We start from the raw sequence: 56,552 nt of genomic DNA on the forward strand, positions 1-56,552 counted from the left end.
AAGCGGGCGACCAGGACATCCAAAACCGTTCGGGATGTCCGCAGTGACCAGGTATGGGTCCAAGACTCACTCCTGCTCACTGATTAGGAACGGTCGCGCTTGCGTACAGGCCGACCGTCACTGCGCTCCCGGCTGTCCGCTCCGGCCGTCGCCCATGGCCGGCCGGCCGGACGGGGACTCCCCTGCGGTGAGATGTTCCAGGACCTCGACCAGCTCCTGGCACGCTCGTTCCACCGACCGCCTGGTGTTGCGCTGCTCGGTGATCACGGCGGACAGGAGCAGGGCGGTGAGGGCCATCGCCCCGTTGAAGGCCTGCAGCTTGGTCATCACTTCGACACGGGTCAGCCCTTCGAACGGTCCGGCCCGGTCCGTCGCCGCGACGGTCGCCATGATCGAGGCGAACAGGGCGCACAGCATGCTGCCCGCGAGCTGGAAGCGCAGTACCGCCCAGATCAGCAGCGGGTAGACGAGGAAGAGCAGGCTGACGGAACTGCGGGTGGCCACCGGCACGACACCGCAGGCGATGACAGCCAGGCCCAGGGCCTCCTTCCATCGGGTCACGTGCAGTGGCCGGCGCAGCCCGTGCAGCAGGAGCAGGACCGGGGTGACGATCAGAACGCCCATCGCGTCGCCGACCCACCAGGCCATCCAGATCGGCCAGAACTCGGGCGCGGCGAGCCGCCCCGTCAGCACGAGGAGTCCGGCGCCCACGGTTGCGCTGATCACCATGGCGGTCAGGGCGCACAGGAACACCAGCGCGAGACCGTCTCGTAATCGGCCGAGATCCGTGCGGAAGCCCACCTTGCGCAGCAGGAGATACCCGCAGACGGGGGCGGCGGTGTTGCCCACGAGGATGCCGACCGCAGCGGGCCGAAAGGTGGTGAGGGTCATCAGGACGAGGAGGGCGCCGAGGGCGATGCCGGGCCAGCAGCGCATCCCCAGGACCAGCAGGCAGGCCACGGCCACGCCGGTGGGCGGCCAGACGGGTGTGACCACCGCGCCCTCGACGACGAGGTGGCGCAGCAGGCCGAGCCACCCCGCTGCGTAGTAGCCGGCGGCGACTGCCAGCGTCTGCAGGGCGAAGACGACCGGCCGGCGCAGATCCTCGGTACCCACCACAGCAGCCATGAGACACCGGCGCCGCCACGTCTGCGAGGTGAGGGGCGTGGCCTGAAGGCCCTATGGCTGAACGTCGAGCCCGTCGTGGCCGACGACCAGTACGGCGGCGTCGTCGTCGTGCCCCACCTGTTCGACGCCCTTGATCACGGCGGCGGCGAGCGAGCTCGCCCCCATTCCTGCGACGGCGGCGATCCCCGCGAGCCGTACCACCTGGTCGAGCCCGGCCTCGACGCTCAGCGTCGGCCCCTCCACGACACCGTCCGTGAGCAGGACGAACACTCCGCCCGTGGTGAGCCGGTACCGAGTCACGGGGTACTCCATGCCCTTCTGGATACCGAGGGGCGGTCCTCCCTCGTCCTCAAAGACGCCGGATTTTCCGTCGGCCGTGGCCCAGACGCAGGGGATGTGTCCGGCCCGGGCGCTCTCCAGCACTCCGGTGGAGGGGTCGAGCCGCATGAAGGTGCAGGTGGCGAACAGGTCGCCGCCGAGGGACAGGATGAGGTCATTGGTGCGGGCGAGGAGTTCGCCCGGCTCGCTCGTCACGGAGGCGAGCGCGCGCAGTCCGACCCGGACCTGGCCCATGAAGGCCGCCGCCTCGATGTTGTGGCCCTGAACATCGCCGACGGACAGCCCGATGCGGCCGTCGGGCAGCGTGAAGGCGTCGTACCAGTCGCCTCCCACATTGAGGCCGTAGCACGCCGGCGCGTACTCGACGGCCAGGTGGAGTCCCCGGGCGACCGGCAGATCCCGGGGGAGCATGTCGCGCTGCAGGGCGATGGCCAGCTCGACCCTGGAGCGCTGCAGCTCCGCCTGCATGCGCGCCTGGGCGGTCAGCGATCCGAGTCTGGCCAGCAGTTCGTCGCCGTCGTCCGTCGGGGCCGTGCGGGACATTGATCACTCCGGCGAGGACAGAAGCCCCTTGAGGCAAAGCAGTATTTTTCCCATTAAGGGATGATAACTACGCCCCATCGGGGCATGGCACCACGCACGGCCATGCCCGTGGGGCGCTTCCGATCATGCCGGCGGGCGTGCAGCAACGCCTGCCGCAGGCGTGGTCCGCCGGAAGGCCCACTCCATCTTCGGCTCCATCACGCAGCGGAAGATCCGCCGCACGGGTGCGGTGCACAGCAGCGTCACGACGACGGCGGCGACGACGGTCACGGTGATCTCGCCGAGCGGCCGGTGGAGCCAGCCGTTGTCGTACACGTGGAAGTGGTTCACGGTCTGCATGCCGAAGCCGTGCAGCAGATAGCCGTACAGCGTGCCCGCGCCGAGCGCGGTGAACCACATGGCACGCCCCGGCACCCAGGCGAGGAAGCAGGCGACGAGGACCAGTGAGCAGCCGAAGAGGGCCAGCGTCATGAGGGGCCCGTACCAGCCGGGTGCGCCGAGCTGCTCGGCGCTGGTGCGGTGGAAGAACCAGGCGTAGTTCATCCGCGGGACCGCCCAGTACGCCACGACGAGCGCCGAGGCGAAGACGGGCACGGCCAGCAGGCGCACCTCGCGGCGGCGGACCAGTTGGAAGTGCTCCGGCTTCAGGCACAGGCCGAGCACGAAGTAGGGCAGGAACTGCAGCATGCGCTGCAGATCGAGGTCCTTGCCGATGGACGGCGTGAGGGTGGCGAGCATCGCGATGCCGAGCGCGATCGGCAGCGGCCACCGTACGACCTTCCATATCGGGGTGGTCAGCCGCCAGACGAACAGTGCCGCGAGGAACCACGTCAGGTAGAGGGGGTCGAGCAGGCTGAACGCCCGGTCCGGCTCGTTGTCGGCCCACCGTGTGAAGAGGGTGTACGCCACCTCGAAGACGACGTAGGGCACGGCGACACCGGTCAGCAGGCGCTTGATCCGCCCGGGGGTCGCCTCGAAGCCGCGCGAGAAGTAGCCGGAGATGACGATGAACGCCGGCATGTGGAAGCAGTAGACGATCATGTAGAACGCGGTGACGGTTCGGCTCTCGCTGCGCAGCGGCTCCCACGCATGGCCGATCGCCACCAGCACGATCGCGAGGTACTTGGCGTTGTCGAAGAACGCATCGCGCTGCTTGGCCGGCCCCTCGGCCGTCCCGGCCGCGGCCCTCTGCGGCCTGACGGCCGCGCGTTCCGCCGAGCGTACGGCGTCACTCACCGGACCTCCCGAGGCAACCCGGGGCCGCCGTTCCTCGTCCTACATGAATCAGGGGTATATCAACAGTGAACATCAGCGGGCACACTAGTCACACGAGTGAGTCCCCGTACAGCCCTCTCAGCGTCCGGGCTCCTCGTCCCCCGGCGGCCGGCGCCTGTGAGCGGAGCGCGCAGGGGCGGCCGTACGGCCCACCACGGCGGCGAGTTTGCGCAGTCGACGCCAGTCCAGTCGGGGCGGCAGGTCGGGGACGCCCGGCCGTTCACGGGGGACCCGGATGCGCAGGACGCGGCGTTCGATGCGGCAGCGGACGGGAGTGCACAGGGTGACGGCCTCGCCGTCGAGGCCTGCCTCCAGCTGCGGCTCGTCGGCGTCGATCACCACCTCGCGAGCCGTCAGCGCCCCGACCCCCTGGGGGGCCAGCAGCAGTTCGGCCGCCTCCACGGCGCTGTCCACCTTCACGGCGAGGACGCCGAGCCGACCGGAGTTCAGTCGCTGGCGCCGGCCGAAGCCAAGGGGATCGTCGATGCGGTAGGGATTGTTGCTCACCAGAACGGCCTGCGGATCGGTGAACGTGGTGCCGTCGGCGTGGGCGGTCAGACGTGGACCGCGCTGACGGGTGAGCAGGTCGGGCAGCAGCTCCAGCGCGGTACCGACCTTGTCGTCGCGGTAGCCGGGGCTCTGCACGACCGCGCCGTACACCCCGAACGAGGCGTTGTTGACGAACGGGCGGTCGTCGGCGAAGCACAGGTCCACGCGGAGTTCGACACCGTCGGTGAGGGCGTCGAGGCAGGCGGCCGGGTCTTCGCGGTCCAGGCCGAGGTCCATCGCGAAATGGTTGCGGGTGCCGGCCGATATCACGAGGAACGGCAGTCCGTGCTCCGCGGCCACCGCCGCGACCTGGGCCTGTGTTCCGTCACCACCGGCGACGCCCAGGAGGTCGGCTCCGTCCGCCACGGCGGTTCTCGCGAGGGCGGCCACGTCCTGATGCTGTTCCGGATCCAGCAGGACGACCCGCGCACCGAGCCTTTCGGCCTTGTCGCGCAGGGCGAACTTCTCCACCTTGCCGCCCCCGGAGCGCGGGTTGAGCAGCAGGAAGGGACGCTTCGGGGGCGGCGTCCGGTACTCCTTGATCCGCCCTTGGCGCAGCCCCGTGCTGCGCAGCGCGTACCGGCCGCACCAGACCGCCGCGGCCCAGAGCAGCCCAGACAGGGCGATCACCCAGAGCAGGTTCTCCCGCAGAAAGAGCACGACGAGAGCGATGGGCGTGGCGACGGCCAGCAGAGCGGCGCCGGCACGTACGGCTCCGCGGCGGGACAGCACCCACCACAGTGCAGCGACGGTGAGGGCGAGGCCCGCGAGCCCGACGACGAGCAGCAGCAGACCGCCCGGGCCGCCACGGACGAGCGGCAGCAGAACCGCCGCGGCCGCCGCAGCCAGGGCCCCCCTGGCCGCCCAGGCCTGCTTGCGGTGCAACCGCTGCATCGGCGTCGACATCACAGATCCTCCACGCGCCCCGTCGGCGTCACTGTCGCAGCCCTCCCAGCGCCCTCGCGAACGGGCAGGCGGCGTTCCAAGATCTCACGCTCTTTCCCCGGCCAGACAACGGAGCGGAACAGATCAAAGTTGCCGATCAGTGACATTCGGGACAGATCTGTAGCGGGAGCAGAGGGCAACGAACGGAACCCTCGGCGAGTCGTACCAGGCGTAGTGAGCGAACGATGTGGAGGCAATCATGAACGTCCGCACTCGAAGCACCCGACTCACCCTGGCCGCCATGGCAACCGGGGCGGCCGTCGCCCTGACCGCCGCCCCGCCGGCATCCGCCGGCACGTCGGCCTCCGACACTCCCCGGTTCCTCGAGCCGGGCGAACTGCCGCCGCACCCGACGTCGCCCTGGTACGCCGGGCCCGTCACCGCCGGGCAGCCGGACCCGCTGCCGATCTGTGTGGGAGCGGCCCTGCCGTCGATCGCCACCCACCGCACGTACTGGACCGAGTACGACACCAACGCCCTTCAGGTGACGGTCGTCGAGCGGGACACACGGCGCGCCAAGGCGTTCGCCGCCCTGCTCCGCAAGGACCTCGCCGACTGCGCGAAGAAGCTGATGCAGCAGTACCCGGACATCACCGCGACCAGGAAGTACTACGGCCGGCTGAACGTCGAGGAAGGTGCCCACGTCTACGGCATCCACACCGCCTCCGCCTGGGGTGCCTCCGACATAGGGCTGTTCTCGGTCGGCCGGGACGGCAGGACCGTGACCGTCGTCAAGTGGGCGCAGATGGGCAACTTCGCGCACGCCCAGGTCGACGACTTCAGGGCCACGACCGTCAGGGCGGTCAACAAGCTCTTTTGATGTCCCACCCGCCCCATGCGCCTCCACCTCGGCGTTTCGGCCAATCCCGGGTCTCTGCGGACCCTGACGGCCCAACGGTCGATGGCCCCTGCACGAGCCTCCGCTCGCTCCGCCCTGCGGATTCCGGTCCGTCCGAAATACGTGTGTTCGATGACGCGGCTCACGTCGTTGACCCGGATGTCGCCGTCGGCACGTACGTCAGGACCGAACCGGAGGAACCGAGTTGGCCTCAGCAGATGCCCGGAAGGAGCGGCGGACACAAGCCCTCCCTCCGCCACCGCCCGCCGAGATCAGGTACTCGGGCGAGTACTCCGTGAACCCGCTCGGCGAAGCCTCCTTCCGCAGGCTGAGCGCGCAGATCCCCGAGGTCCTGGGCCGCATCATCGCCATGGCCTGGCGCATCGAACGGGGGGCCGTCCTGCTCCTGTTGGCCTGCCCGGTGGTCACCGGTGCCGCCGCCGCGGCCCTGCTGGCGGCGACTGCGCAGGCGATGGGACCGCTGCTCGGCGCGGACACGGTCACCGACCGTCTCCGGCAGGCCCTGCCGGCGCTGGTGGTCGTCGGCATCGCCGCCGGTGTCGCCCGGGTCGCGGGCGTCGTGGCGGCCTACGCCGAGCGGCGGATCACTCCCCGGCTCACCACCCAGGCGGACACCGCCCTCGTGGAGGCGGTCTGCCGCGTCGAGGCGTCGGCCTACGCCGTCGACGGTTTCTCCGACCGTCAGGAAGCAGCGGAGATGGGAGTGATCCGCACCCATGTGATGGTCACGGACGCACAGCGGTTCCTGTCGGCCCTGATCCGGATGGTCACCGCGGCCGGAGCGCTGTCGGTGCTCAACCCGTTGCTGCTGCCCCTGCTTCTCCTCGCCGTGCTGCCGGCCGGTGTCGGCGCGGTCCTCACCGCGCGCGTGGACTACGAGATCCACTACGCCAACATCGCCGACCGCAACGTCAGAGGCATGATGCGCTGGTGGTCCACGACCCCCAAGTACGGCGACGAGGTCCGCGCGAACTCGATGACCGACTACCTCATCTTCTGGTACCGGTCCCTGTCCGAGCGCTGCGACCGGCGCACGCTGGCCGCCGCCCCGCGCACGCTGCGCATCGCCCTGGTCTCCTCCCTGGTCGCCGGCGTGTTCCTCGTCGCGACCTGGGGAGCGCTGGCCTGGCTGGCGACGACGGGGAGGATCGCGCTCGCGCTCGCCGCGACGGCCGTCGTGGCCGTGCAGACGACCCTCGCCGGCCTCTCCCAGGTGATCATCAACGGTGCCGCGCTCTTCCACACGAGCCTGTATCTGAGCGACATGCAGGCGTTCCTGGACGACGCCTCGGCGCGAGCGCCCGAACGGGGCGCGTTGTCGGTCGCGGCGCCGGTGGACGAGATCCGGCTGGAGGAGGTCGTCTACCAGTACCCGGGCAAGGACCGGCCCGCCGTCCACGGTGTGTCGCTCACCCTGCGGCGGGGCGAGATCCTCGCGGTCGTCGGCGCCAACGGCTCCGGCAAGTCGACGCTCACCCGCCTGATCACCGGGATCTACCTCGCCGACAAGGGCCGGGTGACCTGGAACGGCCTGGACCTCGCCGGGACCGACCCGGCAACTGTCTGGCAGCAGACCGGACTTGTGCCGCAGATCTTCGCACAGTGGCCGCTGCGGGTGCGGGAGAACGTCACCCTCGGCCAGCCCCGGACCCGGGACGACGGGCCGGTGTGGGAGGCGATCGACGCCGTCGGCATGCGCCGGCCGGTCGAGGAACTGCCCGCCGGTCTCGACACCCTCCTCGCCCGTGAGGTCTTCGGCGGTGCGGAGCTGTCGGGCGGGCAGTGGCAGCGCATCGCCTGCTCGCGGGCGCTGTACCGGCGTCCCGCCCTGCTGATCCTCGACGAGCCCACCTCCCAGATGGATCCGCGCGGCGAGCACCAGATCTTCGAGCAGATCAAGGCGATCGCCGGCGACCGCATCACCATCGTCGTCACCCACCGACTGGAGAACACGAAGATCGCCGACCACATCGTGGTCATGGAGGAGGGCCGCATCACGGAACAGGGCAGGTACGACGACCTCGTGCACGCCGGCGGCACCTTCGCCGAACTCCTGGAACTCTCGCAGGACCGATAGCCGGCCGAGATGCGGCGCAATCCGCGCATTGGCATGGACCTGATAGACATACGGAGCTACGCTCGGCCCAACCTCCATGAGAGCGCTCTCAGTTGCGGTTGTTCCACCCCCACCTTGCTGGAACGACGAAGGGCATCTTCCGTGAGACGCATCAGACTCCTGCACGCCGGCGTGGCCGCCCTCCTCATGCTCGGCAGCTGGTCCGCCGCCAGTACCCTGCCGGCCGCGGCGCACGACACCGCCGCCGACGACGCGCCGCCGGCCTCCGCCGGACTTCTGCACGCCATGCAGCGCGACCTCGGCCTGTCGAGTGATCAGGCGGAGGCACGGCTGGCGGCGGAGCGCACCGCCAGGGACGTCGCACCGACCGCGCGCCGGGCGGCCGGCGCCGCATACGGCGGCTCGTGGTTCGACGCGGACAGCGAGCGGTTGACCGTCGCTGTCACGTCGGACGCCTCCGCCGCGACCCTGCGGGCCGTCCGGTCCACCGGCGCGACCGTCCGCACCGTCGAGCACAGCGCGCGACAGCTCGACGCCACCAAGGCACGCATCGACCGGCTGTCCGCCCCGTCGGGCGTGAGCAGCTGGCACGTCGACCCGGCGGCCAACGCGGTCGTGGTGAACGTCGTCGAGGCCGAGCGCGCCGACAACGATGTCCGGCGCTTCGTCGCCCGTGCCCGCGCTGCCGGGCCGGTGACCGTGGAGACGGTGCCGGCCGCCCCGCGGACCTTCGCGGCGGGAACGGTCGGCGGCGACCCCTACTACACCGGCAACGTCCGCTGCTCCATCGGCTTCTCGGTCCACGGCGGGTTCGTCACCGCCGGACACTGCGGCGGGGGCGGCGCCGCAGTGCGCGGCTGGGACGGCACACACATCGGCACCTTCCAGGGCTCCTCCTTCCCGGACAACGACTACGCGTGGGTCAGCGTCGGCAGCGGCTGGTGGACCGTCCCGGTGGTCCTCGGCTGGGGCACGGTCCCGGACCGGCTGGTGCGCGGCTCGGCCGAGGCACCCGTCGGCACCTCGATATGCCGGTCCGGCTCCACGACCCACTGGCACTGCGGCACCGTGCTGGCCAGGAACGAGACCGTCAACTACAGCCAGGGCGCGGTGCATCAGATGACGAAGACCAGCGTCTGCGCCGAACCCGGCGACTCGGGCGGCTCCTTCATCAGCGGTGACCAGGCACAAGGGGTCACGTCGGGAGGCTGGGGCAACTGCTCCGGCGGCGGTGAGACCTGGTTCCAGCCGGTCAACGAGATCCTCAACCGCTATGGGCTGACCCTGCACACTGCCTGATCCGCATCACGGCCCGAGGGTCCCGCCGGCGTCCGGCGGGACCCTCTCGCACGCCCGGCCGCGGTCCGCCCGTCACCAGGGCGGGCGGACCTTACGGCCACACAGAGCACGGGACCGGGATCGACCGGGCGTCAGACACACCCGGCGGGGGCCGGCCGCGACGCGTCGTCGATCAGCGTCTCGTGAGCCGCCGCGAGGCGTTGCACATCCGGTTTGATCACCCTGCGGTCGTACGTCAGCAGGCCGTTGAGCTCGCCCTCGACGTCCGAGATCTGGGTGTAGACGGCGCCGTTGCTTCCCCGGCACACCAGGGCGCGCACCTCGTCGAGCTTGTCGAGGTAGTCGTCGGTGTAGGTGGCGGGGTCGACGTCGACGTACGACTGCTGCACCGACCAGGCGTGTCCCGGCACGGCGAGGCCGAGTCCGCCGTACTCGCCGCTGACCAGGGCGCGTTGCCCGTCGGGACGGGGCGGCAGGGCCGGGCTCGGGTAGCCGTGCTCGTCCATGATGTCGCCGGCGTTGCCGTCGGCGCCGAGGTTGAGGCCGGACTGGTTGTTGACCAGGCGGGTCGGGTCCCAGGCCCCCGCCTGCTCGGCGATGCGGCCGACGTCGTACTGGCCCCAGCCCTCGTTGAAGGTGACCCACATGACGACCGAGGGGCTGCTGATGTGCTCGTCGATCATCTGCTTCATCTCGCGCTCGTACTGCGCGCGGGCCGCGGCACTCGGGTTCACGCCCGCGGTCATGGCCGGCATGTCCTGCCACACGAGCAGGCCGAGCCGGTCGGCCCAGTGGAACCAGCGGTCGGGTTCGACCTTGATGTGCTTGCGGACCGAGTTGAAGCCCATCTTCTTGTGCATCTTCAGGTCGTACGCGAGGGCCTCGTCGGTCGGCGCGGTGTGCAGTCCGTCGGGCCAGAAGCCCTGGTCCAGGGTGGCCATGAGGAAGACCGGCTCGCCGTTCAGGACCGTGCGCGGGACGCCGTTCACCTGCTCCACCGCGATGGAGCGCATCCCGAAGTAGCTGCCGACACGGTCGCCGCCGACGCTCACCTTCAGGTCGTACAGGAACGGATCGTCGGGTGACCACAGGCGTGGACGGGGGATGTCCAGGGTGAGCGGCTCGCCGCTGCGGCCGCGGGCGGTGGCGACCCGGCGGCTCCCGTCGTACGCGGTGGCGGTGACCGGGAGGCCGTCGCGGACGCCCTGCGGTTCGACGGTCAGCGTGCCCGCGTCGACGTCGGGGGTCAGCCTGAGCCCTTCGACGTGGTCGGCGGCGACCGGTTCCAGCCACACCGTCTGCCAGATGCCGGACGACGGTGTGTACCAGATGCCGCTCGGGTCTAGGCGCTGCTTGCCCACGGGCGGGTTCTCGCCGTTCGCCGCGTCCGTCGGGTCGTACACGCCGACGATCAGCTCCTGGGTGCGGCCGGGCCGCAGGGCGTCGGTGATGTCGGCGGAGAACTTGTCGTAGCCGCCCTCGTGCGCGGCGACCTTGATGCCGTTGACGTAGACCTCGGCCCGCCAGTCGACGGCGCCGAAGTTCAGCTGGAGCCGTTTGGCGGTACCGATCCGCCAGTCGGACGGGACGGTGAAGGTACGCCGGTACCACATGCGGTCCTCGTGCCGTTCGACGCCCGAGAGCTGGGACTCGACGGGGTAGGGGACGAGAATCTCCTCGTCGAGGTTCCGGCCGAGCGGCGGCTGCTCCCCGGCCTGTGCGGCGGCGAACTGCCAGGTGCCGTTCAGGTTCCGCCAGCTGTCGCGGGTGAGCTGGGGACGGGGGTACTCGCGGTGGGCGTTGTCCGGGGTGACGTCGTCGGCCCACTTGGTGCGCAGCTGGTGGGTGGAGTGGTTCGGGCCGCTGCTCCAGAAGGCGTTGACAACGTTGCCGTCCCTGCCGGTGAGGCCGCCTTCGCCGTCGTAGCGGACGTCCGCGAGGCCCGGGGCGGTGCCGGTCTTGTTGCCGACCACGGGTTCGTCGAGTGCCACGAGCAGGGACCTGGGGGCGGCGGGATCGACATGTGCCTCGCCCAGGGGCCAGGTGGCGCCGCCGATCACGGCGTCCAGGTGGTCGGTGATTCCGGCGGGTGGCGGGGCCAGTTCCTGGGCGAAGTCGAGGCGGAGGGTACGGCCGTCCTGAAGGACGGTGGTGGCGATGGCGCCGTCGTAGTCGTAGCCCTCGGGCAGGAGGAACGCCGACTGCGGGACGGCCGTCTTGGTGCCGCCCGGCGGGGTCCAGCGCAGATGGAGGTTGGAGCCTCCGTAGTGCTCGAAGTACTCGACCTTGATGTCGTAGGCGCGGCCGGCCGTCAACTCGACCGGCTCGCTGGTCTGTTCGCGGTCCCAGTCGTCGACCCAGTGGTCGATGACGGGCCGGTCGTCGATCCAGAGCCGGAAGCCGTTGTCGCCGATGATCGAGAAGGTGGTGGGGCCGGTCTTCTCCGGCACGATACGGCCGGTCCAGCGGACGCTGACGTCGTCCGAGCGGCCGGTGGCGGCGCGGAGTCGGGACTCCAGGGAGTCGAAGTCGAGCCGGGGGTCGAATCCGGTGGCCTTGAGCTCGTGGAAGTCGAACGTGCCGGGCGCCGAGTGCGTGTAGTACTCGCCCTTGAGGCCGTGGACGTCGACGGGGTCACCGGCCGCCGTGGCGGCCGGTGCCGCGGCCAGTCCGGCCATGCCCAGCACGGCCGCTAACAGCAGTGCGAGGCGGTCTCTGAACGGTCTGATGCGCACGAATCCTCCTTGACCGAGGAAGGGTGGTGGCGGCTCACCGCTTCAGTCTGTACAACGTTGCAAACACAGCAGTTGGCATGACAGCACGCCCACCGATCCCTGTCCAGGTTCATGACAAACGCTCCGCCGTCGGAGCCGTCACTCTGCCGAGGAGGCCTCTTGCCGGTGAGCCTGAAGGACGTGGCCCAGCGCGCCGGCGTCTCGATCAAGACCGTGTCCAATGTGGTGAACAACCATCCCCATGTCGCCCCCGCCATGCGGGCCCGGGTACAGGCCGCCATCGACGAACTGGGCTACCGCCCGAACCCCACCGCGCGTCATCTGCGCAAGGGGCGTACGGGCATCATCGCCCTGGCCGTTCCCGAACTGGGCAACCCCTACTTCGCCGAGTTGGCCGGCGCCGTCATCGACGCCGCCGCGGAGCACGAGTACACGGTCCTGCTCGACCGCACGGGCGGCCGACGGGACAAGGAGGTGCTGGTCAGCCAGGGTTTCCGGACCCGGGTGATCGACGGGCTCATCCTCAGCCCGATCGAGCTGGAGGTCGCGGACCTTCAGGAGCGCTCCGACGACGTGCCCCTGGTGCTGCTCGGCGAGCGGGAGTACGACGCGCCCCACGACCACATCGCCGTGGACAACGTGGCGGCGGCCCGCCAGGCCGTACGGCATCTGCTCGGCCGGGGCCGCACCCGCATCGCCTGTCTGGGAGCGGGCACGGACGCCGCGAACCGGCCGGCTCATCTACGACTCCTGGGCTGGCGCCAGGAGTTGGCGGCGGCCAAAGTGCCCGCGCCCGACAGCCTCGTCGTGCCCGTCGGCGGGTGGGACCGCGCCGACGGGGCACGGGGCATGGCCCGGCTGCTGGACTCGGGCCTGCGCCCCGACGCCGTGTTCGCGTTCAACGACCTGATAGCCATCGGTGCGATGCGGACACTGCACGAGCGGGGGCTGCGGGTGCCCCAGGACGTGGCCGTGGTGGGCTTCGACGACATCGCCGAGGGGCGGTTCGGGGCCGTGTCCCTGACCACCGTCTCACCGGACAAGCAGGCCATCGCCCGCATGGCGGTGGCCTCGCTGCTGCGCAGCCTGTCGGGGAACGGCGAGTCGGCCGGGCGTGAACTCACCGCCCCGCACCGGCTGGTGGAGCGGGAGAGCACGCTGGGGCGGCGTCAGGGCGCGGCCGGCGGATGAGGTCGGCTCCAAGATGCGGTGACTGATCGGCGCAGGTGAACGGTGTCAGGCGCCGCGATTCCGGCATGGTCCGCGGGCAGGCCCTAAGCGGGTGATGCGTGAGACGCCGTGTGCCCTGCGGGGCATGCATGAGTGTCTCCGGCCTTATCCGGCCGGCTCTGCGGACACGACGCGTTGGAGGCGAGTGATGAACGAAACAGCCGATCAAGCCGACCCCAGGGCCGACGAAGCCCAGGTCCCGGTCCTCATCGTCGGCGGTTCCCTGGTCGGCCTGTCGACCTCGCTGTTCCTGGGCCGACTGGGTGTCCGGCACACACTGGTGGAGCGTCATGCCGGCACCTCCATCCACCCCCGCGGCCGCGGCAACAACGTCCGCACGATGGAGCTGTTCCGGGTGGCCGGCGTCGAGCCGGCGATCCATGAGGCCGCCTCCACCCTGGCCAAGAACCACGGCATTCTGCAGGCACCCACCCTGGTCGGCGACGCGGGCGACTGGCTGTTCAAGGAGATCGACCCGGGCGGCGGACTGGCCCGCTTCAGTCCGACGTCATGGTGTCTGTGCAGCCAGAACGACCTGGAGCCGGTCCTGCTGGACCATGCCGCGGGGCTCGGCGGCAACCTGCGCTACTCCACCGAACTGATGGCGTTCGACACCGACGCGGACGGCGTCACCGCGTTGGTCAAGAACCGGGAGACGGGCGAGCACAGCACCATCCGCGCGGACTACCTCGTCGCCGCCGACGGCCCCCGCAGTCCCGTCCGGGACCAGCTCGGCATCGGCCACAACGGCCCCGGCGACCTGTTCCACAACGTCAGCATCACCTTCCGGTCCCGTCGTCTCGCCGACGTGGTGGGCGACCGGCGCTTCATCGTCTGCTACCTGACCCGCCCGGGTGCCGACGGGGCACTGCTGCCGGTGGACAACCGCGAGAACTGGGTCTTCCACGCCCCCTGGCACCCCGAAGACGGCGAAACGGTGGAGGAGTTCACCGACGAGCGGTGTGCCGAGCACATCCGCCGCGCGGTCGGGGACATGGACATCGACGTGGAGATCACCGGAAGGGCGCCCTGGCACGCCGCCCAACGGGTCGCCCAAAGCTACCGGTCCGGACGCGTCTTCCTGGCGGGCGACTCGGCCCACGAGATGTCCCCCACCGGAGCCTTCGGCTCCAACACCGGTATCCAGGACGCGCACAACCTCGCCTGGAAGCTGGCTGCCGTGCTCGGCGGCTGGGCAGGGGACGGGCTTCTGGACACCTACGACATCGAACGCCGTAGGGTCGCCGAGGCGACCAGCGCCCGCGCGGCCGCCCGGTCGGCCGAGCACAGCCACCCCGGCTACACCCCTCCACCCACCGCCGGCAACGCCCCCCAGCGCGGCATCCTCAACATCACACTCGGCTACCGCTACCCGAAGGGCGCCGTCGTCGGCGCCGATCCCACGGCGGCGGTCGTGCCCGAGAAGCTCGCCCTGACCGGGGAGCCCGGCAGCAGGGCACCCCACCTGTGGGTACGGTTCCGGGGCGAACGGATCTCCACCCTCGACCTGTACGAACGGTCCCTGGTCCTGCTCAGCGACGCGGATGAGCCGAGCGGATGGCACGAGGCCGCCACACGCCTCGCCGAAGAGATGTCGGTCCCGCTCGTCTCCTACCGGGTGGGGACCGGCCCCGGCAGCGAGCTGTCCGAGGACGGTGCGGACTGGTCGGAGGTCCACGGCACGACCCGCGCAGGGGCCGTACTGGTCCGGCCCGACGGGTTCGTCGCATGGCGGTCGCCAGACGCGGTCCCGGACGCCGGATCGACACTCCGTCAGGTGGTGCGGGCAGTCCTCGCATTGACCTGACCCTCGTCACACGAGCACGACGTCGCGCCGACGGCCCATGCTGTCGGCGCGACGTCACGCTGTGGTGCCCAGGCGCGCCGTTCACCCAGGTGAGCCCCTTGAGTGGTGGGAGGCCGACAACTGACTGACGGTTGATCACGTCAGGCCGGGTCACCTCAGCTGACGAAGCGCCAGCTGCCCGGCCGTGGCGAAAGGACCCCCATATGCGCTCAGCACGCATGCTCCTGGCCGCCGCGGCGGCCTCGGCCGTCCTCACCCTGACCGCACCCGGCGTCTACGCAGCCGAGGACTGGAACCACGACGACTCGTCCTACAGCAAGGAGGACGACAACGGAGGCAAGCACGACTCGGGAGGCTACAAGGACAGCGAGCACGACAACGGAGGCAAGCACGACTCGGGAGGCTACAAGGACAGCGAGCACGACAAGGGCGGCTGGAGCAGCGACCACGACAAGCCCCACGGCGGGATGCACACCGGCGGCGGCGCGCTGGACGCGCCCACGGTGACCGCGGGCGGCCTGGCCGTTCTGGCCGTCGCGGCAACCGGCCTGTACGCCGCGCGTCGAAGGAACTCGGCACACGGCACGGCCTGACCCATGCCGGACGCGATAGCAGCCGCAGGCCGGGCCGCCACGCGTGCACCGTGTGGCGGCCCGGCCGGCTTCCCGCCCGCCCTGTCCGCCCTGTTGCCGTGCACTAGTGAGGTGGTCTCCGATGCCGGCCCAGCCTTCTTCCCCCACCGACGACGAACAGGTGCCGTCCGGCCAGGGGTCCCACGGAGGCATGATCGTGCTGTGTGCCGTGGCTCTGCTGATTCTGACGGTGCGCCTGATCGGCGGCGACGAACCGCCGTCCGATTCCTCCCGTCCGGCGCACGCCCCACCGGCGCCACACGCCGCAGCGCCGGCAATGCCCGGCCCGCACGCGGCGGGAAGGCACCTGCCGCGGTCGAAGCCGGTGCGCCTGCTCATCCCGAAGATCTCGGTCGACGCGCCCTTCACGGACCTTGCCATCGGCTCCAACGGGCAGCTCGAACCCCCGCCCGCCCACGACGTCAACCTCGTCGGCTGGCACGCCGAGGGGGCCAGCCCCGGAGAGGCCGGTACCTCGATCGTCGCCGGGCACGTCGACACGGCCACCTCCCCCGCCGTCTTCGCCGACCTCGGTGCCCTGCAGAAGGGGGACGTCTTCCACGTCGAACGAGCCGACGGGCGCACGGCGTCCTTCGTGGTCGACAGCGTGGAGACGTTCGCCAAGGACCGCTTCCCGAGCCGGCATGTGTACGGCGACACCCCCCAGGCCCAGGTCCGGCTCATCACCTGCGCGGGTGATTACGACCGCACGGTCAAGGACTACACGGACAACCTGGTGGTCTTCGCTCATCTCATGTGAACAGACCTGGTTGTCCGTCAGGTGCGCGCGCAGGCAACGCGTCGGAGCTTCCCCGCCCCGCGGGAGCGGATCCGCGCCGCCGGTCACCCACGTAGTCCATACGATTCGCGCACTGGTGGGGACCGGCACAAGATCGAGGCACGCTCACGTCGCATCACCGCAATCGACGTCAGCCTCCCCCTTCCCGCTAAGGAGATGTGCGCAGGATGACCACTTCCGCACTTGCTTCAGAACCGCTGACGCAACAGGTGCCGCACCATGTCTCGCAGTCCGTCTTCGACGGCTCCCGGCTCCGGGTCGTCCTTCTGGTGGACGTCCACGACGGAGCCCAGCAGCAGTTCCTGGAGGCGTACGAGCAACTCTGCAACCAGGTCGCGTCCGTTCCCGGGCATGTCAGCGACCAGTTGTGCCAGTCGATCGAGAATCCCTCGCAATGGCTCATCACGAGTGAGTGGGAGAGTGCCCCGCCGTTCCTCACCTGGGTGAACAGCGAGGAGCACGTGCGGATGGTGGAGCCCTTGCACCGCTGCGTCCGGGACACCAGGTCGCTGCGCTTCCACATCGTCCGCGAGACCGGCGACCCGGCTCAGGACGCCAGGTCCGGCAAGCGCCGGCTCCAGGCATCACCCCGGATCGGGGACGGCGTCATCCGGCACGCGCTCACCTTCACGGTCAAGCCGGGCAGTGAGCAGACCGTCGCCAGGATCCTCGCCGACTACGCCGCGCCCGAGCCGCAGGTCGACGACACCACCCGGCTGTGCCGCACCTCCCTGTTCATGCACGGCAACCGTGTGGTGCGGGCCATCGAGGTGCGCGGCGACCTGCTCGCCGCGCTGCGCCACGTCGCCCGGCAGCCCGAGGTGCGGGCCGTCGAGGAAGCCGTCAACCCCCATCTGGAGCAGGACCGGGACCTCGATGATCCCGAGTCCGCCCGCGTCTTCTTCACCCGCGCGGCGCTGCCCGCCGTACACCATGTGACGGCGGGCCAGGAAACCGGGCAGGCCGTGCGGCACGCGTTGTACTACCCGGCCCGGGAGGGCAGCGGAATGCGGCTCGCCGAACTGCTCGCCCGGCAGGACGAGGCGGCGGCGGAGGATCCGCACAGCCCGGTGCTGTGCAGCACGATCTTCCAGCGGGACGACATCGTGATGCGGCTGATCGATGTGCGCGGCGGCCTCGACGCCGACCCCGGCGCGGTGCTCGGGCTGACGGACCGGGGTCAGGCAGCCGAGGTGACGGCACTCCTCGACGGCGACGCCCTCGGTGCCGACCCCTCCGCGCTGATGGACGCCGCGCCCGCCGGCCTCCTCACGCTCGCCCGCATGGAACTCGTCACCGACCGCCGCTCACCAGAGGCCTGACCAGCTCGCAGGGCGCGGCCGCCCGGCCCCCCAAGTCGACACAGCACACGATCGGAGCAACGTCGTGATCAAACCCCGTCTCAACATCGTGGATCTCAGCGAGGTCGAGCCCAACACCAGGCGCGGTGGCGATCTGCGCGCCATGCTCACCCCCACCACGGTCGGCTCCACCAGCGGATTCATGGGCGTGGCCATCGTGCAGCCCGGCGACCGCATCGCGGAGCACTACCACCCGTACTCCGAGGAGTTCGTGTACGTCGTCTGCGGGCAGCTGGAGGTCGACCTGGACGGCGACCCCCACCCGCTGCGTCCCGAGCAGGGACTCATGATCCCCGCCCATATGCGGCACCGCTTCCGCAACGTCGGCAACGTGGAGGCCCGCATCGTCTTCCACCTCGGCCCGCTGGCCCCGAGCCCGCCGCTCGGCCACGTCGACACCGAGGAGACCGACTCCGTCCCGGTCGCGGCGGAGGGAGCCCACGCGGGTGCGGGCCGGACGGCCGAACGAGGGGAGGTCCGGTCATGAACCGGCGTGTGGCAGTCACCGGGATAGGCATCGTCGCGCCGGGCGGCATCGGCATACCGGCGTTCTGGGATCTCCTGACCAACGGGCGCACCGCTACGCGGGGGATCACCTTCTTCGACCCGGCCGGCCTGCGTTCGCGGATCGCCGCCGAGTGCGACTTCGACCCTGCGGCCCACCGGCTGGACGGGGAGGACGTCGCACGATGCGACCGCTACATCCAGTTCGCCCTGGCCGCCGGCGACGAGGCGATACACGACGCCGGACTCGACCTCGACCAGGAGAACCCCTGGCGGGTCGGGGTCTCCCTGGGGACCGCAGTGGGCGGCACCACCCGCCTTGAGCACGACTACGTGCTGGTCAGCCACCACGGGGAGCGCTGGGACGTGGACCACCGGGAGGCCGACCCGCATCTGCACCGCGCGTTCTCGCCCAGCACGCTCGCCTCGACGGTGGCGGAGCGGTTCGGGGCGCGCGGGCCGGTGCAGACCGTCTCCACGGGCTGCACCTCGGGGCTCGACGCGGTCGGGTACGCCTTCCACACGATCGAGGAGGGCAGGGCCGATGTGTGCGTGGCCGGTGCCTCGGACTCGCCGATATCACCGATCACCATGGCCTGCTTCGACGCGATCAAGGCCACGTCGCCGAACAACGACGACCCCGCCCACGCCTCCCGTCCCTTCGACGCCGACCGCAACGGGTTCGTCATGGGCGAGGGCGGTGCGGTGCTCGTCCTGGAGGAGCTCGAGCACGCCCTGGCCCGCGGCGCACACGTGTACTGCGAGCTCAGCGGCTACGCGACCTTCGGCAACGCCTACCACATGACCGGTCTGACCAGAGAGGGGCTGGAGATGGCCCGTGCCATCGAGACCGCCCTCGACCACGCCGGGCTCGACCGCACCGCGATCGACTACGTCAACGCCCATGGGTCGGGCACACAGCAGAACGACCGTCACGAGACCGCCGCGGTGAAGCGGGCCTTGGGACAGCACGCCTACGACACGCCCATGAGCTCCATCAAGTCCATGGTGGGCCACTCCCTGGGTGCGATCGGCGCGATCGAGGTCGTCGCCTGTGTGCTGGCCCTGGCCCACCAGGTGGTACCGCCCACCGCGAACTACGAGACCCCGGATCCCGAGTGCGACCTGGACTACGTCCCGCGCGTCGCACGCGAGCGGAGACTGAACAGCGTGCTCTCCGTGGGCAGCGGGTTCGGCGGTTTCCAGTCCGCGGTGATCCTGACCCGGCCGAGGGAGAGGACACGATGAGCGAACCGCATCCGCGGCGCGCGGCCATCACCGGAATCGGTGTGGTCGCGCCCAACGGAGCCACTACCGAGAACTTCTGGAAGTCCACCAAGGAAGGCATCAGCGTCCTCGCCCCGGTCACCCGCGAGGGCTGTGAGCACCTACCGCTGCGGGTGGCCGGCGAGGTACGGGACTTCGAGGCGTCGTCGGCGGTCGAGGAGCGCTATCTCGTCCAGACCGACCGGTTCACGCACTTCGCGATGGCCGCGGCCGACCTCGCGCTGGACGACGCCCGCCTCGGCCAGGCCGACACCGGCGACTCGCCGTTCTCCGTGGGCGTGGTCACCGCTGCCGGTTCCGGCGGCGGCGAGTTCGGTCAGCGGGAGCTGCAGCGGCTGTGGGGAAAGGGCAGTCGCTTCGTCGGGCCGTACCAGTCCATCGCCTGGTTCTACGCCGCCAGCACCGGCCAGATCTCCATCCGCCGCGGCTTCAAGGGGCCCTGCTCGGTCGTCGCCGCCGACGAGGCGGGCGGCCTGGACGCCATCGCGCACGCGGCGCGGGCCGTGCGCCGCGGCACCGACGTGATCGTGGCCGGGGCGACCGAGGCGCCGCTCGCCCCCTACTCGGTGGTCTGCCAGCTCGGCTACGAGGAGCTGAGCACCGTCGAGGAGCCGGAGCGCGCCTACCGCCCGTTCACGGAAGGAGCCTGCGGATTCGTGCCGGCCGAGGGCGGCGCCATGCTCGTCGTGGAGGAGGAGACCTCGGCCCAGGAACGGGGCGCGCGCGTGCGGGCCACCCTCGCCGGACACGCGGCGACGTTCACCGGTGCCTCCCGCTGGGAGCAGTCCCGGGAAGGCCTCGCCGAGGCCATCCGTGCGGCCCTGGACGAGGCCGGGTGCGCCCCCGAGGAGATCGACGTGGTCTTCGCGGACGCCCTCGGCGTACCGGAGGCGGACCGTGCGGAGGCGCTGGCGATCGTCGACGCCCTCGGCTCCCACGGCCGGCGGGTGCCGGTCACCGCGCCGAAGACCGGTATCGGCCGGGGCTACTGCGCGGCGCCGGTGCTGGACACGGCGGCGGCGGTGCTCGCGCTGGAGAACCACCTGATTCCCCCCACCCCCAACGTCTTCGACATCTGCCATGACCTCGACCTCGTGTCCGCCCGCGCCCGTGCCGCCGAGCTGCGCACGGCGCTGGTCCTCAGCCGGGGACTCATGGGGTCGAACTCGGCGCTGGTGCTGCGGCACGGCGCCGCCGACGCCTCGTAGCGAGGCGTCACAGTGCAAAGGAGAGTAACCGCATGAGTGACCGCATCACCGTGGAAGAGCTGGCCGAGCTGATGAAGAAGGCCGCCGGGATCACCGTTGTCCCGGAGGATCTCCAGCAGCAGTACAACTCCGGCTTCGACGCCCTCGGCATCGACTCGCTCGGACTGCTGGGCATCGTGGGCGAGTTGGAGAACCGGTACGGCACGCCGATGCCTCCCGACGCGGAGCGCAGCAAGACCCCACGGCAGTTCCTCGACCTCGTCAACAGTGCCCTCATGACAGGAGCGTGACATGGCCGGACACACACAGAACGAGATCACCATCGCCGCGCCGGTGGACCTGGTCTGGGACATGACCAACGACGTGGAGAGCTGGCCACAGCTGTTCAGCGAGTACGCCTCCGCGGAGATCCTGTCCACGGAGGGGAACAAGACCACCTTCCGGCTGACCATGCACCCCGACGACAACGGCACCGTGTGGAGCTGGGTCTCGGAACGGGAGACGGACCGCGACACGCTCAGCGTCAAGGCCCGCCGCGTCGAGACCGGGCCCTTCGCGTACATGAACATCCGGTGGCAGTACGAGGAAGTGCCCGAGGGCACCCGGATGGTGTGGACGCAGGACTTCGAGATGAAGCCCGACGCACCGGTCGACGACGCCTGGATGACGGACAACATCAACCGGAACTCCAAGGTCCAGATGGCCTTGATCCGGGACCGCATCGAGCAGGCCGGGGAACGCCGGCGTGTGCCGACCCTGACCGACTGAGCCGAACGGAAGACAGCACGATGCACCACACCCTGATCGTCGCCCGCATGGCGCCCGGGTCGGCCCCGGACATCGCCAAGGTGTTCGAGGAGTCGGACCGAGGAGAGCTCCCCCACCTCGTGGGCGTCTCCCGGCGCAGTCTCTTCCAGTTCGATGACGTGTACCTGCACCTCATCGAGGCCGAACGGGACCCCGCACCCGCCATCGCCAAGGTGGCCGGGCGTCCCGAATTCCGTGACATCAGCGAGCGGCTGTCCGCGTACGTCACCGCGTACGATCCCGCGACCTGGCGTTCACCGAAGGACGCGATGGCGCGTTGCTTCTACCGCTGGGAGCGGGACTCCACCGTCTGAACGGCCACTCGGCCACCGGCCCCGGGGCCCCCCGTGTGGCCGGGGCCGGGGCGGGCGGGTGGGGGGGTTGCTCCCCCCGGGGGGGGCGCTCCCCCCGCTGGCGCCCGCCCCCGCGGCCCCCGCCGCCGGGCCCGTGCGGGCGGGGGCCCCGGGGCCGGTGGTCTGCGGAGCGCGTCCGGGGTGATCAGCCGGGCACGGTGCAGTCGAACGCGTGCAGGTAGGGGTTGACCTGACGGACGTCGTCGATGACCAGCCCCGCGTCGGTCAGCCGGCGGACCATGCTGTCCCTGGTGTGCTTCGCCCCGCCGACGTTGAGGAGCAGCAGCAGGTCCATCGCGGTGCTGAAGCGCATCGAAGGCGTGTCGTCGACGAGGTTCTCGATGACCACGACCCGTGCCCCGGGGCCGCCGGCCTCGATGACGTTGCGCAGGGTCCGGGCGGTGCTGTCGTCGTCCCACTCCAGGATGTTCTTGATGATGTACACATCGGCCCGGACCGGGACGGCCACCCGGCAGTCGCCGGGCACGATGCGCACCCGGTCCGCGAGCGCTCCTCCCGGACGCAGCCGTGGGTCGGCGTTCTCCACCACGCGCGGCAGGTCGAGCAGGGCACCCTGGACCGACGGGTACTTCTCCAGCAGGCTCGCCAGGACATGCCCCTGACCACCCCCGATGTCGGCGAGCGAAGAACTCCCCAACAGATCGAGGAACTGGGCGACGTCCCGGGCGGACTGCATGCTCGAGGTCGTCATGGCGCGGTTGAAGACGACGGCGGACTCGGGGGCGTCCTCGTTGAGGTACTCGAAGAACTCCTTTCCGTACAGGTCCTCCACGACGTTCCGGCCGGTGCGCACCGCCTCGTCCAGCTTCGGCCACGCGTCCCAGGTCCACGGTTCGGTGCACCACAGCGTGATGTAGCGCAGGCTGTGCGGATCGTCCTCGCGCAGCAGCCGGGACATGTCGGTGTGCGCGAACGTGCCGTCCTGCTGCTCGGCGAAGATGCCGTAGCAGGACAGGGCCCGCAACAGCCGTCGCAGCGGCTGGGGTTCGGTCTTCACCGCGGCTGCGAGGTCCTCCACGGCCATGGGGCCGTCACCGAGGGCGTCGGCGACTCCCAGCCGGGCGGCCGCCCGGAGGGCAGCGGCACATGCCGCCCCGAACACCAGCTCCCTCAGCCGCATGGACGGCGGTGGAGCAGTCTCTGCGGTTGTCATGTGCCGCCTTCCTTCCTTCCTGGGTCCACGGGGGACGGCAGCCGGCCGGTCAGCACAGTCCCGCGGGCTTGGACGCCCAGCAGGAGTTGTTCTCGAAGGTGTTGCCCTTGCCGGTGTCCGTGTTGACGAGGTCGGCCGGCGCGTTGCCCTCCAGCTCGTTGTCGCTGATCCGGTTCTTCTCGCTCTTGACACCCACGAGGCTCTGGAACAGGACGATGCCGCCCGACAGCGGGGAGGTGCCGGCGTTGTCCTTGATCACGTTCCCCGTCACCAGGGTCTTCTCGGCGCCGGTCAGGACGATGCCGGAGCCCTGCAGGAAGGGCAGCCGTGCGGTCTTGGGGCAGTACTTGTTGTTCTCCACGACGTGGTTCTCGCGCACGGCCAGGTCACCGGCCCTGGGCTTGTTCTCGTCACCGACGACGAACAGTCCCGCGCAGTTGCCGGTGATGTGATTGCCCTCGACGCTGAGGTTGCGCAGGCGCCGGACGGTGACGCCGATCCGGTTGCCTTCCAGCCGGTTGTACTCCACCACGGTGCCCCGGGTGTCCGCGGCGCCTTCCTCGGCCGTGACCGAGTTGGCGAGGAACAGACCCGCGTCGCCGTTGTCACGGGCGGTGTTCCCCCGGAACAGGCCGCGGACCGACTGCTCCTGGGCGATGCCCCACACCCCGTTCTTCACGGCCGTCACGTTCCGGACGGTCAGCCTGTCCGTCCCGAACGCCGACACACCGCTCTTGGCGAAGCCGGTCACGGTCAGGGAGGACACCGTGACGTCCTCGAGCTTGCGGGCCTTCGTCCCCACCACGCAGATGCCGTTGCCGGCCGCGGCGCAGCTGTTGGCGGTCTTCGTCGTGCCCGGTTTGATCACTGTGCCCCGTCCCGCACCGCGCAGGGTCAGCCCGGGCGTGGTCACCTTGACGCTCTCGCGGTAGGTGCCGGGGGTCACGAGAACGGTGTCGCCCGGCTCGGCGGCGTCCACCGCCTTCTGGATCGATTCGCCCTCGACGACCACATGGATCGAATCCCCGGAAGACGAGGGCGAAGCGGCACCAAGACCGGTCCCGACGATTGCTGCAGTGCACGCCAGGTAGGCAATATGGCTTTTGATCATATGCCGTACAATAAGCCCCAAGTCTCCGCAAACCGGGCGGATCGTCCGTCCGACGGCGTGTCATGCCTCGCTGTCGGCCGCCGATTTGGGCAATGCCGTACGCACCTGTGACGTGCGGACCCTTGCCGCGCCCGACGCCTGCCCGCATTCATCCGTGATCGAGGCGTGCGCAGCAGTCGGCCGGGCCGGTGGCGTCGAAGGCGCGTTCCAGGCGGCAGAAGCAGGACGCCTCGATCGGTACGTCCGCCATGGCGGCGGCCAGCTTCAGCTGCTGGGCCACGATCTGCGCCTCCCCCACTTTCCCGAGGCGGACCAGGCACTCGTGGAAGCCGTGCAGGGCCCACACGTTCCCCGGGTGTTGCAAGGGGCGCGGCAGGGTGTCGTCGAGGCCCAGGTCGGCCCGGTAGACCGACTCCGCCTCGGCGACGCGTCCCTGTTCGAGGAGCAGGGCGCCGTAGGCGTGCCGGGTGGGCTGCATCCAACCCCACGGCTCGTCGTAGGGGAGGCTGTCGTCGAGTTCGATCGCCCGCTCCAGCGCGGTGAAGGCGGCGTCGTGGTTGCCCTTGCGGTACTCCAGTTCACCGTCGAGCATCGCCGAGGCGACGGCGAGGATGTCGGCGCAGGTGTTGTTGAACAGCATGCGCGTGTCCGGGACACCGGCCAGCGCCTCGCGGAACAGTGCGCGTTCGGCCTCGGCCTCGGCGATCCGGCCGGTCGCCGAGAGGGCCACGCCGCGGGCGTAGCGCAGCATCGCGGTCGTCACGCTGTAGAGCTGCGGGTCGGCGGGCAGGGGCAGGTCCAGGATGTCCGCCCAGTGGCCGAATCGGATCAGCACATGGACCCGCATCGCGAGAAAGCCCTCCAGCCAGTCGGCCATGGGCGGGCTCTGCACGCGCAGCAGGTCCTGCGTGATGGTCGACTCGAGTTCGACGGCGGTCTTAAGGGCGGTCCGGGACTGGCCGAGGAACATCGCGCCGTAGATCTTGAAGTGGTAGTTGTGCGAGCGGTACAGGGTGTAGAAGTTCATCGCCCCGGCCCGCGCGCGGTATTTCTCGTCGGCGGCGATGGCGTCGCTGTTGTCGGACACGACGCGCCGGTAGTCGCCGCACAGCACGTCCAGGTGGGTGGGCATGTGCTGGAGGTGGCCGGCGTCGGGCACCAGGCCGCGCAGCCGGTCCGCGACGGGCAGCGCCGCCTCGGGCGTCGGGGACATCTCCATGAGGTGGATGTACATGTGCAGCACGCCCGGATGCCGGGCCCCGTCCTCGGTGGCCAGCGCGAGCTCGAGGACGGCCTTGGCATCGAGCGTGCGGGCGCCTTCGGCGGGCTCGCCGGTGCGGATGTCCCACAGCTGCCAGGGCGTGAGATTCATCAGGGCGTCGGCGTAGAGGGTGGTGAGGTCGAGGTCGTCGGGGTCGAGTGCGTGCACGGCGCGCACGGCGTCGGCGTAGGGCTCGTTCCACACCGTGCAGTCCTCGGCGGGACTCGCCTGCGGGTAGCGGGCACGCAACGACTCGACCAGGGCGCGTTCGACGGGGGTGGCGCCGGCCGCCGTCTTTTCGTGGGCGAGTTCCACGGCGGCGTGGGCGCGGTCGACGCTGCGTGCCAGGTCCTCGCCGTCGAAGGCCTCCCAGGGCTTGTTGTAGTTGGGGCCGAGCGCGTAGGCGATGCCCCAGTGGGCCATGGCGCAGTCGGGGTCCGCCGCGGCCGCGGCCTCGAAGCAGGAGACGCCCTCCTCGTGGTTGAAGGCGTACGTCCAGGCCAGCCCGCGGTCGAACCACAGCTGGGCTTCGGGCGACGAGGTCGTCACGCGGCGGCTGTGGGTGCCGAGGTCGTAGTAGTCCATGCGTCCGTCCTCCGTCCGCGACCGCCGTGCGACGAGGGATGCATACCCGTACCAGCCTAGTTGCGATCTTTTGGGCGGAACGGCCCTGGCTCCCCTGGGCCGACCTGCGTGTGACCACGGTGGGCGTCGCCGTGTCGAACGGCGCACGTCGGGTACACAGGGCACAGCGCGGGACGTCGCAGCGCCCGGTGCGGGTGGGCTGCGGAGGGATCGGTGCGGTGGTTGGAGTGGTCATGACGCAGAACGGTGATGACGCGACGCTCGCCCCACGCGTCGGGATTCCCGATCTCCCTCAGGCGGCGCAGCCGCGCCGGCTGCACCCCGAGGTGGGAGAGCCGGAACTGCCGCGCGACCGCAACCAGGCCATTCTCGAGGCGACCAAGCAGGTCGGCGCGCTGCTGAAACAGGGCGGACACGATTTCGCCCTGGCGGGAAGCGTGGCCGCCTACGCCCACGGGGCCGGCGAGAACCTCCAGCACGACGCCGATTTCTGCATCAGGCCCGAGGACGCCGACGCCGTCGCGGCCACGTTGGAGAAGGCCGGCCTGACGGTCTGCTCCCCGCCCGAGGACTGGCTGCTCAAGACCACCTGTTTCGGGCAGCACATCGACATCATCTTCCAGCTGGCGCACCGGCGCGTGACGACGGACATGCTCGACAGAGCGCAGGAGATCCCGGTCGATTCGGTGCGCATGCCGGTCCTGGCCCCGACCGACCTGCTGGCCAGCCTGCTGGCCGCGTTCTCCGAGCACCACTGCGACTTCGGCGCGGTGCTGCCCATCGCCCGGGCGCTGCGCGAGAAGGTGGACTGGGAGCGGGTACGGCGCGACAGCGGGGACTCCGCCATGGCCGCCGCCTTCCTCTTCCTCCTGGAACGCCTCGACGTGATCACTCCGCACCACGGGAGCAGCCATGACGCATCCCGGTGACCGGGGCGTATCCGGCGCCCCGGGGGCTCAGCACCTGGACTACCGCGTCGCCCACCTCCGTGACCGCCTGGCCGGCGGGCCCCTCGGTGAGCTGGGCGTGCGGGTCGAGGCGCGCGGAGATGCCGTGCTGGTCACCGGCTGTGTTCCGTCCGCCCGCTGCCGGGACGACATCCGACGCATCGTCCGGGAGGAGCTGGCCGGGCTGGTGGTGCACTGCGACCTCGTGGTCACCGACACCTCCTCACCCGACCACGCGGAGGACCTCACATGATCCGGATCGCAGCCGTCGGGGACATCCACATGGGTCCGGACAGCCAGGGCCTGCTGCGTCCGGCGTTCGACACCCTGCCCGACTGCGCCGACGTCCTGCTGCTGGCCGGGGACCTCACCCGCCACGGGACCCCGCAGGAGGCCCGGGTGGTGGCCCGGGAGGTCGAGGGCCTCGGTGTCCCCGTCGTCGCCGTCCTGGGCAACCACGATCACCACGACGAACGTCCGGACGAGGTCACGGCCATCCTCCAGGACGCCGGCGCCCGGGTGCTGGAGGGGCAGGCCACGGTCGTGAGCGTCGGCGAGGCCCGCGTCGGGGTGGCCGGCACCAAGGGGTTCGGCGGGGGTTTCGTGGGGCGCAGTGCCGGTGAGTTCGGCGAGCCGCTCATGAAGGAGTTCGTCAGGCACTCGCGCCGCCTCGCCGACGGTCTGCGTGCGGCTCTGGAGCGGCTGGACGCGGAGGGCTGTGACGTACGGGTCGCCCTGACGCACTTCTCCCCCGTGCCGGAGACGCTGGCCGGTGAGCCCCTGGAGATCTACCCGTTCCTGGGCAGCTATCTGCTGGCCGAGGCCATCGACACCGCGGGCGCGGACCTCGCGGTGCACGGGCACGCGCATGCGGGGACGGAGCACGGCATGACGAGCGGCGGCGTCAGGGTGCGCAATGTCGCGCAACCCGTCATCGGCCGCGCCTTTCACGTCTACCACGTGCCGGTGCCCGAGCGGCTGACGACTGGTTGAGCGAGGGAAGCCGCCGGGTGAGCACCCCCTCCCCGCCTCCCTCGGTCTGCGCAGGACCGCACGAAGGGTGATGGCGGGACAGCTCGCTCCTGCCCCGCGCCGCTTCGGCGTCCCTGATCTCCCGGCGCGTACTGCACTTGGCGCCCCTTTCCCTCACCAAAGCGCGAAAGCCCCGCGTCCCTGACATTGGTTCGGTCCTTCCAGGCAAGCCCTCGCCTCATGGCAGCTTCACCCGTATCGGACTGGAAGGAACCATTCGCATGGTCCACAGACATGCCCCGGCAGCACGCCGCGCGACCCTGATCGCCCTCGGCGCGCTGGTTCTGAGCGGGATCTGCTCGGCCGCGGGGGCCGAGCCGCCGCCCGCGCCGGGATCCCTTCCCACGGCGGCCCAGACAGTGGGGGCCGACAGGCCGTCGGCGCAGGTGCTCCGCGCGCTCCAGCGGGACCTCGAGCTGACGCCCGCCCAGGCGGAGGAGCGGTTGGTGAACGAGGCGGAGGCCGGAAGCCGCGCGGGGCGTCTGCGCAACGCGCTGGGCAAGCGTTTCGCCGGCGCCTGGGTGAGCGGTACGACATCCCAGGAGCTCACCGTCGCGACCACCGACGGCGCGGACGTGGCCGCCATCCAGGGGCAGGGCGCGAGGGCCATGGTCGTCAAGGAGTCCCTGGCCGGCCTGACGGCCGTCAAGAAGAAGCTGGACGCGGCGGCCCCCCGTGGCGCGACCGCCGACACGCCGCTCTGGTACGTCGACGTCCCGGGCAACCGGGTCGTGGTCGAGGCTCGCACCCGGTCGTCCGCGGCCGCCTTCGTCAAGGCCGCCGGCCTCGCGGGCAAGCGCGTCGCCGTTCGGGTGTCGGCGGACCGGCCGCGTCTGCTGGAGGACGTCGTCGGCGGCGACCCCTACTACATCGACGGATCGGTTCGCTGCTCCGTCGGCCTCTCCGTCACCAGGGACGAGCAGCAGGGCTTTGCCACCGCCGGTCACTGCGGCACGGCCGGCGACACGACGACCGGCTTCAACCAGGCCGACCAGGGCACCTTCGAGGCCTCGACGTTCCCTGGCAAGGACATGGCGTGGGTGGGCGTGAACTCCGACTGGACCGCGACCGCCGACGTCAGGGGCGAGTCGAGCCAGCGTGTGCAGGTCGCCGGTTCGGTCGAGGCGCTGGTCGGGGCGTCGGTGTGCCGCTCCGGTTCGACCAGTGGCTGGCACTGCGGCACCATCCAGCAGCACGGCACGAGCGTCAGGTACCCCGAGGGCGTCGTGAACGGCCTGACCCGGACGACGGTGTGCGCCGAGCCGGGCGACTCCGGCGGCCCGTACCTCGCGGGCGCCCAGGCGCAGGGGATCACGTCCGGCGGGACGGGCGACTGCACGAGCGGTGGGACGACCTACTACCAGCCCGTCAACCCGCTGCTCAGCGACTTCGGCCTCACCCTCAGGACGGCTTCCGACACGACGGCGACGCCCGCCCCGCAGGACGGCGGCGCCGACGGCTGGGCCTTGGGGCGCGTCTACGGCGTCGGGGCCACGGTGAACCACAACGGAGTGCGTTACCAGTGCCTGCAGACCCACCAGGCGCAGGGCTCCTGGACGCCTGCGGCGACCCCCGCGCTGTGGCAGCGCCTCTGACGCCTCCGCCGGGACTCTCCGGCACCGGCCGCGGCCCTCACGCCCGCGGCCGGTGCCCGCTGCGTGGCGCAGATCACACGGAAAGAATTCACCGCCGCACATCACCCGTCGCTGCGATTACCGAATATCGGACAACCCGCAGCAGGCTTTGGATATGCCGGGCGACACCAGCGCATGACCTAATAATCACAGGGCTGACATGCGATGAGCCATCGATCATTGGCCTACGACAGGCCGTGCTCACTGAAAGTCACGCAGAGTTTCCACGGAAACCGCAGGATTTAACGTCCTGCTCATGACTCAGCTGGACGCACGGCCCGGAGCCGGAGACACAGGCGACACCGCCCCTGCCGGGGGCATGCGCGCCAAGGGCCTGAGGGGGAACTCCGTCGGCCTGATGGGCAGCGCGGTCATCGGTGTGTCCACCGTGGCGCCCGTGTACTGCCTGACCTCGACGCTCGGTTCGACCGCGGGCGAGGTGGGGGTGCAGATGCCCGCCGTGTTCCTTGCCGGGTTCCTACCGATGCTGCTCGTCGCCTTCGCCTATCGCGAGCTGAACAAGGACATGCCGGACTCCGGCACCTCGTTCACCTGGACGGTGAAGGCCTTCGGGCCGCGCGTGGGCTGGATGTGCGGCTGGGGCCTGGTGATCGCGACGATCATCGTGCTGTCGAACCTGGCCGGCGTGGCGACCTCGTACTTCTGGCTGCTCGCGGGGGAGGTCACCGGCAGTGACGCCGTCGCAGCGCTGGACGACAACAAGGCCGTCCACATCGTCACCTGTCTCGCGCTGATCGCGGTCGCGACGGTGATCAGTTACCGCGGTATGACCGCCACGAAGGTCCTGCAGTACGCCCTGGTGGCGCTCCAGCTGGTAGTGCTGGGTGTGTTCGTGGTGATGGCCTTCGGGAAGGCGGGGAGCCCCGAGTTCCCGACGTCGGCCGAGTTCTCGTGGTCGTGGCTGAACCCGTTCGCCGTCCAGTCGTTCGCCGCGTTCACCGCCGGACTGTCGCTGTCGATCTTCATGTACTGGGGCTGGGACGCCTGTCTGACCGCCAACGAGGAGACCAGCGGCAGCAGCCGCACCCCCGGCCGGGCGGCGCTGATCGCCATGGTGGTACTGGTCGGGTCGTACCTCGCCACAGGAGTGGCCGCGCAGATGGTGGTCGGCTCCGGCGACCAGGGGCTCGGGCTGGCCAACCCCGAGACCTCCGACAACGTCTTCGCCGCACTGGCCGGCCCGGTGATGGGTCCGGCGCTCGGCATCCTGCTGTTCCTCGCCGTGCTCGCCTCGGCCGCGGCCAGTCTGCAGACCACGTTCATCCCGGTGGCCCGTACGGTGCTGGCCATGTCGACGTACGAGGCACTGCCGGCGTCGTACGCCCGGGTCCATCCGCGCTTTCGTACACCGGGGCGCGCCACGGTCACCGCCGGGGTCGCGACAGCGGTGTTCTACACCGTGATGACGCTGGTCAGTGAGCACGTACTGGTGGACACGATCTACGCGCTCGGCCTGATGATCTGCTTCTACTACGCCCTGACGGCCTTCGCCTGCGTCTGGTACTTCCGGGCGGAGCTGCTGCGGTCCGGGCGGGACCTGCTGTTCAAGGGGCTGTTCCCGGTGGTCGGCGGGGTGCTGCTGGCGGCCGTGTTCGCCAAGACCCTCGTCGACATGTGGGACCCGGCGTACGGCAGCGGGTCGTCCGTGCTGGGGGTGGGGTCGGTGTTCGTCATCGGCGTGGGGCTGCTGGCCCTGGGCCTGGTGATCATGGCGGTGATGAGGCGGCGCAGCCCCGCCTTCTTCCGCGGCGAGGTGCTGACGAGGTCGACGCCGGCGCTGGTCGCGCAGGACTGACCGCCGGGGGCCTGACGTCGGCCGGGAAAGCACCTGTGGCCCGGCGAAGTGTCGGCTATCCCGGACTGGAGCGGCGGACCGCGTGGTTCGCGGGGCATCTGGCACGGCTGGGCGTGCGCCGCGGTGACCGGGTGGCGTTGCATCGCGGCAATCGGGTCGAGCTGGTGGAGAGCTGTCCGGGCGTGCTGCGGGCCGGGGCGGTCGGGGTGCCGCTGGACCAGCAGGCGACGGACGCGGAGTTGGCGTACTTCCTCGACGACAGCGGTGCGGTCGCGATCGTCACCGAGGCCGACGCCCTGCCGCGGATCGCCCGGCTCACGGCACTGAGACGCGGGCTTCGGATCGTGGTCGTGGGGGCGGACGCCGCGCACGCGGGGGCGGTGGGGTTCGAGGAACTGGCCGGTACGGATCCGGGACTGCCGCCCAGGGACGACCTCGGGCTGGACGAGCCGGCCTGGATCCTCTGCACCTCCGGCACCACCGGCGAACGCAAGGGCGTGCTCTCCAGCCAGCGCACCGCCCTGTGGTCGGTGACGGCCGCGTACGTGCCGTTGTGGGGACTGGAGCAGCGGGACCGTCTGCTGTGGCCGCTGCCGATGCATCACTGCTACGCCCACTCGCTGTGCCTGCTGGGTGTGGTGTCCGTGGGGGCGGGCGCGTATCTCCTGGAGCGGGGTGCGAGCACGGCCGAGGCGCTGACCCGGCCGCCCGGCGGGCAGCCGTTCACCGTCGTCGCCGGTGCGCCGGCACGCGTCGTCGCCAGGGAGAACGCCGTGTCCGGCAGGGACAGTTCGGGCCGGGCGCGCAGCAGCGCCGCGGTCCGCCGGGCCTGGTCACCCAGCGCCTTCGGGCTCGCGCCGGACGGCAGCAACGGCGGGACGGCTCGTGCCGGTTCCCCGCCGGAGCCCGGGGGAACCTCGGCCTCCTCCACGACCACGTGCGCGTTGGTCCCCCTGATTCCGAAGGCGGACACCCCTCCACCGGGCGCCACCCCTGTTCGCGTGTCAGCAGCCGCACGGAACCGGACGACCGGTCCACCCGGGGTGACGGCTCGTCCGCGTGCAGAGTGCGGGGCAGCCTGCCGTGCCGCATGGCGAGGACGGACTTGATGACCCCGCCGACCCGGCGGCCGCCTGGGTGTGACCGGTGTCGGACTTCAGCGGAGCCCTGGCTGCCCGCCTCCCCCTGGAACTGAGCGAACAGTTCGACGCCGCCGTCGACGACATGGCGATGGCCGCGCTCGGCGCGTACACCCGGATGGCCCGCGGCCCGCGCGCCTGTCGCTGAACGGCGTGTCAACAGGCGGTGACCGTCCGGGCAACTGCCTGATCGCGGCCTTGCGGGCAAGCGAGGGCGTCCCGCATGGTTGACGCGCGTCACAGATCCCTTCACGCTCGGCACCACCTCACGTCTCCCCCGGCATGGAGGCCGTATGTACACACGCACCGTCAGACTCGTCCTCACTCTTGTCATGATCATGGCTGGCGCCTGCGCGGGCACGCTCGCGACGGCGGGCACCGCGCACGCCGACGGCTGCTACACCTGGAGCCGCACACTCTCGCAGGGCTCCTCGGGCGCCGATGTCACCCAGCTGCAGATCCGGCTCGGCGGCTATCCGGGCTACGGTTCCGTCCTGGCCGCCGACGGCGACTTCGGCCCGGCCACGGCGGCCGCCCTCAAGCGCTTCCAGTCGGCGTACGGCCTCACGGCCGACGGCGTCGCGGGCCCGAACACCTTCAACAAGCTGTACGCCCTGCAGGACGACGACTGCACCCCGATCCACTTCTCCTACAGCGAGTTGAACGACTGCAACAGCACCTGGTCCGGCGGCGCGGTCAGCGCGGCGACCGCCAAGTCCAACGCGCTGCGCAGCATGTGGAAGCTGGAAGCCATGCGGCACGCGCTGGGCGACCAGCCGATCACCGTGACCAGCGGCTTCAGGTCCTACGCCTGCAACAGCGCCGTGGGCGGCGCGAGCAACAGCCGTCATCTGTACGGCGACGCCGTCGACCTCGGGGCCGGACCGCACTCCCTGTGCACCCTCGCCAAGCAGGCCCGCAACCACGGCTTCCGGGGCATCCTCGGCCCCGGCTACCCCGGCCACAACGACCACACGCACGTCGACCACCGCGCCGACCAGTACTGGTCGGCGCCCACCTGCGGTATCTGAGCCGAACGTGAACGAGCGGCGGGTTCCCCGACAGCACAGGGGAACCCGCCGACGGCCGTGCACTCATCCGTGCCGGAAGACGTCCTTGCCCTTCTCCTTCGCCTGGCGCGCATCGCCCTTGGCCTGCTCCGCCTTGCCTTCGGCCGTCATGCGCTCGTTGCCGACTGCGCGGCCGATCGCCTCCTTGGCCTTCCCTTTGGCCTGTTCCATCTTGGACTTGGCCTTCTGCTCTCGCGCCACAGTGGTTCACTCCAAGTCACCAGCGACTTTCCGATGTCACTGCACCGTGTGGCCCGGAACGCGACACCCAAACACGCCGGCCCGTCGGTGGGCCGTCAGATGTCCCGCGGCTCCAGGGGCCGCACGGCCGGGCCCCGGAGGACCTGCCCGCCGGGGGCGAAGCGCGAGCCGTGGCACGGGGCACTCCCAGGCCTGTTCGGCCCGGAAAAGCGAGTTGCCGCGGCCGGACGACGGTGACAGGGTCGCGGCCATGCCCGCCTTCTCCGCGTACGACGGAACCGAGCTCGCCCACCACGTCCTCGGCGACGGCCCTCCCCTGGTCTGTCTGCCCGGCGGCCCCATGCAGGCCTCCGCGTACCTCGGGGACCTGGGCGGGCTGGCGGCGCACCGCAGGCTGATCATGCTGGATCTCCGGGGTACCGGCGACTCGGCGGAGCCCGGGGATCCCGGCTCCTACCGCTGCGACCGGCAGATCGACGACGTGGAGGCACTGCGCGAGCACCTCGGCCTGCAGCGGATGGATCTGCTGGCGCATTCGGCCGGCGCCAATCTGGCGGCGCTGTATCTGGCCCGCCACCCGGAACGCGTCGGCCGGCTCGTGCTGGTCACTCCGAGCGTCATCGCCGCCGGGATCCCGGTCACCGGCGACGACCGGCGGGCTGCGGCTCAGCTGCGCCGGGCGGAGCCGTGGTTTCCGGAGGCGTTCGCGGCGCTGGAGACAATCGTCGCCGGACAGGCGACCCCCGCCTCGTGGCAGGACATCGCGCCGTTCTACTACGGCCGCTGGGACGAAACGGCCCGGGCGCATCGGGCCGCCGAGGAGGCGCAGCGCAACGCTCGGGCCGCGGCGGCCTACGCTGGGGAAGGCGCCTTCGATCCGGCAGCCACACGTGCGGCACTCGCACGGTTCGGGTCGCCGGTGCTGCTGCTCGCCGGGGAGGTCGATCTGACGGCCCCGCGGCGGGCCATGGCCGAGTTCCAGGGGTTGTTTCCGGGTGCCGAGCTGGTCGTCCAGTCCGGGGCCGGACACTTTCCGTGGCTTGACGACGGAGGGCGGTTCGTGGGAATCGTCACGGAGTTTCTGAGGTGAGCTGCCGTGCGGGCGGATGACCTGGTGCCACTGGGCCGCACCGGGCTGCGGGTCAGCCGGGTGGGGCTGGGGCTGGCATCGGTGGGCGGGCTCTTCGCCCCGGTCTCGCAGGACACGGCGGCCACGGTGATCGACACGGCCTGGGAGGCCGGGATACGGCTGTACGACACGGCGCCCGTGTACGGGTACGGGCGCTCGGAGTCCCGCACCGGGGCGGCGCTGGCGAACCGGCCGCGCGAGGCGTACGTCCTGTGCACGAAGGTGGGGCGCCTCATCGAGCCGGGAGGGCCCGACACCCAGCCGATCTGGGCGGACCCTCCGCCCGGTCTGGGGCCCCGGCTGGACTACTCGTACGCCGGGGTCCTGCGCTGCATGGAGGAGAGCCTGGCGCGGCTGCGGCTCGACCGGGTCGACGTGGTGCACGTCCATGATCCCGACGAGGACTTCCCGACCGCCGTGCGCGAGGCCTACCGTGCGCTGGCCGACCTGCGGGACGCGGGCACCGTCGGGGCGGTGTCGATCGGCGTCAACCATGCGCCCGTGGCCGTGCGTTTCCTGCGCGAGGCCGCTCCGCCCGGGCCCGACTGCGTGCTGCTGGCCGGCCGCTACACCCTGCTCGATCAGTCCGGCCTGGACGAGTTGCTGCCGTTGTGCGCCGAGCGGGGCGTCGCGGTCATGGCGGCGGGTGTGTACCAGGGCGGACTGCTCGCCGACCCCCGTCCTGGGGCGCTGCACGGGTACGGGGCCGTTCCGCGGCGGCTCCTGTGGCGGGTGCGGGCCTGGGCGGCGGTGTGCCGGGCGTTCGACGTGCCGCTGCTGGCGGCGGCGGTGCAGTTCCCGCTCGGGCATCCCGCCGTCACGAGTGTGGTGGTCGGTGCACGCTCGCCCGACGAGGTGACCGGCAGCGTGGACTTCTTCAACCACCCGGTGCCGCCGGTTTTCTGGCGGGCCGTCAAGGCAACCGGCCTCCTCCCCGAGCACGCGCCCACGCCCGGCGGCTAGGGCCGCGGCACTAGAGCACTAGAGCACTAGAGTCGACGGAACCGCCACACGTGGTCGTCCCGGAAGCCTTCCCGGCCGTCCGGGGAGACGTTCGTACGTCGTACCGTCTCCGCCGTCTCGACGGCCCACTCCCCGTCGGGCAGTGCCAGTTCGGCCAGCACCCCGTCGAGCGTGGGGAAGACGGCGTCGAAGGGCGGCTCGGTCTGCCAGGACGGCCAGCCGCCGTGCATGACGATCAGCAGCGTGCCTTTGTCCGTGACCGCGTCGGCGGCGCGCCGCAGGATCCACTCCTGGTCCAGCCCCACCGGGGACTGCAGGTACTGGGCGTTCACGAGGTCGAAGGAGCCCTCGGGGAAGGTCTCGCCGAGCTCGTGGCGTTCCCAACCGGTGCGGTCGCCGACTCCTGCGCCGGCGGCGTGCAGGGCGGCGCGTTCGAGGGCGGTGACCGAGATGTCGACGCCGGTGACGTGCCAGCCGCGGGACGCCAGCCAGATGGCGTCCCCGCCCTCGCCGCATCCGAGGTCGAGGGCGCGGCCCGGCTTCAGGCCGGCGGCCTCTCGCACGAGCAGCTGGTTCGGGCGGCCGCTCCAGACACGGTCGGTGTCGCGGTAGCGGGTCTCCCAGAACTCTGCGGGCTGGGTGGGCGCGGGGAGTTCGGGCATGGTGCCTCCTGGTCGTCTGCTCGGTCAGGGGCGCCGTATGCCGGGTTCGGCCCCCTCGTGACCGAGCCTGGATCACCGCCGCTCCGGCGACAACCGGCTTTGCCGATACGGCAAAGTCCGGCTCTCTCCGGACCGCCGCATGCTGTCGTACCGTGGCCGCCGTGCGCGAAGGACCCGACACGGCGGCGACGAGGATCACCGGGCGTGAAGCGACCGGTGTCCGTGCGCTGTCCGGCACGCTCGCCGAGGTTTCCCTCGTCGGCGGGCAGACGGTGATCGTGAAACGCCGGGACGCGCCGGGAGGCGCGGGGGCCGAGGCCGCCGGGCTGCGCCGGCTGCAGGTGCTCGACGGCTACCAGGAAACGGCCCCGCTCGCGGAGGGTCGGCGGGACCGTATCGGCCTCCACCAGCTCTTCCCCCTCCTCGTCCACACCGTCCTGTTCGGCCGGACCTACGCCATGCAGGCGGTGGAGACGGCGCGGTCGGCTCCGGCACGGTGACAAGGGATACAGTGACCCGCCTCAACCGAGAGGAGACGGTGCGGTGCAGGTCGGGGCGGGGAACGCGTGGCGGGGGCTGGTCCACGTGGCGTTGGTGGCAGGGCTGTTGGCGGGCTGCGCGGACGGGGAGGACGAGGCCCCCGCGAGCACGTCGGCGTCGGCGGACGCGGCCGGCGGCAACGGCAGCGGCGATGTCGCCAGGAGCGGCGGCACCATCGGCGCCGAGGGATCGGCCTGCGAGCTGCCGGTGACGTTCGACATCGCCGAGGACTGGGCGGCGGAGTCCGTCGACGCCGCTGCCGGCGGGGCGGCGGAGGAACTGGCCGACGCCCTCCTCCGGCAGGGCCCGGTCACCGCCGCCTGCGAGGTGGACGCCAAGCCCGCCGGGAACATCGGCTTCCTCCGTGTCTGGACCGGCGAGCCGGGCGACGACGACGCGCGCACCGTCCTCGAAGCCTTCGTCGCAGCCGAGGACGGGGTGAGCAAGGAGAAGTACAGCTCCTTCGAGGCGGGCGGTCTCACCGGCGCCGAAGTGGAGTACCTCTGCACCAGCGAACTGCTGGAGGAGACCAAGAAGGAGCGCGCGCTCGCCGTCACCACCCCGGACGGCCCGGTCGTTCTGCACCTCGGTGGGATGGACACCGAGGAGCACGAGGCGATGCTCCCGGCGTACGAACTCGCCAAGCGCACCCTGCACGGTTCCTGAGGGGCGCCCCGAGGCGTCAGCCGGCGAGCCCGGCGAGCCAGTCCGTGAGGATCCGGTTGACCTGCTCGGGGCGTTCCTGCTGGACCCAGTGGCCGCAGTCGTCGAGGAGATGCGAGGCGACCAGGCCGGGCAGTGTGTCGGGGAACGCCTCGATCGCGTCGGCGAGCCAGGTGACGGAGGCGTCCCTGGCTCCGCCGACGAACAGGGAGGGCTGGGTGAGGGGCGCGCCGTGCTGGCCGGCGAGGTCCGCCCAGTCCCGGTCCATGTTCCGGTACCGGTTGAGCGCACCGCTCAGACCGGTGCGCTCGAACTCCCCGGCGAGGACGTCGAGTTCGTGCTCTTCGAGCCAGTGGGGAAGCCGCTCGGCCGGGAACCGGTCGCGCAGCCGGCCGCCGGGTCCGACGAAGTGCGGGTCGGGAGCGCCGGGATCCGGCATGGTGTCGGCGGACAGGGCGGCGTAGAAGCCGGCCAGCCAGCCGCGTACGTCGGGCTCGATCTCCGCCTCGGCCCGGCCGGGCTGCTGGAAGTAGGAGACGTAGAACTCCTCCGTCCCGCCCATGGCGGCGAAGACGTCGCTCGGCTTCGGCCCACCGGGCGGGCTGTAGGGCACACCGAGCAGTCCGGCGGCGCGGAACACATCGGGCCTGAGCAGCGCGGAGGTGGCGGCGATGGTCGCGCCCCAGTCGTGCCCGACGATCACGGCGGACCGCTCGCCCAGGGCCTCCAGCACGGCCACGTTGTCCGCCACCAGCTCCAGCATCCGGTAGGCGTCCACGGGGTCCGGCCGGGAGGAGCGGCCGTAGCCGCGGACGTCGATCGCCACCGCTCGGTGGCCGGCCGCCGCCAGGGCGGGCAGCTGGTGACGCCAGGAGTACCAGCCCTCGGGGAACCCGTGCACGAGCAGCACCAGCGGTCCGCTGCCCTGTTCCACCAGATGGATCCGGCCGGCGGGTGAGGGCACCAGACGGTGGGCGAGGCCGTCGGCGGACAGGTGCGGCATGGTTCCTCCCGAAACGGTGAGCAGGTCGTCCGGCGTCGGCGGAGAGGGGGACGCGGCCCCGTGCCCGTCCGCCGGTGTTCCTCGATCATCCGGCCGTCGCCGGCACAGGGGCGAGGCCCGTTGCCGTTCCGGCAAAACGCCCTGACGGGACGGGGTCGTTGTGGCATCGCATTCCGTACGCTCCCGCGTTCGCGCCCGCCCGGGTGCGGGCAGGGGTCGTCGTGGCGCATTCTTGCTGTGTCGTCTGCGCGACGGCGCGCACGGACGAGGTAGGGCCGATGACTGGGAGCGTCGAGGGCCGGAACGCAGAGCCCGGACGGCTGGCCACGCTGCTGGCCGACGCCGCGGCCGAGGCGATCCGCGCCACCGACGGGCGCGCCGCGGGGATCTACCTGTCCTCCGGCGCTCCCGGTGTTCTGCGGCTGGCCGTGCTGATGGGGCTGCCCGGGCGCCTGTACCGGCCCTGGTGGCGGCTGCACGCGCACCGCCGGTTCCCGGTCGCCGACGCCTATCGGCTGGGCGTGCAGGTGGTGCTGCCGAATGTCACGGAGGCCATGCGCCGCTACCCCCAGTTCGCGGCCGGTCTGCCGTTCCCCATGGGGACGATCTGTGTGCCCGTCCCGGGGAAGGAGGGACCCTACGGCGTGCTGACCGTGCTGCGGTCGGCCGCCTCGGACGCCACCGAGGTGCTGGCCGAACGGGACCGTCTGGCGGAGCTGGCCGAGGATCTGGGGGTGGCCGTGCGGCGCCTGGAGGAGGACGGGGAACCGCTCGTGTGGGACGACGAGCCGCTGTGCGTACGGCCGCCCGGCACCCGGCTGGCGCCGGTCCGGATCGGGCGTTTCACCTGGGACCCGGCAACCGACGTCGTCACCGCGGACGATGCCGCGCGGGCCCTGCTGCGGCTGCCGGCCGAGGGCCTGCCCGGCCCCGCCGCGATCCTGACCGGGGCCGTGGCCCCGGGCGAGGCGGATCGCTTCCTGGAGCTGCTGTGCCAGGCGTCCCGTGGCGGGCCGCCGCCCGCACCTGTGCACCTGCACACCTCCGACGGCACGCCACGGCTGGTGGAACTGTGGAACCCGGACGTCACCGACCGCAGGCCCGCCGCCGGTGCTCCGTACCCCGTCGGCGGGATCGTGCTCGACGCGGCCTCGATGGCCGACGCCGCGGCCGACCAGCTCCCCCAGGGTGTCTTCTGCCTGGACCGGCTGGGACTGATCGGCTACGCCAATCCGCGTGCCGCCGAACTCCTCGGCGAGCCGCGGGCGCGGTTCCTCGGCCGGCCCCTGTGGGAGGGTGTGCCGTGGCTCGGCGAGGCGGCCTGCGAGGACCATCTGCGCGCGGCCCTGCTGTCTCCCGACCCGGTGCACTTCCACGTCCGGCGGTCCGGCCGTGCAGAAGAGCCGCACGATCGAAACGGCGGTGACTGGCTGGCCGTGTCCGTCCATCCGGGCCCGGACATCCTGACCTGCACCGTCGCCCCGGCGAACCGGGGGACGGAGGCTCCCGCAGCGCCGGCGCCCACGCCGGCGTCCGCCGACGCCTCCGACGCCGAAGTGGCCGCCAGCTCACCGGTCCACCGGCCGATCGTCCTCGCCATCGCCCTGACCGAGGCGGCCACCGCCCGGCAGGTCTCCGCAGTGGTCATGCAGGAGCTGCTGCCCGCGTTCGGCGGCCGTCGGCTCGCCATCTACCTGCTGCAGGAACGGCATCTCTACCTGGCCTGGGAGACCGGGTTCCCGCCGGGGTTCCTCGCACCGTTCGAGGGCGTGAGCCTCAGCGCCCGGCTGCCCGGCGTCGAGACACTGACCACCGGCCAGCCGCTCTTCTTCGACTCGATGCAGGCGCTGTCGGCCGCCTACCCCGGCATCCCCCTCGACGCGACCGAGGGAGCCCGCGCCTTCCTCCCGCTGATCGCCTCCGGACGGCCGGTCGGCTCCTGCATCCTCGGCTTCGACCGGCCCCGCAGCTTCAGCACCGAGGAGCGCACCGTCCTGACCGCGCTCGCCGGGCTGATCGCGCACGCCATGGAGAAGGCGCAGCGCTACGAGACGGAGGCCGCGCTGGCCCGCGGGCTCCAGCGGGCCCTGCTGCCCCGGCAGCTGCCCGACCACCCCAGGGTGGAGACGGCGGGCCGCTATCTGCCCGGTACCCAGGGCATGGACGTGGGCGGGGACTGGTACGACGTCGTCGAGGCCGGGGACGGCATCGCCCTGGTGATCGGCGACGTCCAGGGACACGGTGTGCAGGCGGCCGCCACCATGGGCCAGCTGCGCAGTGCGGTGCGGGCGTTCGCACTCGACGACCGGCCGCCCGACGAGGTCATGAGCAGCACCAATCACCTGCTCATCGACCTGGAGCCGAGCCAGTTCGCGACCTGCTGCTACGTGCGCCTCGACCCCGTCACCGGCCTGGCCCGGGTCGCCCGCGCCGGTCATCCGCCGCCCCTGTTGCGGTACGCGGACGGCCGCACGCACGTCCTGGACCTCCCCGGCGGGGTCGTACTCGGAGTGGATCCGCTCGCCCGGTATCCGGTGACGGAGCTGCCGATGGATCCCGGCGCCGTGCTGGCGCTGTACACGGACGGTCTCGTCGAGCGGCCCGGCTGCGACATCGACGAGGGGATCACCGCGCTGCGGGTGGCCCTGGCCAGGGCGGGCGCAACGGCCGGGCGGCCGGGCGGCCGCCCGCTGGCGGCCGTCGTGGAGCGGCTCACCGTCACGGCCCGGCATGCCGTCGACCGGCACGACGACATCGCGCTGCTGCTGGCGGCCCGCCGCACCGGGCCCTCATACTGATGTCCGGCCGACATGCGTACGCTCCGCCACACTGCGTGACGTCTCTCGCCTCCCGGGGCTCGGCAGTGTAGACAGGGCACATGGTCCGACAATTGGGTCCATCCCGGGCTCAGTCCACCAGTGCTCTCCGAGCAGTGCGCGACCAGCGCACGCCTGCGCGGAAGCTGTTCGTGCGCGAGTGGCGGGCGCGGTCGGGGCCGGACGGCTCGCCGGACCGGAAGCAACGGGAGAACGGACGCCCGGGACGGGGCCCGGCGGCGGGGGTGCGGTCGGTGCTGACCGGGCGCAGTGTCGCCGGGCAGGTCTTCGTCCTCCAGGTCGTCATCGTGCTGCTGCTGGTGGTCGTGGCGGTGGTGGCGCTGGTGCTGCAGGGCCGCTACGACAGCACCCAGGAGGCCCGCAACCGGTCGCTCGCCGTCGCCGAGACGTTCGCCAACGCCCCGGGGACTTTGGATGCGCTGAGGAGTCCGGATCCGACAGCCGTCCTGCAGCCGCGGGCGGAGGCGGCCCGCGAGGCGGCTCACGTCGACTTCATTGTTGTCATGAACACCGACGGGATCCGCTACACCCATCCGCTGCCGGACCGCATCGGCAAGCGCTTCGTCGGGAACATCGCACCGGCGCTGGCCGGGCGCAGTGTGACCGAGGAGATCGACGGCACCATCGGCCAGCTGGTGCAGGCCGTGGTGCCCATTGAGGACGGCGACGGGAAGGTGGTGGGCCTGGTGTCGGCCGGCATCACCACCGAGCACGTGGGAGGTGCAGCGAACCGGCAGCTGCCGATGGTGCTGTTCTCGGCGGCCGGGGCGCTGGTCGTCGCCACCGCGGGCACGGCACTGGTGAGCCGACGACTGCTGCGGCAGACCCGCGGGCTGGGACCGCGCGAGATGACCCGCATGTACGAGCACCACGACGCGGTGCTGCACGCGGTGCGGGAGGGTGTGCTCATCGTCGGCGGCGACGGCGGGCTGCTGCTCGCCAACGACGAGGCGCGCCGACTGCTCGGCCTGCCCGACGACGCCGAGGGCCGCCATGTCCGCGACCTCGGCCTGGAACCGGGGACCGCCGAACTGCTGGCGTCGGGACGGGTGGCCACGGACGAGGTCCACCTGGTCAAGGACCGACTGCTGGCGGTCAACCAGCGGCCCACCGATCTGCGGGGCGGCCCGCCCGGCAGCGTCGCGACCCTGCGTGACTCGACGGAGCTGCGGGCCCTGTCCGGCCGGGCGGAGGTGGCGCGGGAACGCCTCGACATGCTGTACGCCGCCGGTGCGGGCATCGGGACGAGCCTGGATGTCACCCGTACCACCGAGGAACTGGCGGAGCTGGCGGTGCCCCGGTTCGCGGACTTCGCCACCGTCGATCTGTTCGACGCCGTGCTGGGTGGTGAGCAGCCCGAGCCCGGGACGGAGCTGCGCCGCACCGCCTTCGCCGGCATACGGCCGGACCCGCCGCTGTATCCGGTGGGCCGGCGGATCCGGTTCGTCCCGTCCTCGCCGCAGGCCCGCAGTGTGCTCGCCGGCCGGGCGATCATCGAGCCGCGGCTGCGGGAGGCACAGGGCTGGCAGGCGCAGGACCTCGAGCGCACCGCGCAGACCCTTCAGTACGGCATCCACTCGCTGATCACCGCGCCGCTGCGGGCGGGCTCCCTGATCCTGGGCGTGGTCACGTTCTGGCGCAAGGAGAATCCCGAACCGTTCGACGCGGAAGACCGGGCCCTCGCGGAGGAACTCGTCGCCCGCGCCGCGGTCTCCATCGACAACGCCCGCCGCTACACGCGCGAGCACAGCATGGCGGTGACACTGCAGCGCAGCCTGCTGCCGCGCAGCCTGCCCGAGCAGAGCGCCCTGGACATCGCCTACCGGTACCGGCCCGCGCAGTCGGGCGTCGGCGGCGACTGGTTCGACGTACTGCCCCTGTCCGGCGCCCGGGTCGCCCTCGTCGTGGGCGACGTGGTGGGCCACGGGCTGCACGCCGCCGCCACCATGGGGCGCCTGCGCACGGCGGTGCACAACTTCTCCGCCCTCGACCTCGCCCCCGACGAACTGCTCGGGCTGCTCGACGAGCTGGTCGCCCGGATCGACCAGGACGAGGCCGACCAGGGCGATGCGGCGGACGGCGGCAGCGCCCCGGTCACGGGCGCCACCTGCCTGTACGCGATCTACGATCCGGTCGTGGGGCGCTGTTCGATCGCCCGCGCCGGTCATCCGCCGCCCGCGCTGGTCCGGCCCGACGGCGGCGTGGAGTTCCTCGACGTGCCCGCCGGCCCCCCGCTCGGGGTCGGCGGCCTGCCGTTCGAGACGGCCGACGTGGAAGTGGCCGAGGACAGCCGACTGGTCCTCTACACCGACGGGCTCGTCGAGGACCGGGAGCACGACATCGACGTCGGCCTGGAGCTGCTGCGCACCGCCTTGGAAGAGGCCGGCACGTCGCCCGAGGACACCTGCCGGGCCGTGCTGGACTCCCGGCTGCCGGCCCGGCCGAGCGACGACGTCGCCCTGATCGTCGCGCGCACGCGGGCGCTCGGGCCCGACCGGGTCGCCGCCTGGGACGTGCCGTCCGATCCGGCGGCCGTCGCGGAGGTGCGCGCCTCCGTCATCCGGCGGCTGACGGAGTGGGGGCTCGAGGACCTGACGTTCACCACGGAGCTGATCCTGAGCGAGCTGGTCACCAACGCGATCCGGTACGGCGGTACCCCCATCCGCGTACGGGTGCTGCGCGACCGGAGCCTGATCTGCGAGGTGTTCGACAGCAGCAGCACCGCGCCCCATCTGCGGTACGCGGCGATGACCGACGAGGGCGGGCGGGGTCTGTTTCTCGTCGCACAGCTCGCCGAGCGCTGGGGCACGCGCTACCTGCCCGGCGGCAAGGTCATCTGGGCCGAACAGCCGCTGCCGTGAGGTGACCGGCTGACGGCCGTACGGCTGCACCGGGGCCCGGACACCGGCGTCGGCCTGCCGGTGTCCGGGCCCCGGTCTTGCGGCGGACCGGTGTCAGCCGCCGTCGAGCCTGCTGCGCAGCAGTGCCTTGCCCAGTTCGGCGCCCTTGCGGCTGTCCGCCTGGGCCTTGCGGAACAGGTCCACGACCTCGGTGTCCTTGTCGCGTTCGGCGTCCTGGATGTAGGTCTCCAGGCGCAGCGCGTTGCTCAGGCATGCCTCCACGTACCAGATCAGGTTGTAGTCCTTGTCCGGCGTGCCGGTCACGCCGCCGGTCTCCGTGCCGCTGGTCATGCGGGCCTCCTCCTTCGCTCTGCCGAGGCGAGTACGTCAGCGCGGCACGGGTACCCCGCTGCCCGCCGTACACACGGCCGGAGCGGATCGACCCGGGGCGTGTCGAGCGCATGCCCGACCGTCGAACGGAACCGCCCCAAACGCCAGCCGCGCCACCCCTTCCGCCGGATAGAAATATCTACAAGCATGCATATGCCCTGGTCGGCATGCAGCCGACGGAGATCCTCCGGAGCGGAACATGAGCGATCTGATCTGGACGCGCGGAGTGGAGTGGCTGGCCGCCGCCGCGCCGGACCCCAAGGAGTGCAAGCGGGAGTGGGACAGCGGCGACGGTGTCGCTCTCCTGGCGGCCGGGCGTTTCTGGGACGTACTGACCGTCCCCGATCAGCTGGGCCTGTTCACCCTCGATCTGCTGTGGCGGCCCTCGCTGCCGATTCCGGGCCCGACACTGGTGGACACCGCCGCACACCGGGTGGGGTTCTTCCTGCCGCCGGACCCGGACAGCCGGTGGATCGGCGCCGGTCTGCGGCACGCGGGCAAGGGGTCCTGGGTGGCGGTTCCTCCGCCGTACCGGTCGGCCCGGTTCCTGGAGTGGCTGATCCCGCCCGACGGGACCGGGGCGCTGCACGCGCCCGCCACCCTGGAGCTCGCCCTGCGTCAGGCGAACGGCACGCTCTCCGTGCTGGAGCCCCTGTGCGGCCGGTAGCGCGTCAGGAGCGCCGCTCCGCTCCGCAGGCCCTCGCCGGCAGGGCGGCGAAGGAGACCCACTGGACTTCCGGACGGGCGGGCACGCACCGCCCCTCGGCCCGCCACTGAGCGACGAGTTGGGCGTAGATCAGCGGGCGGCACCAGCCCCCGCCGGTCAGTTGGGCATAGGGGCCGGGTACGGGATCGCTTGCCGGCCGGCGCCGCGGCGCCCGGGAAGGTCGGTCCATGCCGAGGGCAACGCCCGAGGCCGCACCGGTGGTACGCGAACACGCCGACACTCACCGGACCGGGTGAGCGTACCCCCCGTTCGGAGTAACCCCGGTCGCCCGGCACCCGGACGGCCGGGCTCTGCGGCCTCAACTCGCCTGCCGGATATGGCAATTCCGACAGTTGCCACAGAAGTGATCGGAGAGAGGGCAGCTTTGACGCCAAGTCTGATCGCATCGTGCAAGAACGGTCGCTGCCGGTTGTAGTGTGCTGCGCGTGCCCTCATGACAGGGGCTTCCGATCCCGTCCTGCCCGACTTCTCCTGGAACCCATTCGATGATCGAATTACCGGACCTGGTCGTCGGCGGTCTGGCCGCCGGCACACTGTCCGCGCTGGCCCTCGGCGGCGGACTGCTCCGGTCCCGCCGGCAACAGGCCCTGCAGCAGGCCGAGATCGCCGCGCTGCGTCGCCAACTCGACGGTACTCTCCAGGCGTTCATCGCGGAAGTCGGGTATCTTGCGGCGCAGCGCGTTCCCGCGGCCGCGCGGCAGCTGGCCCATCCGCATGTCGCGGTGCCGGGTCCGCGGCATCCGCATTTCTCCGACACACCGCTCGGCGGCGCCCTGGACGACGTACTCACCGCCCTGCGTCTCGAGTTGACCGGCCAGCGCACCCGGATCGACGCGGCGGCCCAGGCCGGGATGCGTGGCGCGACCCGGGAGATCCAGGCGGCCCTGTACCGGCTGCAGGACGCCCTGCGCGGTCTGCAACAGCAGTACGACGACCCTGAGTTGGCCCAGACCCTGTTCGAACTGGACCACGAGAACGAACAGTCGCTGCGCCGGGCGCAGATCGCCGCGGTGGTGTGCGGGGCCTGGGTGGGGCTCGCCCGTGAGGAGTCCCACCTGGTCGACGCGGTGACTGGCGGTCAGGCCCGGCTCGCGGGCTATCACCGGGTGCGGGTGCACAACCATCTCGCGGCGGGCACGGCCCTGGTGTCGCACGCCGTCGAGCCGGTCGCGATCATCGTCGCGGAGCTCCTCGACAACGCGCTGCGGCACTCCGCGCCGGACACCGACGTGACGGTCAACCTGGAGCACGTCCACCACGGCGTCTGCGTCACGATCGACGACGCCGGCCTCGGCATGACCCAGGACGAACGGGCCCGCGCCCAGCGGCTGGTGGCCGGTTCCGAGCCGATCCTGCTGACCGACCTCGGTGATCCGCCCCGGATGGGTCTGGCCGCGATCGGCCAGCTCACCCGGCAGTTCGACCTGAGCGTGGACCTCTCCTCGCCCTCCCCGTACGGGGGCGTGCGCGCGGTGCTGCTGGTCGACAGCCATCTGCTCAGCCGTATCGACCCCGAGGAGCATCCGCCGGCGGTCAGCGCCCCGCGGTCGACCCGCCGGGAGCAGGAGGCCGGGACCGGCGAGACCGGCACGTCCGCCCCGGCCCACGCGTACGGCATCGAGCAGGACGACGACGCCGACGGTGTCGTGTCCGAGCACGACGGTCCACGGGACGCAGGGGGGCTCCCGCAGCGGCGCCGCCGCAGCCGTGCCACTGCCCCCGACACGCCCGTACCCCGGCGACCGGCGCACCGGCCCGAGGAGGCCGCGGCCGCCCTCGGCGCCCTGCAGTCCGGTACCGCGGCGGCGCGCTCCGGGACCGGGGCCACCGGTGGGGAGGCCCGGGCACGGGGGTGGGCCGGGGCAGCCGCCGACGACACGGAGACGACCGACCAATGACCGACTACGAAGGGGGAGCGGCTCGATGACCAGCCGCGATGCGGGCGACACGGCATGGGTGCTCGAACCGATCCTGCAGGTACCGCATGTCGTGGCCGCCGTTCTGCTCACCCGGGACGGGCTCGTCACCGGGTACACCGACGCGCTGACCCAGCCGTCGGCCGAGCGGGTGGCGGCCATCACCAGCACCGTGCAGGGCGCCTGCCGGACGGCCGCGGCGGCGTTCGCCGACCGGGAGCGGGCCGAGGTGCGCCAGGTGGTCATCGAGTCCGACCACGGCTATGTGCTGATCGTGCCGACGGACCACGGCACGGTCGTCGCCGCGTACGGGGACGCCGAGGTGCGTCTGGACCTGCTGGCGCACCGGGTGCACTCGCAGGTGGCGCGGCTCGGCGAGAAGGCGATGACCGCCGCGCCCCGGGGAGCCGACGGCGGCGCGTCGGCATGACCGGCCGCCCCGGCGGCCGCCCCCTGGTTCCCGCGTATCTGTCGACCGGCGGCGTGGCCCGGCCGAGCCGTCCGCAGCTGGAGCGGCTGTCGGTGCTCACCGGCACCGGCGAGCCGGCGCCCGGCGATCTGCCGGCCGCCCAACTGGCCCTGCTGGAGGAGCTGGACGGCGGATCGCTGACGGTGGTGGAGGCCGCGGCGCTGCTCCGGCTGCCGGTCTCCGCGGTGCGGGTGCTGGCCGGCGGCCTCGTCGACCGGAACCTGGTGCTCGCCCGCGCGCCGATCCCGCCCGCCGAACGGTTCGACCCCGACCTGCTGGAGAGAGTGGCCGATGGCCTGCGCGCCCTCAAGCACAACTAGCGGCATCCACCTGCCGGACAGCGCCCGCGACCTGGTCAAGATCCTGGTCGCGGGACCGTTCGGGGTGGGCAAGACGACCCTCATCGACTCCGTCTCCGAGATCCGCCCGCTGCACACCGAGGAGCAGCTCACCGAGGCGTCCGCGCAGGTGGACGATCTCGCCGGGGTGCGGGAGAAGTCGACGACCACGGTCGCCATCGACTTCGGCCGGATCAGCCTGCCCGGCGGGATCGTGCTGTATCTGTTCGGCACGCCAGGGCAGGAGCGGTTCCGGTCGCTGTGGGACGACATCGCCTACGGGGCGCTCGGCGCGCTCGTGCTGGTGGACAGCCGCCGTGTCGACGCCTCGTTCGACGTGCTCGGTCTGGTGGAGGAGAGCGGCCTGCCGTACGCGGTCGCCTTCAACGCCTTCCCCGACGCACCCCGCCACCACACCGAGGAACAGCTGCGCGCCGCCCTGGACCTGGAGGCGGACACGCCGATGGTGACGTGCGACGCCCGGGAGAAGGACTCCTCCATCGACGCGCTGCTCGCCCTGGTCCAGCATCTGATCGACCGCCACCCTCCGGAGCACCGGTGACCACCCATCCCCCTGCCCAGCAGACCTTCTCCCGTTCGGTGCCCGTGCGGCTGTGGGAGGACGGCTTCGCACTGGATCCGTACCGCTACTACGCCGACCTGCGCGAGCAGGGCCCGATCGGCTGGGCGGAACTCGCGCCGGGTGTGCCGGCGTACGTCGTCACGGACCGGCGGGCCGCGCTGGACCTGCTGCACGACACCGAGACGTTCTCGCACGACCCCCGGCCGTGGGAGGCCACCGTCGCCGACGACTCGCCGGTCCTGGGGATGATGCGCTGGCGTCCCAACAGCCTGTTCGCCGACGGTGCCGCGCACAGTCGCTACCGCACCTCCCTGATCGACACCTTCGACCTGGTCGAGCCGCACGATCTGCGGGCGCGGGTGCACCGGGCGGTGCATGTGCTGGTGAGCCGGTTCGGGCCGCGGGGCGAGGCCGACCTGGTGGGTGACTTCGCCCGGCCGCTGATGGCCCTGGTGTTCAACAGCCTGTTCGGGCTGCCGGACAGCCAGAGCGACCGGCTCAACGCCGCCCTGGGCAAGATGATGGAGGGCGGCGCACAGGCGGCCGAGGGCGAGGCGGAGTTCGGCGGGTACGTCCTGGAGCTGATCGCGGCCAAGGCCGAGGAGCGCGGCGACGACCTGCCGAGCCGACTGCTGGACCATCCGGCCGGGCTCACCCCGGAGGAGGTCACCTGGCAGGTGTTCCTCACCCTCGGCGCCGGACACGAACCGACGGCGAACCTGGTGTCGAACGCGCTGTCGCGGATCCTCGGCAACCCCGCCTACTACTCCACGCTGACGAGCGGCGCCCGTCCCGTGACGGACGCGGTCGTGGAGGTCCTGCACCACGAGACACCCCTGGCCAACTACGGCATCCACTTCGCCCGCAGACCGCTGTCCTTCCACGGCGTGTGGATCCGGGCCGCGGTGCCGGTGGTCATCTCCTACGGGGCGCTGGCGTACTTCGCCGAGCAGGAGCACGGTGCCGACCGGCAGCCGGGCGACGCCTCGCACCTGTCGTGGTCGGCCGGCCCGCACGCCTGCCCGGTCAAGCAGCACACGCTGCTCATCGCCACCGAGGCGATCGAGCGGCTCACCCAGTGGCTGCCGGATCTGCAGCCCGTCCTGCCCCGTGAACGTCTGGCCTGGCGGCCGGGTCCCTTCCACCGGTCGCTCACCGCGCTGCCCGTGCGTTTCACCCCTCGCTCCCCCGACCAGCCAGGAGACCGCCCGTGACCGTGACCGACCGCATCGACCGCTTTGTCATCGACCCGTTCGGCGCCGACATTGCCGGCGAGAGCGCCCGGCTGCGCGCCCTCGGTCCCGTCGTGCCCGTGGAGCTGCCCGGCGGCATACCCGCCTGGGCGCCGACCGGATACGACGTGCTCAAGCAGCTGATCCTCGACCCGCAGGTCAGCAAGGACCCCCGCCGGCACTGGAAACTGTGGCCGGAGATCGGGGAACACCCCTCCTGGGGCTGGATCCTGGGCTGGGTGGGCGTGGTCAACATGCTCTCCACGTACGGCGCCGACCACACGCGGCTGCGCAAGCTGGTCTCGCCCAGCTTCACGCACCGGCGCACCGAGGCGATGCGTGCGCAGGTCGAGGCGGTCACGGCCGAGCTGCTCGACGCACTGGCGGCAGCCGGTGCCGACGGTGGCGTGGTGGACGTGAAGGCGGGCCTCGCCCATCCGCTACCCCTGCGCATCATCTGCGACCTGTTCGGTGTGCCGGACGAGATGCGGGAGGACACCCGTCGGCTCATCGCGGCGATCATGGACACAACCGATCCGAGTCCGGAACACGCCGCGTCCGTGCAGCAGCAGATCGGCACGGTCCTGCCCGCGCTCATCGCCCACCGCAGCGAACACCCCGGCGACGACCTGACCACCGAGCTGATCCGGGTGCGCGACGAGGACGGCGACCGGCTCAGCGACGAGGAGCTGCTGTACACGCTGCTGCTGGTCATCGGGGCCGGTTTCGAGACCACCGTCAACCTCATCGGCAACGCGGTCGTCGCCCTGCTGCGCCGGCCGGAGCAGCTGGCGGCAGTGCGGGCCGGGAAGATCACCTGGGACGCGGTCGTCGACGAGACGCTGCGGGTGCACCCGTCCATCGCCGCGCTGCCGCTGCGGTTCGCCGTCACGGACCTCGAGGTCGGGGATGTCACCATTCCGGCCGGGGACGCCATCATCACGACGTACGCCGCCGCCGGTCTGGATCCGGCGCACTACGGGCCGGACGCGGACGTCTTCGACGCCTCGCGCGGCGCCGACGACCATCTGGCGTTCGGGATCGGTGTGCACCGGTGCATCGGCGCGCCGCTGGCCCGCATGGAGGCGCTGACCGCGCTGCCCGCCCTGTTCGACCGTTTCCCCGGGCTGCGGCTGGCCGCTGCTGAGGGCGAGTTGCGGCAGGTGCCGTCGTTCATCGCGTTCGGGTGGCAGGAGGTGCCGGTGCGGCTGGACGGGTGAGGCCCGGCTCCGCACACAGTGCGGCAGGGGCGCGACCGGTCCCCCGTTCCGGTCGTGCCCCTGCGGCTCGTTGAACCTACGTGCAGGGCGGATCGGTTGTGAACCGTGTCGATGCCCGTTTCACCGGCCGGAGGGCTCAACCGTGCACAGGTGAGTCCGGATGGCCCGGGTTCGCCCCCTGCAGGGCGGGCTGGTCGAGGTCGCCCAGCGCGAGGTGCGCCAGGACCACCTCGTAGAGATCGCTGCCGCCGGAGAGGAGTTGGCGTTCGAGGACGGGCTCGGCGCTGCGCACATGTTCGCGTACGGTCTGCGCGTGGACGCCCAGCAGCTGCGCGGCCCGTTCGGCGTTGCCGCCGGCCGCGATCCAGGTGCGAAGGGTGCGGCGCAGGTCCCTGGTGTCGGCGTCGAGGCGTCCCAGCAGGTCGCGGGCCCAGGTACGCACGGCGGGCCCGGCGAGCAGCTCGTCGAACCTGGTGCAGACCTCATCGCCGAGATCGCCGCCGGGCACCTCCACGAGGCCGGCCTGTGTGTTCAGCGCCAGATGGACGGCGGCCCGGACGGTGAGGTCCGACAGGTCCGTGCGCAGCAGTCCCTCGACGCGTTCCATGCGGGCCCGGACGGTGTTGCGGCTGACGCCGAGGACCATGGCCGCGTTGACGGCGGTGAACTCCAGGCCGAGTCGGGTGGTGGCGAGGAGTTCGGCACGGGTGTGGTGCGGCAGGGTGTCGAGAGGCCGCAGCAGACCGGCTGTCCAGTCGCGCAGTGCGGTCGGGTCCATCAGGCGTTCCGGGTGGGTGCGTTCGGCGTACACGGCCGCCTTGTCCGGGCGGAAGTGCGCCACGGCGAGGGCGCTGACGGCCTGGCCGTACGCGGTGGCGGTCTGGGCGAGGCTCTGCCGGGCGCTGCCGCCGAGGAAGGTGTCCGGGCGGCCCTCGACCAGCGAGCGCAGCTCCGCGGCCGCGGCCTCGCCGGGCGTCAGGACGATCACATGCGAGTCCATGGCCGGGCAGCGCACCACGAGGGCCTGTTCCGAGGTCGCGTCCAGGCATTCCTCGGCGAGCCGGTCGCGGTCGGCGGGGTGGCTCTCGGCCACGTAGACGCAGGCGGTGTCCGTGTCGAGGAGGCCGGGCCAGAGGCCGGCGGCCACCCGGCGGGCGGAGACGGTGTCCTCGACCATGAGCAGTTGCAGGATCGCCAGGCGCAGGTCGGAGGCGGCCCTGCGCAGACGGTGTCCGGCCGCGGCGCTCTCCCGTGCCCGCAGCAGGAGTTCGAGCACTCCGGCGGTGTGGGTGACGATGTCGGAGGTGCGCCGGTCGAAGGGGGCCGGGCGGGTCACCGCCAGCACGCCGGCCGAGGCGGGCCGCGGCAGCTCGACCCTGACCAGCCGCCGGTGGTGTCCGCCGTCCTGCAGCGCGGCGGAGGCGATCCGGCCGGCGGCGATGTCCGCGACCAGGTCCTCGTCGAGCGGTGTCCGCGTTCCGGCGAGGAGGGTACCGGCGTCGTCCTGCAGTGACACGTCCGCGTCCGCGGCGTCCGCGAGCCAGGCGACGACCCTGCGGACGTCCCGCGCGGACGGTCGGAGATGGTCGAGCAACTGCTGTGCCCACGTCGGGTCCGTGCCGTCCGCCACGTCCACGCGACGGCCCTCGTCATCTCGGCCAGCCACGTCGGCCCTGCCTCCTTCTGCTCGTTCCGTACCCCGCCTCGGGGTCACCGGTCGGGGACGTTACCTCAACCGTGACCGAGGGTTCCTGTGGCTTTCACGGGCCGGACGGCGCACAGCGGCCGGAAGCGGGCAGGAAACGGGCCCGGCCAAGGCCTGGCCACTGTCCTCGACGCGACTCCCCTGCGGGCACGGGCCGGTCTGCCCGTTCGTCGCCGCTTGCCGGGCATAAGCTCGACAGATGGCGAAGTACTACGACGTGCACCCCGACAACCCCCAGCCGCGCACCATCGCCCAGGTCGCCGACAGTGTCCGCTCGGGGGCGCTCATCGCATATCCCACGGACTCCTGCTACGCGCTCGGCTGCCGACTGGGCAGCCGGGACGGCATCGAGCGGATCCGGACCATCCGCAAGCTGGACGACCGGCATCACTTCACCCTCGTCTGCCAGGACTTCGCGCAGCTCGGCCAGTTCGTACGGGTCGACAACGACGTGTTCCGCGTGGTCAAGGCGTCGACGCCCGGCAGCTACACGTTCATCCTGCCGGCGACGAAGGAGGTGCCGCGCATGCTGCAGCACCCGAAGAAGAAGACCGTCGGCGTGCGCATCCCCGACCATGTCGTCACCCAGGCCCTGCTCACCGAACTCGGTGAGCCGCTGCTGTCCAGCACCCTGCTCCTGCCGGACGAGGACGAGCCGATGACCCAGGGCTGGGAGATCAAGGACCGGCTCGACCACGTGCTGGACGGCGTGGTCGACTCCGGCGACTGCGGGACCGAACCGACGACGGTGATCGACTTCTCCGGGGGCGAGGCGGAGATCGTACGGCGCGGGGCGGGTGACACCACGCGGTTCGAGTGAGCCGCGGGGCAACGGGCTTCTTACCCGCACATGTCACGATGGCCGCCGCGGGCCCGTCGAGCCGGCGGGCCCCATCTCGCCGACCGCGCAGAAAGGCAGCCAGCCATGACCGCCGTACAGGGAACGGACATTGACATCCCCACCGAGGACGGCACCGCCGACGCCTATCTGACCCACCCCGGCGACGGCGGCCCGCATCCGGCCGTCCTGTTCTACATGGACGCCTTCGGACTGCGACCGCAGCTCAGGTCGATGGCCGACCGGCTGGCCGGAGCCGGGTACACCGTGCTGGTGCCGAACGTCTTCTACCGTCACGGGCGCGCCCCGGTCGTCGAGTTGCCCGAGTTCATCGACGATGCCTTACGCGGCGGGCTGTTCCAGCACATCCTCCCGATGGGGCAGGCCCTGACGTCCGAACTCGCGATGCGCGACGCCGGGGCGTATCTGGACCGGCTGGCGCAGCACCCCGAGGCGGCGGACGGCCCGGTCGCGGTGACCGGCTACTGCTTCGGCGCGCGGCTGGCGCTGCTCACCGCCGGGACGTATCCGGAGCGCGTCGCGGCCGCGGCCGGTTTCCACGGCGCGCAGCTGGCGACCGACGCGCCGGACAGTCCGCATCTGATGGCGGACCGCATCACCGCGGAGCTCTGCTTCGGACACGCCGACGAGGACCCGTCCATGTCCCCGGAGCAGATTCAGCGCCTGGAGGACGCGCTGACCGCGGCGGGCGTCCGGCACCGCTGCGAGGTCTACCCGGGCGCTCCGCACGGGTTCACGCAGGCCGACACCGCGTCGTACCACGCCGAGGGGGACAAGCGTCACTGGGCGGCACTGCTGGACCTGTTGGACCGCACCTTCTGATCCGCCGGCGGCGCCCGCGGTCCCGAGCCGCCGGCGCCGCCGCCGACGTTTTTCTCTGCCCCACTCATTGACATGCTCGCGCCTTGACGCAACGCTGAGAGCGCTCTCAACACCAGGTACGGACCAATTCCCCCCACACCCGCACGGAGGTGGAGAGTGCTCGCCATCCTCAGACACCGGTGGCCGGCCGTGGCCGCGGCGGCGGCCCTGCTCGGCGCGCTGCTCACGTTCGGCACAACGCCGCACGCGGACGCGGCGGTGCCCGCGACGATCCCGCTCCAGATCACCAACAACTCCGGCCGCGGCGATCCGCTCCACGTCTACGTCCTCGGCACCTCGCTGACGACGGGTCAGCAGGGCTGGGCCGACGCGAACGGTACGTTCCATCCGTGGCCGGCGGGCGGCAACCCGCCGACGCCCGCCCCGGACGCGTCCATCCCCGGACCGGCCGCCGGGCAGTCCAGTACCGTCCGGATCCCCAAGCTCTCCGGCCGGATCTACTTCTCGTACGGCCAGAAGCTCGTGTTCAAGCTGGCCACGGGCGGTCTGGTGCAGCCGGCCGTGCAGAACCCGAGCGACCCGAACCGCGACATCCTCTTCAACTGGTCCGAGTACACGCTGAACGACTCGGGCCTGTGGCTGAACAGCACGCAGGTCGACATGTTCTCCGCGCCGTACTCGGTCGGCGTGCAGCGCGCCGACGGCAGTGTGAGCAGCACCGGCCGACTCGAGCCGGGCGGCTACAACGGAGTGTTCGACGCGCTGCGGGCCCAGTCGGGCGGCTGGGGCGGACTGGTCCAGACGCGGTCCGACGGCACCGTGCTGCGGGCGCTGTCCCCGCTGTACGGACTGGAGACCGGGGCGTTGCCCGCATCGGTCATGGCCGACTACATCGACCGGGTCTGGCAGAAGTACGCCACGACCACGCTGACGGTCACGCCGTTCGCCGACCGGCCGGACACCAAGTACCACGGGCGGGTCTCCGGAGGCGTCCTGAACTTCACCAACGGCTCCGGGACGGTCGTCACCAGCTTCCAGAAGCCCGACGCGAGCAGCGTCTTCGGCTGCCACCGGCTCCTCGACGCCCCCAACGACGAGGTGCGCGGCCCGATCTCCCGCACCCTGTGCGCGGGCTTCAACCGCTCGACGCTGCTCACCAACCCCAACCAGCCGGACACCTCGGCGGCGAACTTCTACCAGGACGCGGTGACCAACCACTACGCCCGGATCATCCATGACCGGATGGCCGACGGCAGGGCCTACGCGTTCGCCTTCGACGACGTCGGCCACCACGAGTCACTCGTCCACGACGGCGACCCGCGGCAGGCGTATCTGACCCTCGATCCCTTCGACTGAGCTGCCCCTCCGCTCGACCGGTGCACCGTGGGCGCGGTGCACCGGTCGAGCGGCGTTTTCAGGAGTGTCACCAGCGCCCGGGCTCGGCGCCGACGACCGGCTCCGACGGCTTGCCGTCCACCCCGACCGGCACGTCCCCGGCGAGCATCACCCGGTGCATGATCCGGGGGAAGCCGAGGTGGGCGTTGTCACTGGGCGCGAGGTGGATGGTGGCCCGGTTGTCCCAGAAGGCCACGCTGCCGGGCTCCCAGCGGAAACGGACGGTGTACTCGGGGCGAACCGCCTGCTCCAGCAGCATGTCCAGGATCGCCCGGCTCTCGGCGCGGGAGAGGCCGGCGATCTGCTCGACGTAGTAGCCGTTGACGAACAGCACCCGCTCGCCGGTCTCCGGGTGCACGCGCACCAGCGGGTGCACGGAGGCGACCTGATGGTCCAGCAGATGCCTGACGTAGGCGTCGTCGCCGGGCCGCGGCTGGTAGCCGACGCCGAGCCGGTGTTCGGCACGCAGTCCGTCCACGAACTCCCCTACCGGGGCGGACAGTCCGGCGTACGCCGCCGCCAGATTCGACCAGGTGGTGTCGCCGCCGTACG

General features: G+C 71.5%; 52 protein-coding genes and 2 pseudogenes (1 of these 54 running past the window's edge). 38 read left to right on the top strand and 16 right to left on the bottom strand.

The features are described from left to right. Positions 1-117: 117 nt before the first annotated feature. The 4 genes from ACFV7R_RS37660 to ACFV7R_RS37675 all read right to left on the bottom strand — a co-directional run bounded on the left by ACFV7R_RS37660 (position 118) and on the right by ACFV7R_RS37675 (position 4,740). Positions 118-1,128 carry an MASE1 domain-containing protein gene (locus tag ACFV7R_RS37660; RefSeq protein WP_385272242.1) on the bottom strand — a complete coding sequence of 337 codons (1,011 nt, stop codon included), beginning with the start codon at positions 1,126-1,128 and terminating at the stop codon, positions 118-120. Between the two features lie 51 nt (positions 1,129-1,179). Then, positions 1,180-2,010, bottom strand: a complete 831-nt coding sequence (locus ACFV7R_RS37665) for a PP2C family protein-serine/threonine phosphatase (protein WP_385272245.1) — start codon at positions 2,008-2,010, stop codon at positions 1,180-1,182. Between the two features lie 123 nt (positions 2,011-2,133). Then, on the bottom strand, positions 2,134-3,246 hold the full coding sequence (locus ACFV7R_RS37670; protein WP_385272248.1) for an acyltransferase family protein: 1,113 nt from the start codon (positions 3,244-3,246) through the stop codon (positions 2,134-2,136). 117 nt (positions 3,247-3,363) lie between these two features. After that, positions 3,364-4,740: a diacylglycerol/lipid kinase family protein gene (locus ACFV7R_RS37675; RefSeq protein ID WP_385272251.1), complete on the bottom strand. Its 1,377-nt coding sequence runs from the start codon at positions 4,738-4,740 to the stop codon at positions 3,364-3,366. Between the two features lie 238 nt (positions 4,741-4,978). Here ACFV7R_RS37675 and ACFV7R_RS37680 point away from each other — a divergent pair, with 238 nt between their 5' ends. The 3 genes from ACFV7R_RS37680 (at position 4,979) to ACFV7R_RS37690 (ending at position 9,014) form a co-directional block, all read left to right on the top strand. Beyond that, positions 4,979-5,599: a hypothetical protein gene (locus ACFV7R_RS37680; RefSeq protein ID WP_385272254.1), complete on the top strand. Its 621-nt coding sequence runs from the start codon at positions 4,979-4,981 to the stop codon at positions 5,597-5,599. 388 nt (positions 5,600-5,987) lie between these two features. Then, on the top strand, positions 5,988-7,715 hold the full coding sequence (locus ACFV7R_RS37685) for an ATP-binding cassette domain-containing protein (protein ID WP_385272426.1): 1,728 nt from the start codon (positions 5,988-5,990) through the stop codon (positions 7,713-7,715). 141 nt (positions 7,716-7,856) lie between these two features. After that, positions 7,857-9,014 carry a S1 family peptidase gene (locus ACFV7R_RS37690; RefSeq protein ID WP_385272257.1) on the top strand — a complete coding sequence of 386 codons (1,158 nt, stop codon included), beginning with the start codon at positions 7,857-7,859 and terminating at the stop codon, positions 9,012-9,014. 131 nt (positions 9,015-9,145) lie between these two features. Here ACFV7R_RS37690 and ACFV7R_RS37695 read toward each other — a convergent pair whose 3' ends face one another. Continuing rightward, on the bottom strand, positions 9,146-11,692 hold the full coding sequence (locus ACFV7R_RS37695) for a PA14 domain-containing protein (RefSeq protein WP_385272429.1): 2,547 nt from the start codon (positions 11,690-11,692) through the stop codon (positions 9,146-9,148). Positions 11,693-11,908: 216 nt separating this feature from the next. Here ACFV7R_RS37695 and ACFV7R_RS37700 point away from each other — a divergent pair, with 216 nt between their 5' ends. The 11 genes from ACFV7R_RS37700 (at position 11,909) to ACFV7R_RS37750 (ending at position 21,698) form a co-directional block, all read left to right on the top strand. Beyond that, entirely contained in the window at positions 11,909-12,940 is a 1,032-nt protein-coding gene (locus ACFV7R_RS37700) for a LacI family DNA-binding transcriptional regulator (protein WP_385272260.1), read from the top strand. A gap of 187 nt (positions 12,941-13,127) precedes the next feature. Beyond that, positions 13,128-14,786, top strand: a complete 1,659-nt coding sequence (locus tag ACFV7R_RS37705; protein ID WP_385272263.1) for an FAD-dependent monooxygenase — start codon at positions 13,128-13,130, stop codon at positions 14,784-14,786. A gap of 203 nt (positions 14,787-14,989) precedes the next feature. Continuing rightward, positions 14,990-15,379 carry a hypothetical protein gene (locus ACFV7R_RS37710; protein ID WP_385272266.1) on the top strand — a complete coding sequence of 130 codons (390 nt, stop codon included), beginning with the start codon at positions 14,990-14,992 and terminating at the stop codon, positions 15,377-15,379. A gap of 121 nt (positions 15,380-15,500) precedes the next feature. Further along, a complete protein-coding gene (locus ACFV7R_RS37715) occupies positions 15,501-16,178 on the top strand; it encodes a class F sortase (protein ID WP_385272269.1) in 678 nt (225 codons plus the stop codon). 206 nt (positions 16,179-16,384) lie between these two features. Continuing rightward, positions 16,385-17,539 carry a SchA/CurD-like domain-containing protein gene (locus ACFV7R_RS37720; RefSeq protein ID WP_385272272.1) on the top strand — a complete coding sequence of 385 codons (1,155 nt, stop codon included), beginning with the start codon at positions 16,385-16,387 and terminating at the stop codon, positions 17,537-17,539. An 88-nt stretch (positions 17,540-17,627) separates the two neighbouring features. Beyond that, entirely contained in the window at positions 17,628-18,065 is a 438-nt protein-coding gene (locus ACFV7R_RS37725) for a cupin domain-containing protein (protein ID WP_385272432.1), read from the top strand. Continuing rightward, entirely contained in the window at positions 18,062-19,330 is a 1,269-nt protein-coding gene (locus ACFV7R_RS37730; RefSeq protein WP_129797859.1) for a beta-ketoacyl synthase, read from the top strand. Before ACFV7R_RS37725 ends, ACFV7R_RS37730 begins: the two co-directional genes overlap by 4 nt. Further along, complete coding sequence (locus ACFV7R_RS37735; RefSeq protein WP_385272275.1) at positions 19,327-20,577, top strand: ketosynthase chain-length factor; 1,251 nt, start codon at positions 19,327-19,329, stop codon at positions 20,575-20,577. The genes ACFV7R_RS37730 and ACFV7R_RS37735 overlap by 4 nt, the downstream gene beginning before the upstream one ends. Positions 20,578-20,609: 32 nt before the next feature. Then, positions 20,610-20,867, top strand: coding sequence for an acyl carrier protein (locus tag ACFV7R_RS37740; RefSeq protein WP_129797857.1), 258 nt, complete (start codon positions 20,610-20,612; stop codon positions 20,865-20,867). Between the two features lies 1 nt (position 20,868). Next, a complete protein-coding gene (locus ACFV7R_RS37745) occupies positions 20,869-21,345 on the top strand; it encodes an SRPBCC family protein (protein ID WP_129797856.1) in 477 nt (158 codons plus the stop codon). A 20-nt stretch (positions 21,346-21,365) separates the two neighbouring features. Next, positions 21,366-21,698, top strand: a complete 333-nt coding sequence (locus ACFV7R_RS37750; protein WP_385272279.1) for a TcmI family type II polyketide cyclase — start codon at positions 21,366-21,368, stop codon at positions 21,696-21,698. 184 nt (positions 21,699-21,882) lie between these two features. Here the strand turns inward: ACFV7R_RS37750 and ACFV7R_RS37755 are convergent, their stop codons facing one another. The 3 genes from ACFV7R_RS37755 to ACFV7R_RS37765 all read right to left on the bottom strand — a co-directional run bounded on the left by ACFV7R_RS37755 (position 21,883) and on the right by ACFV7R_RS37765 (position 25,868). Continuing rightward, positions 21,883-22,911 carry a methyltransferase gene (locus tag ACFV7R_RS37755; protein ID WP_129797854.1) on the bottom strand — a complete coding sequence of 343 codons (1,029 nt, stop codon included), beginning with the start codon at positions 22,909-22,911 and terminating at the stop codon, positions 21,883-21,885. Between the two features lie 49 nt (positions 22,912-22,960). Next, positions 22,961-24,022 (bottom strand): nitrous oxide reductase family maturation protein NosD, encoded by a 1,062-nt coding sequence (locus ACFV7R_RS37760; protein WP_385272284.1) that lies wholly within the window; start codon positions 24,020-24,022, stop codon positions 22,961-22,963. A 148-nt stretch (positions 24,023-24,170) separates the two neighbouring features. Then, on the bottom strand, positions 24,171-25,868 hold the full coding sequence (locus ACFV7R_RS37765; RefSeq protein ID WP_385272287.1) for a hypothetical protein: 1,698 nt from the start codon (positions 25,866-25,868) through the stop codon (positions 24,171-24,173). A gap of 233 nt (positions 25,869-26,101) precedes the next feature. Here ACFV7R_RS37765 and ACFV7R_RS37770 point away from each other — a divergent pair, with 233 nt between their 5' ends. The 8 genes from ACFV7R_RS37770 (at position 26,102) to ACFV7R_RS37805 (ending at position 33,467) form a co-directional block, all read left to right on the top strand. Beyond that, the gene (locus ACFV7R_RS37770) at positions 26,102-26,797 is read left to right on the top strand and encodes a nucleotidyltransferase family protein (RefSeq protein ID WP_385272290.1); all 696 of its coding nucleotides are present in this window, start codon (positions 26,102-26,104) and stop codon (positions 26,795-26,797) included. Further along, positions 26,781-27,068, top strand: a complete 288-nt coding sequence (locus tag ACFV7R_RS37775) for a BON domain-containing protein (protein ID WP_385272293.1) — start codon at positions 26,781-26,783, stop codon at positions 27,066-27,068. Before ACFV7R_RS37770 ends, ACFV7R_RS37775 begins: the two co-directional genes overlap by 17 nt. Further along, positions 27,065-27,808 (top strand): metallophosphoesterase, encoded by a 744-nt coding sequence (locus ACFV7R_RS37780; RefSeq protein WP_385272296.1) that lies wholly within the window; start codon positions 27,065-27,067, stop codon positions 27,806-27,808. The genes ACFV7R_RS37775 and ACFV7R_RS37780 overlap by 4 nt, the downstream gene beginning before the upstream one ends. A 260-nt stretch (positions 27,809-28,068) precedes the next feature. Beyond that, complete coding sequence (locus ACFV7R_RS37785; RefSeq protein WP_385272299.1) at positions 28,069-29,442, top strand: trypsin-like serine protease; 1,374 nt, start codon at positions 28,069-28,071, stop codon at positions 29,440-29,442. 295 nt (positions 29,443-29,737) lie between these two features. Then, positions 29,738-31,297 carry an APC family permease gene (locus ACFV7R_RS37790; protein WP_385272301.1) on the top strand — a complete coding sequence of 520 codons (1,560 nt, stop codon included), beginning with the start codon at positions 29,738-29,740 and terminating at the stop codon, positions 31,295-31,297. A gap of 35 nt (positions 31,298-31,332) precedes the next feature. Continuing rightward, a complete protein-coding gene (locus ACFV7R_RS37795; protein WP_385272304.1) occupies positions 31,333-32,406 on the top strand; it encodes an AMP-binding protein in 1,074 nt (357 codons plus the stop codon). Positions 32,407-32,443: 37 nt separating this feature from the next. Beyond that, positions 32,444-32,584: a hypothetical protein gene (locus ACFV7R_RS37800; RefSeq protein ID WP_385272307.1), complete on the top strand. Its 141-nt coding sequence runs from the start codon at positions 32,444-32,446 to the stop codon at positions 32,582-32,584. 145 nt (positions 32,585-32,729) lie between these two features. Further along, positions 32,730-33,467: a D-Ala-D-Ala carboxypeptidase family metallohydrolase gene (locus tag ACFV7R_RS37805; protein WP_385272310.1), complete on the top strand. Its 738-nt coding sequence runs from the start codon at positions 32,730-32,732 to the stop codon at positions 33,465-33,467. 63 nt (positions 33,468-33,530) lie between these two features. Here the strand turns inward: ACFV7R_RS37805 and ACFV7R_RS37810 are convergent, their stop codons facing one another. Both ACFV7R_RS37810 and ACFV7R_RS37815 read right to left on the bottom strand, forming a co-directional pair. Then, positions 33,531-33,707, bottom strand: a complete 177-nt coding sequence (locus ACFV7R_RS37810) for a CsbD family protein (protein WP_129797846.1) — start codon at positions 33,705-33,707, stop codon at positions 33,531-33,533. Positions 33,708-33,802: 95 nt separating this feature from the next. Beyond that, positions 33,803-33,911 (bottom strand): annotated as a pseudogene (locus ACFV7R_RS37815) (Rieske 2Fe-2S domain-containing protein); the annotation flags it as partial. Positions 33,912-33,957: 46 nt separating this feature from the next. On the opposite strand from ACFV7R_RS37815, the gene ACFV7R_RS37820 reads away from it, so the two are divergent. Further along, positions 33,958-34,797 carry an alpha/beta fold hydrolase gene (locus ACFV7R_RS37820; protein ID WP_385272313.1) on the top strand — a complete coding sequence of 280 codons (840 nt, stop codon included), beginning with the start codon at positions 33,958-33,960 and terminating at the stop codon, positions 34,795-34,797. A 6-nt stretch (positions 34,798-34,803) separates the two neighbouring features. Next, positions 34,804-35,799, top strand: a complete 996-nt coding sequence (locus ACFV7R_RS37825; RefSeq protein WP_385272316.1) for an aldo/keto reductase — start codon at positions 34,804-34,806, stop codon at positions 35,797-35,799. Between the two features lie 26 nt (positions 35,800-35,825). Here the strand turns inward: ACFV7R_RS37825 and ACFV7R_RS37830 are convergent, their stop codons facing one another. Further along, the gene (locus tag ACFV7R_RS37830; protein WP_385272319.1) at positions 35,826-36,461 is read right to left on the bottom strand and encodes a class I SAM-dependent methyltransferase; all 636 of its coding nucleotides are present in this window, start codon (positions 36,459-36,461) and stop codon (positions 35,826-35,828) included. Positions 36,462-36,802: 341 nt separating this feature from the next. Here ACFV7R_RS37830 and ACFV7R_RS37835 point away from each other — a divergent pair. Then, positions 36,803-36,961: pseudogene (locus ACFV7R_RS37835) on the top strand (fructosamine kinase family protein); the annotation flags it as partial. A gap of 43 nt (positions 36,962-37,004) precedes the next feature. Continuing rightward, positions 37,005-37,667: a lipoprotein gene (locus ACFV7R_RS37840; RefSeq protein WP_385272322.1), complete on the top strand. Its 663-nt coding sequence runs from the start codon at positions 37,005-37,007 to the stop codon at positions 37,665-37,667. 16 nt (positions 37,668-37,683) lie between these two features. On the opposite strand, the gene ACFV7R_RS37845 is transcribed toward ACFV7R_RS37840, so the two are convergent. After that, positions 37,684-38,667, bottom strand: a complete 984-nt coding sequence (locus ACFV7R_RS37845) for an alpha/beta fold hydrolase (RefSeq protein ID WP_385272325.1) — start codon at positions 38,665-38,667, stop codon at positions 37,684-37,686. Between the two features lie 278 nt (positions 38,668-38,945). Between ACFV7R_RS37845 and ACFV7R_RS37850 the strand changes: the two genes are divergently transcribed. Then, the gene (locus ACFV7R_RS37850; protein WP_385272328.1) at positions 38,946-41,465 is read left to right on the top strand and encodes a SpoIIE family protein phosphatase; all 2,520 of its coding nucleotides are present in this window, start codon (positions 38,946-38,948) and stop codon (positions 41,463-41,465) included. Positions 41,466-41,545: 80 nt separating this feature from the next. Then, positions 41,546-44,365 (top strand): SpoIIE family protein phosphatase, encoded by a 2,820-nt coding sequence (locus ACFV7R_RS37855; protein WP_385272331.1) that lies wholly within the window; start codon positions 41,546-41,548, stop codon positions 44,363-44,365. 93 nt (positions 44,366-44,458) lie between these two features. Here the strand turns inward: ACFV7R_RS37855 and ACFV7R_RS37860 are convergent, their stop codons facing one another. Next, on the bottom strand, positions 44,459-44,695 hold the full coding sequence (locus ACFV7R_RS37860) for a hypothetical protein (RefSeq protein WP_129797838.1): 237 nt from the start codon (positions 44,693-44,695) through the stop codon (positions 44,459-44,461). Positions 44,696-44,933: 238 nt separating this feature from the next. Between ACFV7R_RS37860 and ACFV7R_RS37865 the strand changes: the two genes are divergently transcribed. Further along, positions 44,934-45,401: a hypothetical protein gene (locus tag ACFV7R_RS37865; RefSeq protein ID WP_385272335.1), complete on the top strand. Its 468-nt coding sequence runs from the start codon at positions 44,934-44,936 to the stop codon at positions 45,399-45,401. A 4-nt stretch (positions 45,402-45,405) separates the two neighbouring features. Here ACFV7R_RS37865 and ACFV7R_RS37870 read toward each other — a convergent pair whose 3' ends face one another. Further along, on the bottom strand, positions 45,406-45,630 hold the full coding sequence (locus ACFV7R_RS37870; RefSeq protein ID WP_385272338.1) for a hypothetical protein: 225 nt from the start codon (positions 45,628-45,630) through the stop codon (positions 45,406-45,408). A 316-nt stretch (positions 45,631-45,946) separates the two neighbouring features. Between ACFV7R_RS37870 and ACFV7R_RS37875 the strand changes: the two genes are divergently transcribed. From ACFV7R_RS37875 to ACFV7R_RS37900, 6 genes are read left to right on the top strand one after another with little or no spacing between them, the layout of a single operon-like run. Beyond that, positions 45,947-47,359: an ATP-binding protein gene (locus tag ACFV7R_RS37875; protein WP_385272341.1), complete on the top strand. Its 1,413-nt coding sequence runs from the start codon at positions 45,947-45,949 to the stop codon at positions 47,357-47,359. A 25-nt stretch (positions 47,360-47,384) separates the two neighbouring features. Beyond that, positions 47,385-47,807 (top strand): roadblock/LC7 domain-containing protein, encoded by a 423-nt coding sequence (locus tag ACFV7R_RS37880; RefSeq protein ID WP_385272344.1) that lies wholly within the window; start codon positions 47,385-47,387, stop codon positions 47,805-47,807. Further along, positions 47,804-48,166 carry a DUF742 domain-containing protein gene (locus tag ACFV7R_RS37885; RefSeq protein ID WP_385272347.1) on the top strand — a complete coding sequence of 121 codons (363 nt, stop codon included), beginning with the start codon at positions 47,804-47,806 and terminating at the stop codon, positions 48,164-48,166. The genes ACFV7R_RS37880 and ACFV7R_RS37885 overlap by 4 nt, the downstream gene beginning before the upstream one ends. After that, on the top strand, positions 48,138-48,746 hold the full coding sequence (locus ACFV7R_RS37890) for an ATP/GTP-binding protein (protein WP_385272350.1): 609 nt from the start codon (positions 48,138-48,140) through the stop codon (positions 48,744-48,746). Before ACFV7R_RS37885 ends, ACFV7R_RS37890 begins: the two co-directional genes overlap by 29 nt. Beyond that, positions 48,743-49,981, top strand: coding sequence for a cytochrome P450 (locus ACFV7R_RS37895; RefSeq protein ID WP_385272353.1), 1,239 nt, complete (start codon positions 48,743-48,745; stop codon positions 49,979-49,981). Before ACFV7R_RS37890 ends, ACFV7R_RS37895 begins: the two co-directional genes overlap by 4 nt. Next, the gene (locus tag ACFV7R_RS37900; RefSeq protein WP_385272356.1) at positions 49,978-51,219 is read left to right on the top strand and encodes a cytochrome P450; all 1,242 of its coding nucleotides are present in this window, start codon (positions 49,978-49,980) and stop codon (positions 51,217-51,219) included. The genes ACFV7R_RS37895 and ACFV7R_RS37900 overlap by 4 nt, the downstream gene beginning before the upstream one ends. A gap of 136 nt (positions 51,220-51,355) precedes the next feature. Here ACFV7R_RS37900 and ACFV7R_RS37905 read toward each other — a convergent pair whose 3' ends face one another. Then, positions 51,356-52,885 carry a helix-turn-helix domain-containing protein gene (locus ACFV7R_RS37905; protein ID WP_385272359.1) on the bottom strand — a complete coding sequence of 510 codons (1,530 nt, stop codon included), beginning with the start codon at positions 52,883-52,885 and terminating at the stop codon, positions 51,356-51,358. 238 nt (positions 52,886-53,123) lie between these two features. On the opposite strand from ACFV7R_RS37905, the gene ACFV7R_RS37910 reads away from it, so the two are divergent. The 3 genes from ACFV7R_RS37910 to ACFV7R_RS37920 all read left to right on the top strand — a co-directional run bounded on the left by ACFV7R_RS37910 (position 53,124) and on the right by ACFV7R_RS37920 (position 55,961). Beyond that, on the top strand, positions 53,124-53,744 hold the full coding sequence (locus ACFV7R_RS37910) for an L-threonylcarbamoyladenylate synthase (protein WP_385272362.1): 621 nt from the start codon (positions 53,124-53,126) through the stop codon (positions 53,742-53,744). Between the two features lie 105 nt (positions 53,745-53,849). Continuing rightward, positions 53,850-54,605 (top strand): dienelactone hydrolase family protein, encoded by a 756-nt coding sequence (locus ACFV7R_RS37915; RefSeq protein WP_385272365.1) that lies wholly within the window; start codon positions 53,850-53,852, stop codon positions 54,603-54,605. 156 nt (positions 54,606-54,761) lie between these two features. After that, the gene (locus tag ACFV7R_RS37920) at positions 54,762-55,961 is read left to right on the top strand and encodes a glycoside hydrolase family 64 protein (RefSeq protein WP_385272368.1); all 1,200 of its coding nucleotides are present in this window, start codon (positions 54,762-54,764) and stop codon (positions 55,959-55,961) included. 67 nt (positions 55,962-56,028) lie between these two features. Here the strand turns inward: ACFV7R_RS37920 and ACFV7R_RS37925 are convergent, their stop codons facing one another. Further along, positions 56,029-56,552: the 3' portion of a TauD/TfdA dioxygenase family protein gene (locus ACFV7R_RS37925; protein ID WP_385272371.1), read on the bottom strand. The gene runs 451 nt beyond the window's last position; 524 of the gene's 975 nt are visible here — the last part of the coding sequence; its start codon lies off the right edge, out of view — the gene reads right to left on this strand; it ends in the stop codon at positions 56,029-56,031.

It is taken from the genome of Streptomyces sp. NPDC059866, from assembly GCF_042731325.1.
GTDB lineage: Bacteria > Actinomycetota > Actinomycetes > Streptomycetales > Streptomycetaceae > Streptomyces > Streptomyces flavusporus.

Coding starts and splice junctions, on each gene's coding strand:
- ACFV7R_RS37820 (WP_385272313.1), top strand. CDS start 33,958: ATGCCCGCCTTCTCCGCGTACGACGGAACCGAGCTCGCCCACCACGTC.
- ACFV7R_RS37790 (WP_385272301.1), top strand. CDS start 29,738: ATGACTCAGCTGGACGCACGGCCCGGAGCCGGAGACACAGGCGACACC.
- ACFV7R_RS37870 (WP_385272338.1), bottom strand. CDS start 45,630: ATGGACCGACCTTCCCGGGCGCCGCGGCGCCGGCCGGCAAGCGATCCC.
- ACFV7R_RS37675 (WP_385272251.1), bottom strand. CDS start 4,740: ATGTCGACGCCGATGCAGCGGTTGCACCGCAAGCAGGCCTGGGCGGCC.
- ACFV7R_RS37770 (WP_385272290.1), top strand. CDS start 26,102: ATGACGCAGAACGGTGATGACGCGACGCTCGCCCCACGCGTCGGGATT.
- ACFV7R_RS37680 (WP_385272254.1), top strand. CDS start 4,979: ATGAACGTCCGCACTCGAAGCACCCGACTCACCCTGGCCGCCATGGCA.
- ACFV7R_RS37740 (WP_129797857.1), top strand. CDS start 20,610: ATGAGTGACCGCATCACCGTGGAAGAGCTGGCCGAGCTGATGAAGAAG.
- ACFV7R_RS37865 (WP_385272335.1), top strand. CDS start 44,934: ATGAGCGATCTGATCTGGACGCGCGGAGTGGAGTGGCTGGCCGCCGCC.
- ACFV7R_RS37705 (WP_385272263.1), top strand. CDS start 13,128: ATGAACGAAACAGCCGATCAAGCCGACCCCAGGGCCGACGAAGCCCAG.
- ACFV7R_RS37860 (WP_129797838.1), bottom strand. CDS start 44,695: ATGACCAGCGGCACGGAGACCGGCGGCGTGACCGGCACGCCGGACAAG.
- ACFV7R_RS37805 (WP_385272310.1), top strand. CDS start 32,730: ATGTACACACGCACCGTCAGACTCGTCCTCACTCTTGTCATGATCATG.
- ACFV7R_RS37755 (WP_129797854.1), bottom strand. CDS start 22,911: ATGACAACCGCAGAGACTGCTCCACCGCCGTCCATGCGGCTGAGGGAG.
- ACFV7R_RS37765 (WP_385272287.1), bottom strand. CDS start 25,868: ATGGACTACTACGACCTCGGCACCCACAGCCGCCGCGTGACGACCTCG.
- ACFV7R_RS37715 (WP_385272269.1), top strand. CDS start 15,501: ATGCCGGCCCAGCCTTCTTCCCCCACCGACGACGAACAGGTGCCGTCC.
- ACFV7R_RS37750 (WP_385272279.1), top strand. CDS start 21,366: ATGCACCACACCCTGATCGTCGCCCGCATGGCGCCCGGGTCGGCCCCG.
- ACFV7R_RS37695 (WP_385272429.1), bottom strand. CDS start 11,692: ATGGCCGGACTGGCCGCGGCACCGGCCGCCACGGCGGCCGGTGACCCC.
- ACFV7R_RS37660 (WP_385272242.1), bottom strand. CDS start 1,128: ATGGCTGCTGTGGTGGGTACCGAGGATCTGCGCCGGCCGGTCGTCTTC.
- ACFV7R_RS37735 (WP_385272275.1), top strand. CDS start 19,327: ATGAGCGAACCGCATCCGCGGCGCGCGGCCATCACCGGAATCGGTGTG.
- ACFV7R_RS37890 (WP_385272350.1), top strand. CDS start 48,138: ATGGCCTGCGCGCCCTCAAGCACAACTAGCGGCATCCACCTGCCGGAC.
- ACFV7R_RS37830 (WP_385272319.1), bottom strand. CDS start 36,461: ATGCCCGAACTCCCCGCGCCCACCCAGCCCGCAGAGTTCTGGGAGACC.
- ACFV7R_RS37780 (WP_385272296.1), top strand. CDS start 27,065: ATGATCCGGATCGCAGCCGTCGGGGACATCCACATGGGTCCGGACAGC.
- ACFV7R_RS37875 (WP_385272341.1), top strand. CDS start 45,947: ATGATCGAATTACCGGACCTGGTCGTCGGCGGTCTGGCCGCCGGCACA.
- ACFV7R_RS37915 (WP_385272365.1), top strand. CDS start 53,850: ATGACCGCCGTACAGGGAACGGACATTGACATCCCCACCGAGGACGGC.
- ACFV7R_RS37885 (WP_385272347.1), top strand. CDS start 47,804: ATGACCGGCCGCCCCGGCGGCCGCCCCCTGGTTCCCGCGTATCTGTCG.
- ACFV7R_RS37845 (WP_385272325.1), bottom strand. CDS start 38,667: ATGCCGCACCTGTCCGCCGACGGCCTCGCCCACCGTCTGGTGCCCTCA.
- ACFV7R_RS37665 (WP_385272245.1), bottom strand. CDS start 2,010: ATGTCCCGCACGGCCCCGACGGACGACGGCGACGAACTGCTGGCCAGA.
- ACFV7R_RS37720 (WP_385272272.1), top strand. CDS start 16,385: ATGACCACTTCCGCACTTGCTTCAGAACCGCTGACGCAACAGGTGCCG.
- ACFV7R_RS37710 (WP_385272266.1), top strand. CDS start 14,990: ATGCGCTCAGCACGCATGCTCCTGGCCGCCGCGGCGGCCTCGGCCGTC.
- ACFV7R_RS37850 (WP_385272328.1), top strand. CDS start 38,946: ATGACTGGGAGCGTCGAGGGCCGGAACGCAGAGCCCGGACGGCTGGCC.
- ACFV7R_RS37855 (WP_385272331.1), top strand. CDS start 41,546: ATGGTCCGACAATTGGGTCCATCCCGGGCTCAGTCCACCAGTGCTCTC.
- ACFV7R_RS37685 (WP_385272426.1), top strand. CDS start 5,988: ATGGCCTGGCGCATCGAACGGGGGGCCGTCCTGCTCCTGTTGGCCTGC.
- ACFV7R_RS37775 (WP_385272293.1), top strand. CDS start 26,781: ATGACGCATCCCGGTGACCGGGGCGTATCCGGCGCCCCGGGGGCTCAG.
- ACFV7R_RS37745 (WP_129797856.1), top strand. CDS start 20,869: ATGGCCGGACACACACAGAACGAGATCACCATCGCCGCGCCGGTGGAC.
- ACFV7R_RS37880 (WP_385272344.1), top strand. CDS start 47,385: ATGACCAGCCGCGATGCGGGCGACACGGCATGGGTGCTCGAACCGATC.
- ACFV7R_RS37730 (WP_129797859.1), top strand. CDS start 18,062: ATGAACCGGCGTGTGGCAGTCACCGGGATAGGCATCGTCGCGCCGGGC.
- ACFV7R_RS37760 (WP_385272284.1), bottom strand. CDS start 24,022: ATGATCAAAAGCCATATTGCCTACCTGGCGTGCACTGCAGCAATCGTC.
- ACFV7R_RS37785 (WP_385272299.1), top strand. CDS start 28,069: ATGGTCCACAGACATGCCCCGGCAGCACGCCGCGCGACCCTGATCGCC.
- ACFV7R_RS37910 (WP_385272362.1), top strand. CDS start 53,124: ATGGCGAAGTACTACGACGTGCACCCCGACAACCCCCAGCCGCGCACC.